This is a genomic window from Paenibacillus sp. GCM10027630, assembly GCF_042676305.1.
Classification (GTDB): Bacteria; Bacillota; Bacilli; order Paenibacillales; family NBRC-103111; genus Paenibacillus_S.
Genome location: NZ_JBHTGY010000047.1, coordinates 1 through 57,671 on the forward strand (window position 1 = coordinate 1; position 57,671 = coordinate 57,671).

Annotated in this window: 43 protein-coding genes and 1 riboswitch; of the genes, 6 read left to right on the plus strand and 37 right to left on the minus strand. The window is 45.8% G+C overall.

Going from position 1 to position 57,671, the window contains the following annotated elements; genetic code table 11:
* Positions 1 to 615: 615 nt before the first annotated feature.
* The 20 genes from ACFQ0C_RS22650 to ACFQ0C_RS22745 form a co-directional block, all read right to left on the minus strand.
* Positions 616 to 1,215, minus strand: a complete 600-nt coding sequence (locus tag ACFQ0C_RS22650; protein WP_379369839.1) for a TetR/AcrR family transcriptional regulator — start codon at positions 1,213 to 1,215, stop codon at positions 616 to 618.
* A gap of 222 nt (positions 1,216 to 1,437) precedes the next feature.
* Positions 1,438 to 3,270, minus strand: coding sequence for a hypothetical protein (locus ACFQ0C_RS22655; RefSeq protein WP_379369841.1), 1,833 nt, complete (start codon positions 3,268 to 3,270; stop codon positions 1,438 to 1,440).
* Positions 3,271 to 3,485: 215 nt separating this feature from the next.
* On the minus strand, positions 3,486 to 4,700 hold the full coding sequence (locus ACFQ0C_RS22660) for an HlyD family secretion protein (RefSeq protein WP_379369843.1): 1,215 nt from the start codon (positions 4,698 to 4,700) through the stop codon (positions 3,486 to 3,488).
* A 38-nt stretch (positions 4,701 to 4,738) separates the two neighbouring features.
* A complete protein-coding gene (locus ACFQ0C_RS22665) occupies positions 4,739 to 5,929 on the minus strand; it encodes an ABC transporter permease (RefSeq protein ID WP_379369845.1) in 1,191 nt (396 codons plus the stop codon).
* Positions 5,930 to 6,336: 407 nt separating this feature from the next.
* Positions 6,337 to 6,807 (minus strand): OsmC family protein, encoded by a 471-nt coding sequence (locus tag ACFQ0C_RS22670; RefSeq protein ID WP_379369847.1) that lies wholly within the window; start codon positions 6,805 to 6,807, stop codon positions 6,337 to 6,339.
* A 745-nt stretch (positions 6,808 to 7,552) separates the two neighbouring features.
* Entirely contained in the window at positions 7,553 to 8,611 is a 1,059-nt protein-coding gene (gene mreB, locus ACFQ0C_RS22675; protein WP_379369849.1) for a rod shape-determining protein, read from the minus strand.
* A gap of 1,329 nt (positions 8,612 to 9,940) precedes the next feature.
* Positions 9,941 to 10,885 carry a glutaminase A gene (glsA, locus tag ACFQ0C_RS22680; RefSeq protein WP_379370015.1) on the minus strand — a complete coding sequence of 315 codons (945 nt, stop codon included), beginning with the start codon at positions 10,883 to 10,885 and terminating at the stop codon, positions 9,941 to 9,943.
* Positions 10,886 to 11,233: 348 nt separating this feature from the next.
* Positions 11,234 to 13,228 carry an LTA synthase family protein gene (locus ACFQ0C_RS22685; RefSeq protein WP_379369851.1) on the minus strand — a complete coding sequence of 665 codons (1,995 nt, stop codon included), beginning with the start codon at positions 13,226 to 13,228 and terminating at the stop codon, positions 11,234 to 11,236.
* A gap of 305 nt (positions 13,229 to 13,533) precedes the next feature.
* Positions 13,534 to 14,316 carry a hypothetical protein gene (locus ACFQ0C_RS22690; RefSeq protein WP_379369853.1) on the minus strand — a complete coding sequence of 261 codons (783 nt, stop codon included), beginning with the start codon at positions 14,314 to 14,316 and terminating at the stop codon, positions 13,534 to 13,536.
* Positions 14,317 to 15,105, minus strand: coding sequence for an ABC transporter ATP-binding protein (locus ACFQ0C_RS22695; RefSeq protein ID WP_379369855.1), 789 nt, complete (start codon positions 15,103 to 15,105; stop codon positions 14,317 to 14,319).
* Between the two features lie 26 nt (positions 15,106 to 15,131).
* Complete coding sequence (nikC, locus tag ACFQ0C_RS22700; RefSeq protein ID WP_379369857.1) at positions 15,132 to 16,853, minus strand: nickel transporter permease; 1,722 nt, start codon at positions 16,851 to 16,853, stop codon at positions 15,132 to 15,134.
* Positions 16,846 to 17,814 carry a nickel ABC transporter permease gene (gene nikB / locus ACFQ0C_RS22705; protein ID WP_379369859.1) on the minus strand — a complete coding sequence of 323 codons (969 nt, stop codon included), beginning with the start codon at positions 17,812 to 17,814 and terminating at the stop codon, positions 16,846 to 16,848. Before nikB ends, nikC begins: the two co-directional genes overlap by 8 nt.
* Positions 17,811 to 19,412 carry an ABC transporter substrate-binding protein gene (locus ACFQ0C_RS22710; RefSeq protein ID WP_379369861.1) on the minus strand — a complete coding sequence of 534 codons (1,602 nt, stop codon included), beginning with the start codon at positions 19,410 to 19,412 and terminating at the stop codon, positions 17,811 to 17,813. Before ACFQ0C_RS22710 ends, nikB begins: the two co-directional genes overlap by 4 nt.
* Before the next feature lie 217 nt (positions 19,413 to 19,629).
* Positions 19,630 to 19,825: riboswitch (cobalamin riboswitch) on the minus strand.
* 82 nt (positions 19,826 to 19,907) lie between these two features.
* Positions 19,908 to 20,450, minus strand: a complete 543-nt coding sequence (locus ACFQ0C_RS22715) for a hemerythrin domain-containing protein (protein WP_379369863.1) — start codon at positions 20,448 to 20,450, stop codon at positions 19,908 to 19,910.
* Positions 20,451 to 20,598: 148 nt separating this feature from the next.
* Entirely contained in the window at positions 20,599 to 21,990 is a 1,392-nt protein-coding gene (locus ACFQ0C_RS22720) for an LLM class flavin-dependent oxidoreductase (RefSeq protein ID WP_379369865.1), read from the minus strand.
* A 26-nt stretch (positions 21,991 to 22,016) separates the two neighbouring features.
* Positions 22,017 to 22,682: a methionine ABC transporter permease gene (locus tag ACFQ0C_RS22725; protein WP_258214739.1), complete on the minus strand. Its 666-nt coding sequence runs from the start codon at positions 22,680 to 22,682 to the stop codon at positions 22,017 to 22,019.
* Positions 22,675 to 23,445, minus strand: coding sequence for a methionine ABC transporter ATP-binding protein (locus tag ACFQ0C_RS22730; protein WP_308862007.1), 771 nt, complete (start codon positions 23,443 to 23,445; stop codon positions 22,675 to 22,677). Before ACFQ0C_RS22730 ends, ACFQ0C_RS22725 begins: the two co-directional genes overlap by 8 nt.
* Positions 23,446 to 23,479: 34 nt before the next feature.
* Positions 23,480 to 24,373 (minus strand): MetQ/NlpA family ABC transporter substrate-binding protein, encoded by an 894-nt coding sequence (locus ACFQ0C_RS22735; RefSeq protein ID WP_379369868.1) that lies wholly within the window; start codon positions 24,371 to 24,373, stop codon positions 23,480 to 23,482.
* A gap of 78 nt (positions 24,374 to 24,451) precedes the next feature.
* A complete protein-coding gene (locus tag ACFQ0C_RS22740) occupies positions 24,452 to 25,756 on the minus strand; it encodes a homocysteine synthase (protein ID WP_379369870.1) in 1,305 nt (434 codons plus the stop codon).
* 67 nt (positions 25,757 to 25,823) lie between these two features.
* On the minus strand, positions 25,824 to 27,206 hold the full coding sequence (locus tag ACFQ0C_RS22745; protein WP_379369872.1) for an LLM class flavin-dependent oxidoreductase: 1,383 nt from the start codon (positions 27,204 to 27,206) through the stop codon (positions 25,824 to 25,826).
* Positions 27,207 to 27,349: 143 nt separating this feature from the next.
* On the opposite strand from ACFQ0C_RS22745, the gene ACFQ0C_RS22750 reads away from it, so the two are divergent.
* Positions 27,350 to 27,838 carry a GAF domain-containing protein gene (locus tag ACFQ0C_RS22750; RefSeq protein WP_379369874.1) on the plus strand — a complete coding sequence of 163 codons (489 nt, stop codon included), beginning with the start codon at positions 27,350 to 27,352 and terminating at the stop codon, positions 27,836 to 27,838.
* Here ACFQ0C_RS22750 and ACFQ0C_RS22755 read toward each other — a convergent pair.
* The 4 genes from ACFQ0C_RS22755 to ACFQ0C_RS22770 all read right to left on the minus strand — a co-directional run bounded on the left by ACFQ0C_RS22755 (position 27,808) and on the right by ACFQ0C_RS22770 (position 34,273).
* Positions 27,808 to 29,196 (minus strand): LLM class flavin-dependent oxidoreductase, encoded by a 1,389-nt coding sequence (locus ACFQ0C_RS22755; RefSeq protein ID WP_379369876.1) that lies wholly within the window; start codon positions 29,194 to 29,196, stop codon positions 27,808 to 27,810. The two genes, ACFQ0C_RS22750 and ACFQ0C_RS22755, sit on opposite strands and share 31 nt — an antisense overlap.
* A gap of 15 nt (positions 29,197 to 29,211) precedes the next feature.
* Positions 29,212 to 31,518 carry an SfnB family sulfur acquisition oxidoreductase gene (locus ACFQ0C_RS22760; RefSeq protein WP_379369878.1) on the minus strand — a complete coding sequence of 769 codons (2,307 nt, stop codon included), beginning with the start codon at positions 31,516 to 31,518 and terminating at the stop codon, positions 29,212 to 29,214.
* A 94-nt stretch (positions 31,519 to 31,612) separates the two neighbouring features.
* Entirely contained in the window at positions 31,613 to 32,782 is a 1,170-nt protein-coding gene (gene ssuD / locus ACFQ0C_RS22765) for an FMNH2-dependent alkanesulfonate monooxygenase (RefSeq protein ID WP_379369880.1), read from the minus strand.
* A gap of 18 nt (positions 32,783 to 32,800) precedes the next feature.
* Positions 32,801 to 34,273, minus strand: coding sequence for a 4-hydroxyphenylacetate 3-hydroxylase family protein (locus tag ACFQ0C_RS22770; RefSeq protein WP_379369882.1), 1,473 nt, complete (start codon positions 34,271 to 34,273; stop codon positions 32,801 to 32,803).
* 384 nt (positions 34,274 to 34,657) lie between these two features.
* On the opposite strand from ACFQ0C_RS22770, the gene ACFQ0C_RS22775 reads away from it, so the two are divergent.
* Positions 34,658 to 35,269, plus strand: coding sequence for a TetR/AcrR family transcriptional regulator (locus tag ACFQ0C_RS22775; RefSeq protein WP_379369884.1), 612 nt, complete (start codon positions 34,658 to 34,660; stop codon positions 35,267 to 35,269).
* A 95-nt stretch (positions 35,270 to 35,364) separates the two neighbouring features.
* Here ACFQ0C_RS22775 and ACFQ0C_RS22780 read toward each other — a convergent pair whose 3' ends face one another.
* The 7 genes from ACFQ0C_RS22780 to ACFQ0C_RS22810 all read right to left on the minus strand — a co-directional run bounded on the left by ACFQ0C_RS22780 (position 35,365) and on the right by ACFQ0C_RS22810 (position 45,581).
* Positions 35,365 to 38,811 carry an S-layer homology domain-containing protein gene (locus tag ACFQ0C_RS22780; RefSeq protein WP_379369886.1) on the minus strand — a complete coding sequence of 1,149 codons (3,447 nt, stop codon included), beginning with the start codon at positions 38,809 to 38,811 and terminating at the stop codon, positions 35,365 to 35,367.
* A 288-nt stretch (positions 38,812 to 39,099) separates the two neighbouring features.
* Positions 39,100 to 39,831: a glucosamine-6-phosphate deaminase gene (nagB, locus tag ACFQ0C_RS22785; RefSeq protein ID WP_379369888.1), complete on the minus strand. Its 732-nt coding sequence runs from the start codon at positions 39,829 to 39,831 to the stop codon at positions 39,100 to 39,102.
* A 97-nt stretch (positions 39,832 to 39,928) separates the two neighbouring features.
* A complete protein-coding gene (locus tag ACFQ0C_RS22790) occupies positions 39,929 to 41,272 on the minus strand; it encodes a 6-phospho-beta-glucosidase (RefSeq protein ID WP_379369890.1) in 1,344 nt (447 codons plus the stop codon).
* Positions 41,269 to 42,255 carry an N-acetylglucosamine kinase gene (locus ACFQ0C_RS22795; RefSeq protein WP_379369892.1) on the minus strand — a complete coding sequence of 329 codons (987 nt, stop codon included), beginning with the start codon at positions 42,253 to 42,255 and terminating at the stop codon, positions 41,269 to 41,271. The genes ACFQ0C_RS22790 and ACFQ0C_RS22795 overlap by 4 nt, the downstream gene beginning before the upstream one ends.
* 2 nt (positions 42,256 to 42,257) lie before the next feature.
* Positions 42,258 to 43,214, minus strand: coding sequence for a carbohydrate ABC transporter permease (locus tag ACFQ0C_RS22800; protein ID WP_379369894.1), 957 nt, complete (start codon positions 43,212 to 43,214; stop codon positions 42,258 to 42,260).
* Between the two features lie 24 nt (positions 43,215 to 43,238).
* Positions 43,239 to 44,156, minus strand: coding sequence for a carbohydrate ABC transporter permease (locus ACFQ0C_RS22805; RefSeq protein ID WP_379369897.1), 918 nt, complete (start codon positions 44,154 to 44,156; stop codon positions 43,239 to 43,241).
* Between the two features lie 66 nt (positions 44,157 to 44,222).
* Positions 44,223 to 45,581 (minus strand): ABC transporter substrate-binding protein, encoded by a 1,359-nt coding sequence (locus ACFQ0C_RS22810; RefSeq protein WP_379369899.1) that lies wholly within the window; start codon positions 45,579 to 45,581, stop codon positions 44,223 to 44,225.
* A 581-nt stretch (positions 45,582 to 46,162) separates the two neighbouring features.
* Between ACFQ0C_RS22810 and ACFQ0C_RS22815 the strand changes: the two genes are divergently transcribed.
* The 4 genes from ACFQ0C_RS22815 to ACFQ0C_RS22830 all read left to right on the plus strand — a co-directional run bounded on the left by ACFQ0C_RS22815 (position 46,163) and on the right by ACFQ0C_RS22830 (position 50,927).
* On the plus strand, positions 46,163 to 46,885 hold the full coding sequence (locus ACFQ0C_RS22815) for a GntR family transcriptional regulator (protein WP_379369901.1): 723 nt from the start codon (positions 46,163 to 46,165) through the stop codon (positions 46,883 to 46,885).
* Positions 46,886 to 46,935: 50 nt separating this feature from the next.
* Positions 46,936 to 48,030 carry an alanine racemase gene (locus tag ACFQ0C_RS22820; protein ID WP_379369903.1) on the plus strand — a complete coding sequence of 365 codons (1,095 nt, stop codon included), beginning with the start codon at positions 46,936 to 46,938 and terminating at the stop codon, positions 48,028 to 48,030.
* Between the two features lie 34 nt (positions 48,031 to 48,064).
* Positions 48,065 to 48,529 carry a RidA family protein gene (locus ACFQ0C_RS22825; protein ID WP_379369905.1) on the plus strand — a complete coding sequence of 155 codons (465 nt, stop codon included), beginning with the start codon at positions 48,065 to 48,067 and terminating at the stop codon, positions 48,527 to 48,529.
* A gap of 790 nt (positions 48,530 to 49,319) precedes the next feature.
* The gene (locus ACFQ0C_RS22830) at positions 49,320 to 50,927 is read left to right on the plus strand and encodes a sensor domain-containing diguanylate cyclase (RefSeq protein ID WP_379369907.1); all 1,608 of its coding nucleotides are present in this window, start codon (positions 49,320 to 49,322) and stop codon (positions 50,925 to 50,927) included.
* A gap of 174 nt (positions 50,928 to 51,101) precedes the next feature.
* Here ACFQ0C_RS22830 and ACFQ0C_RS22835 read toward each other — a convergent pair whose 3' ends face one another.
* The 6 genes from ACFQ0C_RS22835 to ACFQ0C_RS22860 form a co-directional block, all read right to left on the minus strand.
* Positions 51,102 to 52,382, minus strand: a complete 1,281-nt coding sequence (locus ACFQ0C_RS22835) for a TRAP transporter large permease (RefSeq protein WP_379369909.1) — start codon at positions 52,380 to 52,382, stop codon at positions 51,102 to 51,104.
* Positions 52,383 to 52,904 (minus strand): TRAP transporter small permease, encoded by a 522-nt coding sequence (locus tag ACFQ0C_RS22840; protein ID WP_379369911.1) that lies wholly within the window; start codon positions 52,902 to 52,904, stop codon positions 52,383 to 52,385. It abuts the gene before it with no gap.
* Positions 52,905 to 52,988: 84 nt separating this feature from the next.
* On the minus strand, positions 52,989 to 54,008 hold the full coding sequence (locus ACFQ0C_RS22845) for a C4-dicarboxylate TRAP transporter substrate-binding protein (protein ID WP_379369913.1): 1,020 nt from the start codon (positions 54,006 to 54,008) through the stop codon (positions 52,989 to 52,991).
* Positions 54,009 to 54,076: 68 nt separating this feature from the next.
* Positions 54,077 to 55,195 carry an NAD(P)-dependent alcohol dehydrogenase gene (locus tag ACFQ0C_RS22850; protein WP_379369915.1) on the minus strand — a complete coding sequence of 373 codons (1,119 nt, stop codon included), beginning with the start codon at positions 55,193 to 55,195 and terminating at the stop codon, positions 54,077 to 54,079.
* Entirely contained in the window at positions 55,167 to 56,219 is a 1,053-nt protein-coding gene (locus ACFQ0C_RS22855) for a zinc-dependent alcohol dehydrogenase (RefSeq protein WP_379369917.1), read from the minus strand. The genes ACFQ0C_RS22850 and ACFQ0C_RS22855 overlap by 29 nt, the downstream gene beginning before the upstream one ends.
* Positions 56,220 to 56,239: 20 nt before the next feature.
* On the minus strand, positions 56,240 to 57,670 hold the full coding sequence (locus ACFQ0C_RS22860; RefSeq protein ID WP_379369919.1) for an aldehyde dehydrogenase family protein: 1,431 nt from the start codon (positions 57,668 to 57,670) through the stop codon (positions 56,240 to 56,242).
* Position 57,671: the final 1 nt, after the last annotated feature.

Genomic DNA, 57,671 nt, shown 5'->3' on the forward strand with positions numbered 1-57,671 from the left:
GGAGATTTTTTTATGTTTTGTCCATGAAAATATAATATATAATTACATAAATAGTAAATTATAGAATTAATATTTGTGTGTTAGCTTCGATGCAACGCTAGTGGAGCTTTTCCAGTTAAACTCTTTATAAACGATGGAATGGAAGAATTAGCTCCAGAAATTCCAGTTAACCATTCCTATCATCCGGCAAAATGCCAAAAGTGACCGGATACGCAGTGGGGTTCGACCGACCGCCATGCAATGCCGCAACGCGCGCCCGGGGTTCGCTCGCGTTGGAAAAATCTTGAGGAAGAAGCGCGTCGTTACGGTTGAGTAAAGTCAATTTGACACGCCATCCTTGCTGTACGATCTACGTTTGTACGTTTCGAGGGAGGGAGGGATGTGGAAGTACCGCCGTTGTTGATATCATGTTTCCTTTGATGTATGGGTTGGGTTGGTAGCCCTTCTGAAGTGCTCGGGGAACCCCGCAAACCTATACTTTTATCTCCTAACAACAAAAAAGCCTCCACCCCATTCTTAAAATGGGATAGAAGCTTCTTTGTTTGAATTTCAGGGACTTACTCATTCCATTGTACCCTCTAGGACGGACCTTTATTATATATTCAGTGAACCTCTTCACAGCTTTATTGACTTATCCGTCGTCAACCCATCTAAAACGAACAAACGGACGTACTCCATAATTTGCTCCTTATCTAGGGGCTTCCGCGTCTGCGATTTAGTCCAGTCCGTGGCAAGGGCAAGATAAAGCTTCAGGATTGTGAAAGCAAGCACCTCAGAATCATAGGATTTGATTTCCCCCTTCTGAATCGCCTTGTCAATTTCTTGGCGCAAATAGTCCAAAACGCTGCTCTCCAATCGCTGCAAGCCTTCCAGTGCCTGCTGTGTTCCAATATCACGAAACTCCTGGGCCAGCTTAATAAAAAGCTCATGGCATGCGCGAAACTCCAGCAATAAATCGAGCATCCTGAATAAATTTTGAAAAAATGTATCTTCTTCACGCATTCCCTTGTGTATAGCGTCCTTCATTTCGAGCATAGCATTTTGCAATATGGCTTCGAACAGCTCTTCTTTGGTTGTAAAAAAGGTATAAATCGTGCCTTTCCCTACATTCGCAATTTTAGCAACCAAATCCATCGTCGTCGCCTTGTAGCCAAATTGGGAAAACGATTGCGTGGCCGCAGCCAGTATTAATTTCTTTTTATCAACCTTGGACATAGGCCACCTCTTCTTTCACTCAAACTCGGCTATATTAGACAGGCCCTATCGGACTCTCTGGACCAGCAACTGGACTTTGCTAACTCGAACTATATACCGAAATAGGTCATATGGTCATTTTATAAAAACTTACCATGTTCGAGGCAGGATTGCAATGTAACCACATAAAGTGACTGAAGGAAAATGCTATTCATCCAGGTCTGCTGCTTTCCGATTCAGCTATTATTGCTTCAGTATGCCTACCAGCCTTTTAGCCTCACCTGTCGGTGTAGCAATGACCTCATACATATGGATTGTCAATGGATACTCTTGTTCATCTGTACGAAGATTATCGAATTTAATGAATTGTTTGCCGCTGATTATACGATTCGTTCCTGTAAAAGGAAGGTCCTTGGCACCTATCTGCTTACCTGTAGGATCAATGAGCTCCAAACGCAGCTTGGCAAAATTTTGATCGACTGTAACTTTTTCATTCCGTACTATATCCAAATCCATCATCAGCCTGTAAGTGTAAGTGATAGGGGATGTAGTAGAACCATAGGTTTGTGCATTCAGAGTCCACGTGTTCAATTTTACATTAAATGGATAAAATGACATCTCACTTGCGGTTGGATCCCAAGCTTGGAAGGATACTTTATACGCTCCCAAAGGCGAGCCTGTAACTCCTGCTGTTTTGCCGTCTGAGAAGGATACAACCATCTGGTTATTTTCCAAATCCGAAGGCAGATTGTACGAATAACTGATTACATAGCTGGAATGAGGCATAATCTCCGATGCTGCTGCCGCTTGTCTGGTCCCGTTGTACTTCTGGCCTTGTTGAGATAACAGCTTCGTTTGATACACAGGAAGCGGTACCGGGATATCCCCATTGTTGGTCAGCATATACTTGGCAATAGCTGTTTGGTAGCCCTCGCCTTCGTTCAGGTATTTATGAAACTCAACTAGTGAAATAGATAGATTCGGGTCAATTGCATTCGAGATTGAATCAAAATGAAAGGCTGTTTCTGCTTCATAGACGGGAGCTTCTGCGAATTCAGCGGAAATGCCGTTACCTGATGGCAATTGGATGTTATATCGTCCGACATTGTAGGATATGGTGCTCACTTGACCCTTAGCGTCTACTTGCCGGAAGGTCTCTGTTGTTAGTACGTTAAATGAGTTGAGTATCGTGTCCTTATCCGTTGGAATCGTGTAATGAATGTACTTCTTTGCCTTGGGCTCCAACTCGATGGGTCCCTGCTCCACTCTCTTGCCGTTGAAAACCAATTTATTGGATGCTCCCGGCTCAGCCTTGCCGTCCAATGTGAATTCCGGAACCGTATGGCTGCCATCGGATGGATTCTCAGCTAACAATACAATATTGTTAATCGGTCCGTCCGGTCCAAAGTCCTTGCTTACGGACACCGGAGTGTATCGAATCGGAGAATCGATGGTGGCAGGCAGCACGAACGGCTCTCCCCAGCTTCTGTTGTCCGCTGGATTCTGCGGCACAGATAGTTGACCGTTCCAACTGATTCCACTAACGGGAATCGACAATTGAACGGTTTCTTTCTTCGGGTAGGCGTACCAATCCACGGAATACCAGGTCAGTTCAGTGAGCCCGAAACCATCATTGCGATCCACAGCCACGTAATAATTAAGCTCTTCGACGGTTTGAGAGCGAATCACATGCGCGTTCAGGACGCTAGCTTGAAGGGTGTATTCCTGACCATCTGTTGTTGTTGCTCTTAGATCAAGGTCGGGGAACTTAACAGCCCTGGTCCCTTGACTTTTGACGCGGATCACTGCAGCGAGACGGGTTCCATCGTTGGTCTTCTCATTGAGCAAGCTTTTAACCTCAACCTGCAGCGAGTCCGTTAATGCATAGGGTGCCGCAGCTTGCTGCTGTACGTTATCCGTAACCTCTGCTGCCCATGCAGCTGTGGGTACAGAGAACGCGGGTGTAAGGATTGAAGCTGTTAGCAGCACCGACGCAAAAGCTGTGCTCCAGCGGAATAAGCTGCTTTTTTTCTTGCTTATAAAATCATTATTGAGTTGTTGATTGGTAGTAAGCATGTGAATCTCTCCTGTCTTGTTGTTCTGTCTTCTCTTTTTCTGTCTTGTTCTGCCTTGTTCTGCCTTGTTCTGCCTTGTTCTGCCCTGTTCTGCCCTGTTCTGCCTTGTTCTGCCCTGTTCTGCCCTGTTCTGCCTTGTTCTGCCCTGTTCTGCCCTGTTCTGCCTTGTTCTGCCCTGTTCTGCCTTATCTTGTCTGTAGCTCTAGCCATTGGCTCTTAACGCTTGTTATCCACCTCATTGATATGTACCTCAGCCGTCATGCCCGGCAGCAAACTATCGCTTTTCTCGATATACACACGTACCTGAAATGTATTCAAATCTGCTGTGCCTTTCTCCCGACTCATTCGCAATGCCGCAAACTGTGGAGCAACCGTCACAAAACGAATGACTCCATCGATCTTGCCCTGTTGAGCTGCAAAATGTGTCGGAACAACACCCTCAGGCTTAAACTTGCCTACTTGAGTCTCATCCACGTAAAGATCGTAGTACATCTTACCAGTCTCCAAAACAACGACAGGCGACCCCGAGCCTACATTCTCACCAAGCTTGGGAAGCAGCTTAACCACTTTCCCGTCCGAAGGGGCCCTCAGAGTCAGTCGATCCTTCTGTATTTGCAACGCTTGTATCGCAATTTGCTGCTGCTCCAGCTGCTTGTTTAACGCATCAAGACCAATTTTTTGATTCTCAATATCACCTTGAACCAGCTGCTGCTGCTCAACCGTCGCCTGTGCACGTTCGGTTTGTATCCCCGCCTGCTTGCGTTCCTTATCGGTCGCTCCATTGACCATTTTATCGAGCACCGCTTGCTGCTGTTCCTTGGCATTAGCGAGTGCTGCTACTTGGCTCCTCGTATTCTCTATTGCATCGCGATGATCTTTATAGGAATATGGATTCGAATCGTAGGTTTCTTCCATATTCAGCAATTGATTTTGAAGCTTAACAGCATGGGAGTAGGCTTCCTCGGCACCTGCAACGGCCAGCCTCTGCCGTTCAATATCTTCCATGCGTGCACCTTCCTCAACCTGCGCTTGCTGGGTTTCCGCCTGAGCTAATCCAATCCTCGCTTGCTTGACCGCGTTATCCAGCTTACTCAAGGCAACGTCAATACTGTCCTGACTCTGCTTAATCTTTAAGGCCGTTACATCCGCATCCGTCTGCGCCTTTCTTAATTGCAGATCCAAATCCGTCGAGTCGAGGACCATAAGCACATCTCCTGTCTTCACCTTCTGTTCTTCCTGGGCTCGAACATCAATTATTTTGCCGCCTACTCCTTGGAATGAGATGTTAACCTGTTCGGCTGTCAGGATACTGCTCTTGCTTACACCGGCTAATGTAACAGCGTCTTTGCCTTGCGCTTGAAGCATCCAGCCTCCGGCCCCAACTGATACTGCTAAGGCCAAAACTACAATCACTTGTTTCTTCAATTTCATCTATAGTTCCCCTCTCCTAAGGTCATATGGTGATATGGTCACACGGTCATATTGTTACTTGCTTCGGTTTTAAGCGGCAGCTGTAGAAGCGGTTTGGAAGCCGCGTTCGCTTTCCTGTTCTCTCGTACAATAAGCAAAGTTAGCAGTACAAGAACAATGCTTATCATGATTAAGAAGGCCGCGATATCCTCCATGAAATATTCCAATCCGCCACCCCGGAGCCCCATTCCTCGAAACAACTTAAAGTACCATGTCGCGGGAATAGTATTGCTTAGCATTTGAACGTAGCTTGGAAACAGCATGATAGGTGACAAGACGCCCGATAATAGAAAAGCAGGTGAAACCAAAAGCTGTACCCGGTTTTCTGCTTTAGTCTGAGTTGCCGCATTCCAGCCGACCAGCATAGCAAACCAGGCATTTGTTATGCAAAACAAGCTTAACGGAAGCATAAATTCCAACACATTGCCGTCGAAGCGCAAGCCCCCGAATTGCTTCAATGCCCCTAACATGACTACCATAGAGACAAAAAATACCCCCGTGTAAGGAACCACTCTAAGCAGTAGACCAACGGGTCGCTTCAGCTCTTCAATCAGCCTATTCTCTTCCCGCATCCGGGCTACAATCGATATGGTGGCTTTATACAAATTACCGAGAGAAACAATGGTCACGTACCCAATAACCAATAAATTGACAAGACTATTTGTCGGATTAAACAAGAGCCTTTGCTGAAGAGTGATACTCGATAATGTACCGTTAATTTGCTCATCATTCATCCCTATCGCCTTCAGCTTCCCCAAAGCAGGTGCACTGGAGTTCTCATATCCTAATACTTCGGATACTCCTGCTCTCAAGTTGGCCGTTGCGGAAGGTACCGTATAATCGACCAGGAGACCAACATTCGATGGTTTTCCTTGATACCTGTTCTCTTCCAAGCCATGAGGCAAATATAAAACAGCCATGTATTTTTCACTATACAGCAATGTCTTCGGATCTATATCTTCATGAAGCACTGCCATAACATCGGCATACTGCGAAGCATTTATTTTGTTGATTAACTGCTGACTGTAGAGGCTATTGTCTTCATCAATAACTACAAGCTTGCTCTCGTTCAGCTGACCTTGGCTGAATAAGTATCCGAATACCAGCGCAAGTATTAACGGAGTGATTAGCGCTCTTTGTATGTATTTTCCTTGCAGCATCAGGTTCCATTCTTCTCTCAGCGAATTCAATTATCCATCACCTTCCACAATGAACTAAATGACTAATATAGTATTTTGGTCATTTTTAATTAAAAAATAAATCCTCCTTGATGTGAGGAACCTACAGCAGTTGAGCTTAAGTAAAGTTGTTGCACCTGATAAAATGACTATAATTTGTTTTTGGTCAATTAGTCAATTGTAATAATATCATGTTCGCTCAACAACTTCAATAGCTATTGGCATTTTTTATGGAATATAACGAAAAAGCATCCTTACGCAGAAGCCAACCCTCTCCGTCAATCGGAAAGCTCGGCTTCCTTGTATGGATGCTTTCAGCAAATAAGCGTTATTGGGCAGCACTTGGTGTCAGTACAAACTTGCTTTCTACTGTTTGCGGCTGTTTAAGCAGGTTTTCCCTTAAACAGTCTGCTTTATTATTATTGCTGTTCTTCTTGTCCCTCCAGAGCTGGCGCTGGTGTGTCGATTCCGTTAAGCACCACATGCGGGACAATAATCGCCTTTAGCGATGCCGCTACCGGGCAGTACTGCTCGCTTTCCAGCTTGACCGCCTGCCAAATACGGGTGGGAGCTATCGCCCCCTTTACATTAAAGGTCAAATGGATTTCTATAATCGCATGTGGAAGGCTCTCTTCTCGAATTCCATCTGCTACAATGTCGAGCGATTCCAGAGACTGGCGCATTTTTTCCAACAGCTTCGTGACTCCGATCCCTATGCAGCCCACTAGCCCAACGAGAACGAGCTCCAAAGGGCTGTTGCCGGAACCTTCGCCCCCGAACTGCTCGCTTGAATCCATCACTACAGGATACCCGCTTGGACCCTTCGCTTGAAAACGGCGCTTCCCCAGCCACTCTGCTGTTACTTGCATTTGCTTCTTAGATCCCGTCATGATTTCCCTGCTCCTTTTCACAAGCTACTAAGATTATTTTACATCTTTTTAGCTCGAAACATCCCACTCATGGACATTATACGTGGTTCCGAACGACCGGGCTTCTCCTTTAATCACAAATTTTCTGCAATGATTTGTGCGGATTGCTCACGAATTTGATTTCCAGTCATCCCCAATTCCAAACACCGGATTGAGCGAGGTCATCGTCTCTTGAAACATGATTGAGATGTCTTTTCCTCAAAGCTTGCGAATTTCTTTGGGACTGGCCTCAAGAAGCTGCCGGCCTTCCAAAGCAAAGGATCCGCTTTTAACATGTCCATTTTTGCCAAGAAGTCTCATGATCGACAGCACCGTTACACTTTATTGCTTCCGGACTCTCCAACTAACGCAAGCGTCTCCCTATGTATTTCAAAACTAACATCATCTACTGAAGTTACTTCGCCTGCCCCGTTTGAAAAACCGTTTGTATACGATTTACATTCAGCCGTTTCCAATCTGCACACACAAATGGATCGCTCATCTTGGCACCTGTAATCTGAGTCTGTAGTCTGGCTTTAGTCTGAAGGAGCATTGAGCACACGTTGAAAAGTCAGCCCGCCTCACTCCATCTTCAATTCATGCATGAACCAGACGCACTTGCCTCTGGATCAATTAGCTATATATCGACTGACTCATCCATGATTTGAAAATCCAGGTCAAGACCCCCGCCTATTTGCCTGGCTTCTACTGTTTGCTTCCTTCTCTATTACTCGGACCCCTTGCTCGCTGCAACCTGTTCCTCCGGTTTGTAAGTACGCTGATTCACCGAGCGCCTGGAGCCATGCTCTCCCAGCATCATACCTGCTCCGAGTGCGGTGCAATCCAACGGATCTTCAGCGATATGCACATGAACTCCTGTTTCCGCTTGAATGCGTTTATCGATCCCTTCCAATAAAGCTCCTCCACCGCATAACAGTATCCCCTGCTCAATTACATCCCCCGCAAGCTCAGGCGGGCACTGGTCCAATGTTGTTCTTATCGCTTCCACCAGCGTTTTGAAAAAATCATCCACCAGCAAGTAAATTTCACCTGAGCTTAGCCGTACTGACCGAGGCAAGCCACTAATCATATCACGCCCTCGGATATCGAGCGTTCGTTCTTCAGCAGACGCATCAGCTGTTCCTATCCGTTTCTTGATTTCTTCGGCCGTACGTTCTCCAATCTCGAGACTATACTGCTTTTTGACATAATCCATTATATCCTGGTCTATTGACATCCCGGCCCTATGTACAGTGTGACTTGCCACTATACCGCCTAACGACAAAACAGCTACTTGGCAAGTGCCTCCACCAATATCAAGCACCAAATGTCCGATCGGCTCGTCAATTAAGAGCCCCGCTCCCAGCGCTGCTGCTAGTGGTTCCTCAACTGCAACCGCCCTTCTGGCCCCTTTATGAATGATGGTTTCCTCAACCGCCCGCTTCTGCACATTGGTTATGCCGCAGGGCACTGAAATGTATACCTGCGAGCTTCGCAGCAGCGACTTGCGCCCTTGGATTTTTTTGATAAAATGCTGCAGCATCCTGCTTGTCATCTCAATATTAGCAATAACTCCGTTCGTTAAGGGATAAGTGATATCTACGTAACCAGGGGCTCGTCCAACCATCGCCTGCGCCTCAGCGCCTACAGCTAATAATTCACCGGTATTTTGGTTAACTGCGACTACCGACGGCTCGCTCAACACGATACCCTTGCCCTTTTCATATATAACAGTGTTAGATGTTCCCAGGTCAATACCATATAACTTATCAAATCGTTTTAACATACAAAATCTCTCCTCCTTCGTTCGATTACCGAATCACTGCTTGGAGGCTGCTCAAACGGTTATGCTATAGTATTCTTCTTAACACTCGGATTTGAGGGGGAACGAGCCATAATTCCCTGTATTTACAAGACCGTTTATTTGATGGACATAAATGGCAGCTCGAACATCAGAGGTACCCAGTTAATAAGAAAACCTCTATTAAGTATCGAGTTCAGCCCCTGCTTTGGGGAGAGATGGAGGTGGCTTATAGTAGCTTGATGTACGATCTACGTTGGCGCGTGAGGAGGTGGTGGGTCTCAGCCTCTGCTTGGGGAGAGATGGAGGTGACTTAAAGTAGCTTGATGTACGATCTACGTTGGCGCGTGAGGATGGGAGCGAGTTCCAGCCTCTGCTTGGGGAGAGATGGAGGTGACTTAAAGTAGCTTGATGTACGATCTACGTTGGCGCGTGGTGAGGTGGTGGGGTCCCAGCCTCTACTTGGGGAGATGGAGGTCGCTTAAAGTAGCTTGATGTACGATCTACGTTGGCGCGTGGTGAGGTGGTGGGGTCCCAGCCTCTACTTGGGGAGATGGAGGTCGCTTAAAGTAGCTTGATGTACGATCTACGTTGGCGCGTGAGGAGGATGTAGGGTTCCAGCCTCTGCTTAGGGAGAGATGGAGGTGGGAAATAAACCGCTGTTGAAGTCGTGTTCCTCTGATAAGTAATCTTGCCACGATGGGAACACATCTCGCGCCAAAATCGATACTTGACGAAAGTAAACAGCTTGATACTCCATAATTAACAGGAATTCCTCCAGTTATATTCCGGTTAGTGAGGTTTTTTTCGCAAATAACTGGAAATCATCCCGTTATTTCTAATGATTTATTGAAGTTCATCCAAAAACATCTATATTAACATGATATTTTCCAGCTAAGTTCCTATTCAAGTATGTAACGGTAGAATTAGCTCCAGAAATTCCAGTTAACCATTCGCTACCGCCTGACCAAGATACATTCGTGTTTTAGACTAGCACTCTTCTTGCGAGTAGAAAGTCAAAATTCGTTTTAGTGAATTTCAACTTTTTATTTGGGTTAAGTAAATCCATGTATAAAAACATTGTTAAGAAATTAAAAAAGCTGTCTATGCTTCATATTTTGGTACCGCAGAAGGCTTATATGCTTCATGTTTTGGTACCGTAAAGGGCTTATATGCTTCATGTTTTGGTACCGTAAAGGGCTTATATGCTTCATACTTTGGTTCCTTTAAAGGCCCCGTACCGTAGCTTTCTAATATATAAATAAAGCAACCTTAGCCAAGTGAAATTCCGGACTAAGGTTGCCTCATTTCGTTTTAAAATAAACTCCAACCAAACTCACCGGACAATTTTTCCAATAAATTCACACCCGCTACGCTATTGCCCTTCTTGTTTAAAGCAGGACCAACTATCCCTATGCCGTACCGACCCGGGACAATCGATAAAATACCGCCTGACACGCCGCTTTTGGCCGGTAAACCGACGTTGATTGCAAACTCGCCTGATGCGTTATACATCCCGCAAGTAGTCATGAAAACCTTCGCAATCTGAACATATCGCCGTGGAATAATCGACTTTCCTGTTGATGGATCGATGCCGCCCAGTGCCAATACCAATGCCATTCGGGCTAGATCCGAGCAAGTGACTTTCACAGCGCAATGACGAAAATAAATATCCAATACAGCCTCTACATCATCCTGCAGTATGCCTTTATCCTTGAGATAATAAGCCAGCGATCTATTGAGATGCCCCGTTTCCGATTCGGACCGGTACACATCCAGATCATAATCCAATGAATCATTGTCCGCCAGCTGGCGGAAAAATTGTAATATCCGCAATGACCTCTCATCAGAACTATCTCCTCCGACTAACGAAGTGACAGCTATCGCCCCAGCATTGATCAACGGGTTAAAAGGTCTGCTAGGCTCCACTAATTCCAGCTTCAGCATAGAATTGAAATTATCTCCGGTCGGCTCCATCCCTACCTTGGAAAACACCGCCGCCTCTCCGTGATCCATTAGAGCAAGGATCAAAGTGAACACCTTCGATATACTCTGCATCGTAAAGGACAAGCCGCAATCTCCGGCAGATACCGAGCCTCCAGCCGTATCCATGATGTAAATGCCCAATGCATCCTTGGGTGACTTGGCCAACTCAGGAATGTATGCCGCGACCTTACCTTGTTCAGCCAGTTGACGGCTCGCTTCAACCCATTCGGGAAGAACTGATTTTATTTGCCCAAGCTCATCTGTATTCACCATTCTCACCTTACCTCCATATAGCCGCTTGTTGGACTCATGCTGTATCCGTTCCTTTGAAGCTCCGCCCATCTACACTTCCACTTTTAGCAAAAATGTCTTACAGTCCCTTCAAACTCACCTCTCTACCGGCACAAGACGGATGGCTCATTTATGATTAATAATAAAGAAATGAATATAAGGAAGCAATGGGACAAGAGCTGCACATACAAAAAAAAGCACCCTAGTTAAGGGTGCGTCCATTACTAAAATTCCATATTCATCTCACGCAAACAGACGAGAAGTTGGGGCCTCTCCGTTGTGGATCATGCCCCTAACCCTAGCGGTGAACCGCTTTTTCCCTTTTATCCTCTACTTGTTATCGCCATCGCTAGCGTTCAAGCTTCCATCTATTTCTTCTTCAGCAGGAGCTTGCACGGCAAACTCCTGGTTATAATTCGGCATCACAGTCTGTTGCAGGTATTGCGAATCGATGTACTTGGCCAAATACTGCTTGCCGAATAGCGCATCGTACTGCAGCTGCCTGTATTTATCCACATCATTCTTGAGTGAATCCGGTACGGACGAATATAAATTCTGATTTGCGTCCACTACCAGATTACGCAGCATGCCGGGCATCTTCTGGGACAGCTCTGCATTGTATGCAAGTGTCTCCGGAAGCTGCATCCCCATATGGTTCAACATATACGCGCCAAGAAAGGAGTTACTGAGGATCGGCAATTGCTCCTGCGGCAGATCTACGTTAGACCACGTAACGAAAGGTACACTATGCATCTTCTTCAATTCCTCAAGTGACCATTGCTCCGATTTGCCGGATTGAATAAATCCTCCCTGTTTATACACATCATAATCATAACCCAGCATAGGCAAATGATCGCCATAAAAAACGATTACCGTAGGCTCACCCGTCTCGGTGAAATGATCGATCAGCTTCTGCAAACTCGCGTCCGCATCCTGAGCGCCCTGTGTGTACGTTTCGAGAGTATCCTTCGCCTCCGGAGTTAAATTACCTTCGACTTGAATCGGATTACTGCCATAACGCTGATCATCATACGGTCCATGGTTCTGCATCGTCACCGTGTAGATGAACATAGGTTTATCTGTACTATCCACCTGTTGAATAATATTATTAGCTACCTCGTCATCGGAGATGAAATCACCTTTGTACTGTGGATTGCTAAATTGATCCTTACTCATGAAGCTTTCAAATCCCATTTGCTTATAAACATTCTCACGGTTCCAGAACCAGCCTTCATACGAATGAATAGCCATGCTTTTATAGCCCTGCTCTTCAAAGTATCCAGCAAGACTAGGTAACGGTTTGGAAATATACTGCTGATATGGTACGGAGCCTGCAGGAAGGAAGCTCATCGACTGTCCTGTCAGCACTTCATACTCTATATTGCTTGTGCCGCCTCCGAACTGGGGCGAGAGCAGGTAACCGGATGTGGATTCCTGCTGCAGCCGGTGAACGGTAGGCACAGGGTCAGCGCTAAAGGATACATTCGGAAGCAGAGTTGGATCCCAGAATGCTTCACTCATAATAAAAATAACGTTCGGCTGCTTCCCGTTAAAGGGATCTGCTTTTGCCGATGCCAGCTGTATCCCGGACTGCCCCTTCAGTGATTGTGCCAAATTCGCCATGGTCGGCTCGTCATAGCCTTCTGGCTTCGGAACGATCGCATTCTTCACATTCATCGTAAAGGCGAGCATCATTCCATTATTCCCATAGTTCTCAGACTGATTCCAAACAATCTCGCTAGCGCCCATGCGGTCCATGACCCGGCTAGCCCAAGGAGCATTAACTCCAAACGAATACACGGCAAACACTGCTATCAGCCCAACTACCACACGGGTCTTTAGCTTCAAACGAAGCCGCGGCACCCAGATTGACAGGAGAAGCAGTACTAATACTGTACCCACCATAGTTCCGATTCGCATTAAAGCTGATTGGTTCGTTACCAAAGGCAAAACATTCATGCTTTCTTTATTAAGAAAAATATCCCATGGAAAAAACGGCTCACCAATCAACTTCACTTTGAAAAAGCTAACAAACGACATTGTGCACAACAGCAGAATAGATACAGCGATCGACGGCAATAACCCACCCAATAACGCATATATCAATAAAAAGATAAATAAATCCAAAAAAGCGTTCATTGTAAACAGTTTGGGGTTTTGGATCAGCCACGTCCAGGTTTCCTGTAAATTTCCCCGTTGAATAAATTCCACGCCGAAAACTAATACTAAAGGTACAACTGCACAGGCTAACACTATAAAGAAGTTACTCCACAGTCGATTTAGGCCAGGCCCTGCTTTCTTCCGTCTTTTTGACAAGGGACGCATGGGTCTCTCACACTCCTATCCCGCGTTTCTCTTTCTTTATTTGCGGTTTTTTTAATTATGGTCATCGTTCTATTACAGCTTTACATCGAAATTCCTCAACTAAAATTTAATATATTGAAATAGGATCCGATGCAAATAAGCAGCTTGCCGCTTTGTATTTTATAATGATAGAACAGTTAACTTAATAAAACCTTAATAATTGCTGAATGCGAACTTAAAGTAAAAAATAAAAAGGATTGAAGATCAGCAGGGTTCTCCCCATTGATTTTCAATCCTTTAATATTATATGGTGAATTTATTTCATGCTAAGCTTCCCTTTTCATTCTCCGCCCCTCATCATTTAACCGAGGGCAAGTATAGCAGTAGCCATGAGAAGTATCTGTTTGATATGCCAGACAACAAGCCACCTTCTGACGTATTAGCTCATCCGGCTCCTGCATATGCTGTATCCAACGAAATTCCTGTTCGAACGGATTCCGTAGCAATCCCAGCTTCTCCACATTCAATTCCTGAAGCAGAATGACAAAATCCTGCTCAATAAGAGATTTTCTTTCCGATAGTAAGGAAGCTTTTTGTAACAAGAAATCCTTCTCATTATAGAGTCTTGTGACGAATTGCGCCCACAGCTGATATTCTTTAGTATGGGATGCCTGTGCAAGACCGCCAATTATCGGACGTACAGTCTGTTCATAAAATACTTTCAGTACTGCGGAACGGGATGCTCCTGATGTCTCTAACGGTATGGAAGCAATGTCCGCATCCTGCAGAACGAATGATACTTTTCTTCTTCCCTCTACCATTACGATTTGCAGCTTTAACCGGTCAGGGGATAACTTCAAATCCGTATCATAAAACGATAGTGAAGCCTGCATAGCCGAGCACACCATGCCGAACCAGCTTGACATATGAAATGCAGCAATATCGGGCTTGCCAGCACGAATAATTTGCATGACAGCCACAATGAGATTCTCGGCCTTCTCCTTATCCAGCAAGTCAGAAAGACTTGCTAATAATACCGGCTGCGGATGCTCCTGCGTTATAAAATTATATTGTTTTTCGAGAAAGGCATAATCAACTCCGGTCCCCATTTAAATCACACTCCTCTCGTTGAACCCATCCGATAGTTCTATAAACTCAGGAAAAACAGGTGTATCCGCAAGTAATGAACGTGTATACGGATGCTTAGGATGATGAATCAGTTCATAAACATCCGCTTCTTCCACAATCATTCCCTTTTGAATAACCAATACTCGCTGGCATAGTCCGGCAACTACTGCAATATCATGGGAGATAAATAAATAACTGACCTGACGATTGCGATGCAGCTCCTGAAGCAGGCTGATCATTTGAGCTTGAATCGAGACATCGAGAGCCGAGAGGCATTCATCCAGCACAAGAAGCTTCGGCTCAGGAGCAAGTGCACGCGCCAAGCAAACCCGCTGGCATTGACCGGTGCTTAATTCATGAGGATAACGATCCAAGTAATCGGCATTCAGTCCGACTGATTGAAGCAAGCTTTCCATTTTACCTATAAAACCCTGCTTACTCACAAATTTATGAAACTGATGAAGCGACTCCAACAAACTCCTTCTTACCGTCCAAGCTGGATTTAGACTGTTGCGAGGGTCTTGAAATACCATCTGAATGTCTTGATGCGACATCCGTCTTACAGCTCGTTCATTTAAGGATCTGCCGTTCCACAGCAGCTTGCCGGCATCCGGCCTCTCCAGTCCTGCCACGCAGCGGGCTATAGTGCTTTTTCCCGATCCCGACATACCGATCAAACCGACAATTTCACCAGGATTGATTGAGAACGATATCGAATCCAGCACTTTTTTCCCTTGATAGCTTTTTTGCAGGCCCTCGATCTCAAGCATAAATCATCCCCCCTTCTACTCTCGTGTCAGGTTATTTTTCGTAAATGAGCTGGAATCCGTAAAGCGGGAATAGACTGCAGCAGCTGTCGCGTATAAGCTTCGCGCGGTTCTGTGAATACCGACCGAACATCCCCCTGCTCAATGATTCGCCCCTTCTTCATGACGCAAATTCGATCTGCGATTTGTGCAACTAATCTCAAATCATGGGTGATGAAGATCATCGCCACTTGCCGTTCCTTCTGCTGAGCTGCAAGCAGCTCCATAATTCGAGCCTGGGTGCTGACATCAAGCGCAGTGGTTGGTTCATCGGCCACAATGATTTGCGGTTCGTTGATCATGGCCATAGCAATAACAACCCGCTGCCTCATTCCTCCGCTCAATTGAAGAGGATGCTGATGGTAGGTTTCCTTGGAGAGGCCTGTCTGCTCCAGTAACTTCAGCACTTGTGCCTTCGCTGCCGCTTTATTCAGACCCGCTTTCTTGTGAGCGGTCAAGCATTCCTGCAATTGACTGCCGATAGTAAGAACAGGGTTGAGCGAATCCATAGGGTCCTGCGTTATATACGCAATCCGGCTGCCGCGTGCTTGGCGCCAATCACTCCACTCCCAATCCTTGGTGTCTGCTCCCATCAGATGAATCGTCCCGCCACTTAACTCGAGCGGAGGGCGCAGCAGCCCCATTAACGCCAGTGCAAGCGTGCTTTTCCCTGAGCCGCTTTCTCCAACCAAACCCAAACACTCTCCTGGCCGCAACTCCAAGCGAATATCTTCCAATATTGCTTTAGGTGTATCTCGTTTACTCTCCGCGGCTGTCACATACAGCCCTTCTACCTTAAGCAGCTTCGTTGATCTCACATGAGATTCCTTACGCTTGCTTTTCCCCCTGCTGCCAAAAAGCCGGGGCATATTCAGAGCTCGGGGTTCTAATGCATCCTTCAATGTATCGCCCAAATAATTAGTTCCTAATACCATTAGGAAAATGATCAGCCCGGGAGCAAGAAACAACCATGGCGCTTCTTCAATGTACGCCCGTCCTTCATTCAGCATCGCTCCCCATTCCGGCTGCGGCGGGCGAATGCCCAGTCCAAGAAATGACATGGAAGCAATACTTAAGATAATGCTTCCTATGTCCAGAGTTACCAACACCAGTATCGGACCGACGATGGAACCGAGAACATGCGTACTAATGATTTTCCAGGCAGGAATGCCAGAGGTTTTGGCTGCTTGCACGTAGCCTTCATTACGTACTGACAATACGTAGCTTCGAAAGATCCGGGCAAAAGATGGCCAAGACACAGCCGCAACCGCGATCATCAGACTGCTGAGTCCCGGCCCCATTAACGAAGCAAGAGCTATGGCTAGCACTAGCTGAGGGAAGGAGAAAAGCACGTCCATCAATCGGGTCAGCACCATATCAACCCATCCACCGAAATATCCAGCGGCAAGTCCGATAATCAGACTCAAAGAAATAATTAGGGTCACCGCCATAATCGAAGCGCCTAATGAAGCAACTCCTCCATGCATCAGCCTTGATAAAACATCTCTGCCGAAATTATCAGTTCCAAGCCAATGATCGCTAGAAGGTGGTAAAAGCGCCTGCTTGTAGTCAACTTTGACAGGATCATATCCCGAAAACCATGCCCCGCCGATAGACATCACGACAATTGCCACAATAATGACCAATAAAAGAATGGCCAGCGGATCTGTCTTCAAAGAATAGAAGAGACGTTTGCGAAATCGGTTATCCATGCTGTCCCTCCTGCTCCAATCTGACCCGCGGGTCCATCCACCGGTAAATAACATCAACAGCCAAATTCAACAAGATGTAAACAAGAGCCATCAGCAGAGCAAAAGCCTGGATAACGGGGTAATCCCTCCCGGTAATCGCATCCACTACATACCGCCCTACACCTGGCCATGAAAAGACAGTCTCGATAATGACAGTTCCACCGATAAGTCCTCCTATAACAAGCCCGAACGAAGTTAACACCGGAAGCAGTGCATTAGGCAGCGCATGCTTGAACAGGATCGTTCTCCGATGCAGCCCTTTGGCTTCCGCCAATATGATATATCGCTGCGAAAACACTTGGAGCAGGCTTGTTCGCAGCAAGCGCGCCGTAACTGACGATAGCCCTATGCCTAGCGTCAAAGCTGGCAGGATCAGGTGATCGCCCCCGCCTCTTCCCATTGTTGGAAGCCAGCCCAGCTTCACAGACAAGGTATACATAAGCACCAAACCAAGAAAAAAACTCGGTACAGACACACCAATCAATGCAATAACCCTTGTTGCATGATCCACAGCCTTACGGTGATATACCGCTCCCGCGATCCCTGATGGAATCGCGATCACGAGCATAATTATAAGCGCAGCCCCTGCAAGCTCCAGCGTTGCCGGAAAGCGATGCAGCAGCTCATCGAGAATCGGCGTTTTGCTCCGGAAGGATACGCCCAAATCACCGCGAATAATCTTCCATAACCAGCTCCCGTATTGTACAGGGAAGGGCTGATCAAGACCCAGCTGCTTATGCAGAACCTCTGCATCCTTCTCCAAATCACTGAGATTCGTACTAGGATCGAACATCGTAAGCAGAATCGCTCGCGCTGGATCACCCGGTATAAAACGAATCAGTGAGAAAATAAGAAGAGTAATTCCTAACAAAGCCGGAACTGTAAGAAGTATACGCAGGATCAAATAACGGATTAGCTTCATTTGGAGATGTACATCCCAGGGACGATTCTAGTTTGTAAATTTTTATCGATGCCTTTCACTTTACTGTTATAGGCAGCGCCCCAACGTGTATTATTGAATAAATAAATGATCGGAACATCCTCCTGGACGCGGGTTTGGATCTGTTTAGCCAAATCCACTTGTTTCGCAGCATCGAATTCCGAAGTCAATTGACTGATTAGCTTATCCACCACGGGATTGCTGTATCCCCCGTAATTGGATGCAACGCCTGATTGGTAGTAGGAGTACAATTGACCGCCAATATCGCCGGTTGCCGTTCCGCAAGAGCAATAAGTAGCCGTATCAAAATTGCCGTCCAGCATCATTTGGTTGGAGGCCGTTGTTTCGACCGGATTTAATTCAATCTCAACGCCTACATTTTTGAGCTGCGATTGCAAAGCTACTGCCAATGGTTGAAAAACCGTGTAAGTCAACATTTTCAGCTTCAGCTTTTGCCCGTCCTTGGCACGGATTCCATCAGAGCCTTTCTTCCAGCCAGCCTCATCCAGAAGCTTCTCGGCTTTGGCCTTGTCCGTCTCTGTACCTGTCGAAATCGCATATGGAAGTCCCGCCGGGAAATGCCCTGTAGCTTTGGACGCAAATCCGCGGCTAACACCTTCGATAAGCTCCTTGCGGTCAACGGCTAAATTCAGCGCAATCCGAACATTTTTATCTTGAAGCGCCGGTACCTTTTTCATATTCAACCATAGATTAGTCGTCTGTCCGATTGGGAAGTAAGTGGCGAATTTCGGGTCCTTCTCGTAAGACACCCGCTGTTCAACTTCCACGTTCATATCCGCATCAGCATCGCCATTCTTCAATGCAAGCAGCCGCGCTTGTGCGTCAGCTCCTAATCTTGCCTCCAGCCGCTGCAGCTTAGGCTTTTCTCCCCAATATCCAGGAAACGCTTCAGCAATGAGCAGTTCGCCTGGAGTAAACTGAATAGGCTTCATAAAGCCAGTCAGATCGGCTTGTGAATTAAACTTATCTCCGAGACGATTCGCTTCCTCAGCATTATGTATTGCAAATCCGTTCAGCTTGAAAATAAAGTTAGGGTCTGGCTTAGGTGTTTTGAGCTGTAGATGCAGGCTGTCTTTTACGATAAACTCAACACCGCCAATTTGTGAGGGTCCCCGTTTATTAAGCTTCTGATGACGCTCCAGTGCCGCTTTTACCGCAGCAGCATCCATGACCGCACCGCTCCAAAATTTTACGTTAGGCTGTAATTCCACTTCCCACAGTGTTGGCTCCAGGTTTTTCCAAGATTTCGCTAACCATGGTCTTATAGATCCATCATCATTAAGCATAACGAGAGGTTCAGCAATTCCATCTGATGTAATCCGCTGTGCATCAATATGGACAGGATCCAAAGAGCGGGGCATATTTAAGGTGACGTATTTTAACACCTGCTCCTTGGCCTCTCCGGCAGCGGACGCATCTTTGGTATCTGTGGACTGACCATTACCGGTTGGCCTGGTGGATGATGAGCTTTGGCAAGCCGACAATGTGACTAAAATAATAACAATAAGTGCAAGAAAACCGCTGTACTTTGGACGACTGGAATTGGATCTGGATCTCATAAAAAAATTGCCTCCTGATTTACCTAGTTTATTCGTAATAATTACAATTAAAATCTTACTCATAATTCTTTGCTTCGTCAATACATACTTAAAAACAAAAAATACATACAAAAAAAAGACATCCCTACCTCAGAAAAAAAAGGTAAAGATGTCCTGTTTATATATGATGAAATAAACGACGGTCGTCTAAACACTTCCCTATCTTCCGTAGGTCAAAGCAGTGTTGTCAGAACAGGCAGGTCTCCTGGCTCCGGAATTCACATCATAAGCGGCCTTCCCAATCCTTGTGCACAAAGATCAGTGGCATTGTCGCTATGACTCCTCCGTTACAGTGGCGGGACCGCGTCGGTTTTACACCGAACTTCCCTTTTAAGCTTCAGCAAGCTGAAGCACCTTGTTCCCACAAATATTCAATTGTTAAAATAATAAATATAGCTCAAGCTATTGTAGCACAGTAAATAATGGAAGTCATCCGAAGTTCATAAATTTAAAAGTTTAATCATATGAAAAATAATGAATATCATTGGATACTTGGTCAGTCATTGGATTAATGAGCCGCTCCTCCTGCTCCAAATGCTTTATTAGAATGCGACATGCATGAGTCAAATAAGCCGCCGCTTGTTTCACAGGCATTGCTTCCGAATCCGATTTCAGTGCATGCACAGCTCTCAAGAAGGCGTCCATGTAATTCATCGCCAATTGATGATCCTTCTCCAGATCACATAAGGTCGGTGTGACCGAAAGAGCATTATGTCCTTGGCAACAAATATTCAGCAATGGAAATAGCTCCCGCTCCTCCCACTCTGAGTGCCGATTCAGCTCTTCCTTGAATCCCATTGTCCAGAGTCTTAGATGCAGTAGAGAGCTTATCGCACGATTCTTGTCGGCCTCCTGCTCCGTCTGACTCGCCTGGTTTTCCAAATCCATCAGAACCTGCAGCAATTCGGCATGGTCTTGCTTCAAACGGTCCAGCAGCTTAGGCAGCTCAGCTTCAAGAGCAATCTCCGAAGCAGCCTGTGATTTGCAGGGCATGCTCATTTTTAGGGCCTCCAATCAACCTGTTATTTTCCTTATACCATACAGATTACTCCTGTACCCCTTGTTTGTATGTATAAAATATCACACCACTTACTAATTAATAAAAGGGCAACCATGAGGTTACCCCTAAACCTATATATTGAATTATCTATAAGGTCACAGATTCTTTAAAAGTCTGCTGACGGATCAAGGCTGCAGGATGACCATTCGGAGTCAGATGGATACCTTTGCCGAACAGGCGCTCACGGAAGGTCCCCTCCTCGTATTCGGTACGATACAATCCCCTTCGCTGCAACTCAGGGATGACCAGCTCGATAAATTCGCGGAAAGACCCTGGAGAAAGAAACTGCGTTAGGTTAAAGCCATCTATCCCTGTTTCCTCCACCCAGTACTGGATTTTATCAGCAACCTGCTCCGGTGTTCCTGCAATAAAGAACGGCGACTGTCCGCCTAGCCTTTTGAAGGTTTCGATAATTTCGCCCACTGTTTTTTTATTATGCTTGGTGAATCTTGACGCAGCCGTCTGGCCGTGATCGGTTTCCACATATTCCAGATAGTCATCAGGGCCGTAACGGGATAAATCATAGCCGCTGGAGCCTCCATAATGGGCGAGAACTCCCTCGACGCTGCGAAGCCTCTCGAACTCCTTCACCTTCTGATGAACCTCCTCTTCTGTTCGGCCAACGATGACCGACAAACCGGTAAACATCTTGATGTGCTCAGGCTGACGTCCGTTTGCTTGTGCCTGGGCGCGGATATCCGCGATATGCTGCTTCAATGCTTCCACAGTAGGAGCTCCCAGAAACACACATTCCGCATGTTTTGCCGCAAATGTCTTGCCTTTTACCGAGCTGCCCGCCTGATAAATAACTGGAGTTCTCTGCAGGGAAGGTTCGCTGAGATGAGGTCCGGGAAGCCTGAAATATTTGCCTTCATGGTTGATCTCATGCACTTTGTCGGGATCGGTATACGTCCCGGTTTCCACATCGCTCACAACAGCTTGATCTTCCCAGCTGCTTTCCCACAGCTTATAGCAAACCTCCAAATACTCGTCAGCCATTTCGTAGCGCTCGTCATGTGGAATCGTCCGGTCCAGTCCATAATTGCGTGCAGCGCTGGGCAGGTAAGACGTTACCACATTCCATCCCAGCCGCCCTTGCGTCAGATGATCCAATGTTGTCATACGCCGGGCATGCCCATAAGGATGCTCATAAGAGGTGGAGAATGTCACCGCAAAGCCCAAATGCTTGGTTACCAGTGCCATAGGCGGCACAATCAGGAGCGGATCGTTACACGGAACCTGAACCGCTTCCCTTAGCGAAGTTTCTATTCCCCCCTTGTACGTATCATAAGCGCCTACCACATCAGCCAAAAACAATGCATCGAATTTTCCCCGCTCCAGCAGTTCGGCAAGCTCCGTCCAGTAGGAAATCTCGGTATACCGGTGACGGTTATTATCCGGATGCACCCACATGCCATGGGATAAATGACCTACACAGTTCATTTCGAAAGCATTCAAATGTATCTTTTTCGGCATCATTCATCGCCTCCACTCCGGTTTATGCATTAAAGTCTCTTATCCAGCCTGCGAACGATAAAGTTCCCGGTAAATTGAAAAGCCTGAACGAAAATGACCATCAAAATAACCGTAAAGAACATAACATCCGTCTGATAGCGGTAATAGCCGTAACGAATCGCAAAATCTCCGATGCCACCGCCTCCGACCAGCCCGGCAACAGTTGAATAGGACAGAAAGCTGACGGTGATAATCGTAATACAATTGGCGATACCCGAACGAGCTTCCGTATAAAGCACCTTCCAAATAATTTGATAACGGTTCGCTCCCATCGACTCAGCCGCTTCAACAACACCACGGTTTACTTCCAGCAAGGTTTGTTCCACGAAACGGGCAAAATAAGGCACGGCATTTATAATCATAGGCACAGTGGCCGCGGTAGTTCCGAGTGCCGTACCTACCAATAAGCGGGTGATAGGTATAATGGCAATCATCAAAATCAGAAACGGAAAGGACCGTACCAGGTTAACCAAACCGTTAAGAATTAAGTAAAACTTCGGTGCTTTGACAAAAGAGCCCGGACGTGTCAAATACAGCAGTGTACCGAGCGGCGTACCAAAAAGTACAGCCAGCGGTATCGTAACAATCAGCATGTAAAAGGTTTCGCCCAAAGCCTCCACAATCTCCGGACCGGCATAGATGATATTATCAAACATAAGCCACCTCTCTTTTATCCAACACGATCTCATTCTTAAACAAAAATTGGGCAATATTGGACTTAGGGACAAATTTTGCATCATTCATCTCAAACTTCTCTACGACAACTCCTTGTTCCATAACCGCTACCTTATTGCAGATAGATTTGATAACATTCATCTCATGAGTGACGATAACGATCGTAATGCCAAGGCGTTCATTGATTTCCTTCAAAAAGGCCAGGATGCTTCCGGTTGTTGATGGATCGACAGAAGAGGTAGGTTCATCGCATAACAGAACCTTGGGTCGGTTGGCCAGTGCGCGGGCAATAGCCACACGCTGCTTCTGCCCTCCGCTCAGCTTGGCCGGGTAAGCTTTGGTCTTGTCCTCCAGCCCTACGATTCTCAAGCATTCCTCAATCCGCTGCTTTCTTTCACTTTTAAGAACTCCCGCAATTTCCAGTGGAAAAGAGACATTTTCGAATACAGTCCGGTTATTAAGCAGATTGAAGTGTTGAAAGATCATCCCTATCGACATCCGCGCTTTGCGCAGCTCGCTTTCGCTTAAAGCCAGCATATCCTGGCCATTGACGATGATCTTGCCGCTATCCGGCCGTTCCAATAAATTAATCGTCCGCAGAAGTGTCGATTTACCGGCACCGCTGAACCCGATGATCCCGTAAATATCTCCTTCATCAATCTGCAGGGAAGCTGAGGAGACCGCATTCAGCGGTTCTCCATTGGGAATTTGGAATACTTTATTCACATCTTGAAGCGTAATCACAACGCATCGCTCCTTCGTTTATTGTAAGCAGAGCTTACTTTTTATTTAGGCCATCGATAAATTCAATCGCATCCCCATACTTGCTCCGGTAAAATTCTTTTATCCGTTCGCTTTCATAAGCTTTTTGCAATACCTTCACTTTTTCCGAACCTACTAAATCTTTACGGACAGCAACGATACTTTTGTATGGCAAACCCTCACCCTTCTCCAAAGCAAGAGCATCCGTCTTGGGCTTGAACCCGATTTGTACAGCTGTTCCGGCAAACAGGAAGCCGACATCAACATCCTCTAATGTACGCTGCAGCATCAATTGATCCACTTCTTTAAATTTGTATTTATGGGGATTATCCGTAATATCTCTAAGCGTTGCATGGGTGACGCTAACTCCCTCTTTTAGCTTTAAACGTCCCAGGTCACGAAGCATGAACAACGCACGTCCGTTATTTGCCGGATCGACTGGAATCCCGAAGGTAGCGCCATCCGGTACATCCTCGATCTTTTTGTATTTTTTAGAGTAGAGTCCCGACGGCGTGAAAATCGTATAGAAACCACGAACAACGTTTTTCAACCCATGATCGGTTACAAACTGGTCAAAATAAGCCTCGTGCTGAAAAGAATTTGTATCCGCTTGGCCGTCGTTGACAATCTTGTTAGGCTGAATAATATCGTTTACGACCACCTGCTCCAGCACATACCCTTGTTTTTCGACTTCCTCCTTTAAGATTTTCACGATATCCCCGTTAAAACCGCTGTCGCTCATAATATGCTTGATGACTTTATCCTCTTTTTTGGCTTCTTTAGTTCCACCGCCCGCTGCCGATGTATTCGCCGCTCCCCCTGATCCTCCTGTGGACGCTGCCGGCTGCGTTCCGCATGCTGTAAGGAACAAAATAAAAGTTAATATGAATAACCCCAAAGATTTTTTCATGATTCTGATTTCTCTCCTTTTAATATTAATTTTTCGCATGGATTTACTTGGTATTGGATCACGAAACATCAAGCTCAACTAGACTGCTGCTGGTTGTTGGCTAACCGCTATAGCCTGCTCCAGATCATAAAGAATATCGTCAATCGCCTCTGTACCGATAGAAAGCCGAATTAACCCGGACGTTACCCCTGCAGCCGCTTGCTCCTCCTCGTTTAATTGCTGATGGGTCGTGCTCGCAGGATGAATAATCAACGATTTGGAATCTCCCACATTCGCCAAATGCGAGAACAGCTGAACGGAATGGATCAACCTTTTCCCCGCTTCAATGCCGCCCTTAATCCCAAAGGTAAGAATAGCTCCCTGTCCCTTAGGCAAGTATTTCTGTGCCAGCTTATAGGAAGGATGACTCTTCAGCCCCGGGTAGCTTACCCATTCTACATCCTCATGCTGCTCGAGATATTGAGCCACTTTTAATGCATTCGAGCTGTGCCGCTCCAGGCGCAGATGCAGAGTCTCCAGCCCCTGTAATAATAAGAAGGAATTAAATGGAGACAAAGCTCCCCCAAGATCCCTTAACAGCTGCACTCTTGCCTTAATGATATAGGCGAGCGGACCGACGGCCTCGGTATATACGACTCCATTATAGCTTGGGTCCGGCTCGGTTAATCCCGGGAATCTTCCGTTAGCCGTCCAATCAAACTTTCCTCCGTCTACAATCACACCGCCAATGGAAGTACCGTGGCCTCCGATGAATTTGGTAGCCGAATGCACAACAATATCAGCGCCATGCTCAATAGGACGCAGCAGGTACGGACTTGGAAATGTATTGTCTACAATAAGTGGAATCCCATTCTCATGAGCAATAGCTGCTACCGCCTCTATATCCAATACATCACCTTTCGGATTGCCGACCGTTTCCGCATAAAGGGCTTTGGTTTTATTCGTAATAGCTTTACGGAAATTTTCCGGATCGCTTGGGTCTACAAATGTAACATTAATTCCCAATTTACTAAGCGTGTTAGAGAACAAATTATATGTACCTCCGTACAAGCTAGCTGCTGAAACAATCTCATCACCCGCACCGGCAATGTTCAATATGGAGTAAGTGATCGCTGCTTGCCCGGAGGCTACGCCCAAAGCTCCAACTCCGCCTTCCAGTGCAGCGACCCGCTGCTCGAATACATCAGTAGTCGGGTTCATAACGCGCGTATAGATATTGCCGAACTCCTTCAGCGCAAACAGGTTAGCCGCATGCTCGGTATCGCGGAAGCCATAAGAGGTCGTCTGATAGATCGGTACCGCCCGGGAGAGAGTCGTTGGATCAATCTGTTGTCCTGCGTGTACAGCTAAGGTTTCCAGCGCTAATTGTCTTTCATTTGCCATTGTAACAACCTCTTTTCATTGGATTATTGGATTTGGATGATTGGCCTGCATTGCCACAGGTGTGATTTTAATGCTGATTAACAGACTGCCTTCTTACTTTTGCACCAGGATGATCTTCCGGGAGCCTGCTCTGACCTTGGCCAAACAGCTTTTCTCTAAGGGTGCCTTCCTCGTACTCCGTCTTATAAATCCCCCGGTTTTGCAGTTCAGGAATAACGTTATCGATAAACTCCTGCAAGCTTCCGGGGGTTATGAAGTGGGCAAGATTGAAGCCGTCAATCCCGGTCTCCTCCACCCAATGCTGCATTTGATCAGCAATGTCAGCAGGAGTCCCCACCAACACAGTTCCCCTTCCTCCAATCGTACCGATTTTTTGCTTCACTTCCCCTACGGTGAGCTTCTTTTCCGCATATTTGGTGAAATGGGCTGCCGTTGTTTGACCATGGTTAGTTGGCTTATATTCCAAAAACTCCAGCGGATCGTATGCATCCAGATCATAACCGCTTGAGCCGCCATATTGAGCCAATGCAGCGTCCACGCTCCACAGTCTGGAATATTCCTCGAATTTCCCCTGTGCTTCCTGCCGGGTGTCGCCTACGATCACGTTCAAACCCATAAACATCTTGATGTGATCGGGATTTCTTCCATATGCAGCTGCCTTTCTACGTATATCCTGTACGTAGAATCGCAAAGTTTCCACATTAGGCGCCCCAACAAACACACATTCCGCATGTTTAGCGGCGAACTCCCTTCCCTTCTCCGAGCTGCCGGCTTGATAGACGACAGGCGTTCGCTGTGGGGATGGCTCACTCAGATGGGGGCCTGGCACCCGGTAGAACCTTCCTTCATGATTGATTTCATGAACTTTCCCGGGATCCGTGTAGATTTTATTTTTCACGTCCCTGACCACTGCATCATCATCCCAACTGGCTTCCCACAGCTTGTAAACGACCTCCAGAAATTCATCCGCTCTTTCATAACGTTCATCGTGATCGAGCATGCCGTCCAAGCCGAAGTTTTTGGCGGCGCTGGGCAAGTAGGAGGTGACAATATTCCATGCCAGTCTGCCCTGAGTTAAATGATCGAGCGTCGACATCCGTCTGGCATGAGCGTAAGGATGCTCATACGTTGTAGTCACTGTGACAGCGAAGCCCAAATGCTTGGTCGCATAGGCCATTGCTGGTATAATTAATGCGGGATCATTCACCGGCACTTGCACCGCATCCCTCACGGCCGGATCGAAGCTTTGTTTATACACATCGTAGACACCAACCACATCAGCCAAAAAGAGCGCATCGAATTTCCCTCTCTCCAACAGCTGCGCCAGCTCCACCCAATAGCTTAATTCCTTGTAGCGATGCCGTTGATTGCCCGGATGCTTCCACAACCCATGTGAATTATGCATGGCGCTATTCATATCAAAGGCATTCAATCGAATTTGTTTACCCATAGGCTCTCCTCCTTACACCTAAAGTCTTCTAGAAAAAAAGACATAGCCATCAAGCTGATGTTATGTCTCCAGTCATCCGGTTGACATAATCATATTATTCAAATAGGATTAATATGAAATATTTATTTCAGGAGGTCAATTTCATGTTTCAACTTACAAATTACGAAGGCAGTCCAGAGGAACGGTACACCTTGCTGATTCGCCAATTGGAGCATCTTATTGAAGACGAGCCGGATCGCATTGCCAATCTGGCTAACGCCTCCGCTCTTCTTGGACAATTCCTGGAAACCATCAATTGGGTGGGCTTCTACTTGCTGAATGATGCCAATGAGCTGGTACTCGGTCCATTTCAAGGCTTGCCTGCCTGCACCCGCATTGCCTACGGCAAGGGGGTCTGCGGTACCGCTGTTGCGCAAAGACGAACGCAGCGTGTGAATGATGTCCACCTGTTTCCGGGTCACATCGCTTGTGATGCGGCTTCACGGTCAGAGCTCGTCATCCCTTTGTTCCGTCAAGATACCGTTATTGGCGTACTTGACATTGATAGTCCGGTTGAAGCTCGCTTCACCGAGACGGACCAATATTATTTGGAACAGTTTTGTCAGCGTCTAACAGCAGGTACCGCTATTTGACGGTAGGAAGCCGCCGGGTGGGCATTCGGGAGATGGGACGTACCACGGCCGAACAGCTTCTGGCGGTATGTTCCTTCCTCGTATTCTTCCTTGACCCGTCCGCGATTTTGAAGCTCCGGCACAACCATATCAATAAAATCCTTTACGGTCCCCGGCGTAACCACCTGTGCGAAATTTAAGCCATCAATGCCTGCCTCGTCTATCCAACGCTCGATTTCATCGGCAATTTCAATCGGCGTGCCGACTTGCATCCAGCCTCCCCCGAGCTTTCCAATCGATTCCTTCACTTCTCCGACCGTCCGCTTCTTCGTAAACTGGGTATATTGCGCCGCCCTTGTTTGATTTCCTTCCGTGGACATATATTCAAAGATTTGGTCAGGATCGAGCTTTGACAAGTCATACCCGCTGGACCCGCAGTACTGGGCTAATGCTGCTTCACTGCTGCGATACTGTTCAAAATTAAGAAATTTATCGCGTGCTTCCGCCGAAGTTTCCGCAACAATCGCCGAAAATCCTTTAAACATTAAAATTTGTTCGGGATTACGCCCGTAAGCCTTCGCCTGGGAGCGAATATCCTCTACATAAAAGCGGAGCGCCTCCGGCGTCTGTCCACCTATAAACACACATTCCGCATGCTTGGCAGCAAATGTTCTGCCTCTTACCGAGCTGCCGGCTTGGTAAATAACCGGAGTGCGCTGTGGAGAAGGCTCGCATAAATGCGGCCCCGCAACCTGAAAATGCTTGCCCTTATGGCCAATTTCATGTACTTTGGCAGGATCTGCATACATATCGTTGGCCTGATCAAATACAACAGCGCCCTCCCCCCAGCTCCCTTCCCATAGCTTGTAGCATACCTCCAAAAATTCTTCGGCGATTTCATATCGATCGTCATGCTTAATCATCTCATCCAAACCAAAATTTCTTGCTGCATTCGGCAAATACGATGTAACGATATTCCAGGCAACACGACCTTTAGTCAGATGATCCAATGTCGACATTCGACGAGATAGAGCAAAAGGATGCTCATATGATGTCGAAACGGTAACAGCAAATCCCAGATGCTTGGTCGCATGAGCCATCACCGGAACAATCAGCGCCGGATCGTTGGCAGGTACCTGAACCGCATTTTTCACAGAAATATCACGCGTGTCTTTGTATACATCATAGACACCGATAACATCCGCCAGGAATATCGCATCGAATTTCCCTTTTTCCAGAAGCTGCGCCAAATCGGTCCAATAACCAAGTTCATTATACTGTCTGCGCTCGTTGTCCGGATGCTTCCATAATCCGTGGGAGTTATGTCCTACACAGTTCATGTCAAACAAATTCAGCAGCAGTTTCTTCTTCTTTCCCATCTCGTCACTCCCTTTCTATAACCCTGCCTGATTGGGCGGCAATAAGCCGTTCAAATACCAATTGCCCACATGATGCAGCTTCCAGCGTACCGGGTCATGAAGCGTATGAATTCTTCCGTTCCTCCAATGCCGGTCCAAATTATATTTTTCATCCATGGAGGCAGTGCCCGCTACTTCAAACAAGGCGTTAGTGATGTCAATTACGACATCCGTAGCTACAGCTTTAGCTGAAGCAACCAACAACGAGGACTGTCCTGCTGTCTTTTCATTCAAGTTGCTTCGTGCCGTGTCGATAGCAGCGGCCGCTTTCTCCAGCAGCGCTTCTGCCGCCTGAAGCCGCACTCCGAGCTCCCCGAAACGTTTGATCAAATAGGGTTCCTCGGAAGCTCGTGCAGCACCACTCTGGATGGAGGGTCTTGATTTCTCGCGAACGAACCTCGATGCATCCTCGATAGCTGCTACAGCAATCCCTACATCCACTGCAGCATGCATGATCTGGGCAAATGCGCCAAAATATTGAGGCGCTTCGAACGTTTTCCAATGCGGGACTATATAAGCATCGGATACTTCTACATTGCTCAGAACAACACTCCCGCTTGCTGTTGTCCGCTGCCCTATTCCTGACCAATCATCGATTAACGTCAGTCCTTCCGCCTGTCGGGGGATAAATACCGCCACCCGCTTACCGTCGTCGTCATCGGCAAATACAGGTATCCATGGAGAGAACAAGGAGCCGGTACAATAATATTTCCTGCCGTTAACCCTCCATGTACCTTCCCCCGAGCTTGTAACGCGAGTGGACATTAATTTCCCCACACGAGCGCCCCGCTCAGCTAATCCGTTACCAAACTGCGCACCCTTCAACACTTCAGCGAAGAAATATTTCTTCTGATCCTCCGTCCCGTTCAGCTCCAGTACCTTCACAAAGAAATGATGGTTCTGCGGAATTTGCCCGATTGCCGCATCGGCAGCTGAAATGATCTTGAACACTTCAGCCAAGGTAACCGTCGTTACTCCCGGTCCCCCATATTCTTGGGGTACAACCATACTGAGCAGGCCGCTTTCCGCTAACTCCTTAATTTCATCAAAGGGCAAACGGCGATACCGGTCCCGATCCGAAGCGCCGGCGCGAATCTTATCCGCAAACTCATGCGCTATGTACAAAGCCTCTTCGTCCGACTGGATAAGCCTTGCCTCTTTACGATCCTCAAAATAACGGACGGGAACATCGTCTATCATAAAGGATGAAACACGGTCAGAGAGCGGGTTTTGCACCAATCCTGAAGCTATCAAAACTTGTGTGTTTGCAGAAAGCTTCCTGTCAACGAAATCATCGAGTATGAAATCAGACTCCATCAGCTCCTTCTTCAGGTAACTGCTTTTATACTTAGCTAGCAGGTCAAGATGCCATCGATCCAGAGTAAGAGGCAGTTGTTTAAGTAACGATCCGTCATAAGCGGTCTCAATCCGACTCTCGGGAATCCCCACTGCTTTGGCAGCGTAACGGAAAGCATCCTTCTGATGCTTATCCGCCCACTCAGCAGCCAATTGTAGGTGTGCCAGCACTCGCTCAGCTGCCTCCGGGTAAGATTGCATCCATGTAACAGATAGCGCGAAAGCGAACAGCCCGGCTTGCTCTGAATCGGAGTCTGAATCGAAGTCCGAAGCGGAATCCATATCCGTATCTAAATTGCTAATCGCAGCTTTTTGCCCCCAGCGGGGCAGACGCTCCCTCTCAAGCACCCGCGCCCCGGTGATCCGCTCCACATCATAAGCATCAGGTCCGAAAGAGATAATTGCGTCAACTTCACCTTGAAGCAAAGCTACTGTCTCACGCTGCGTATGATTCATTGTACCCGGAGGGAGGTGGACCCAACGGACATCCGATTCCAGCAATCCCGCCTGCTCGATAATTGCCGTAACCCGTTGGATGGCTTCAATCTTATGGATATCTGCACGATTATCCCTATCATAAGAAACACCTATAGTCATTCCCTTAAGATTTGGAATCGAGTTAATCCAGGAATCCGGACGAACCAGAATAAATGCCTTTGGCGTTAGTTGGTTTAAACCTACAATTGCAATCTTCTGTCCTCTGCTTAACGAATAAAGCGTACGTAAGCTGTCGCTATAATAAATGTCTGCTTCCTCTCCGGCAGGAGGTACTTCTAGCGCTTCCCCTTTCTTTAAATCAGCAGCGGGCTCCAGTCGAAATCCCAAGCTCTTTAAATCTTTTTGCATCTCACCTAATTGAAGGGCCAATCCCCAGACGCTCGGAATCTGCAAGCAATCATACCGAATTGTTTTCCATTCGAAAGGCATAACGATCCCCCTCCATTAAATTGTTATGAACGAAAAAAAGGAGACTCAACAGCTTTCCAGGCTGAAGGTCTCCGGCGATCCGGTAGATTTCCTGTTATTTAACACTGCTCACTGGCGTTTGGGAATCAGATGTTGTCGTCCCAGGCAGCTCATTATTGGCTATCATTTCTCCGAATGGACTGATGAAGGATGGATTATCAGCGTTTCGTGAGGAGCCCAGATTCAGCTTTGGAAACAGCAGCTCCGCTGTTCGGTATGCTTCTTCCAAATGAGGATAGCCTGAGAGAATAAACGTCTCAATTCCAAGCTCCGTATATTCTTTCATTCTTGCTGCTATGCTGTCCGGGCTGCCGACCAGTGCGGTGCCTGCACCTCCGCGTACCAATCCGATGCCTGCCCACAGATTAGGACTGATTTCAAGCTTGGAACGGTCTCCTTTATGAAGCTCAGACATTCTTCTTTGTCCTTCGGAATCCATTCGCGCAAAAATTTGTTGGGCTGCAGCAATCGTATCTTCATCCAAATGCTGAATCAATTCAGCAGCCGCTTGCCAGGCTTCCTCTTCAGTCGGCCTGACAATGATGTGCAGACGGATACCGAAGCGGAGCGTTCGCCCCTGTGCCTCCGCCAGCTTACGCATGCGGTTTATTTTTTGTTCCACCTGAGCAGGCGGCTCTCCCCAGGTCAGATACACGTCCACATGCTCAGCTGCGATATCCAGGGCCGCTTCTGAGGAGCCACCGAAATAAAGTGGAGGATAAGGCTTCTGCACGGTAGGATACAACACTTTTCCGCCTTTTACCTGCAAATGATCACCTTCGTAGTCCACATCCTCCCCCTCTAATTCTTTACGCCATATGTTTAGAAAATCATCCGTCAATTCATACCGGTCATCATGGTTTAAAAACACCCCATCACCAGCCAATTCAACCGGATCACCACCTGTCACCACATTTATCAGCAGCCTCCCTTTGGAGAATCTATCCAAGGTTGCCGTCATGCGTGCTGCTAATGTAGGCGACATCAATCCCGGGCGAATCGCAACTAAAAACTTCAAGTTTTCCGTGACCGGCACTAGAGTGGAAGCAACAATCCAGGCATCCTCACAAGATTTACCTGTCGGCAGCAGAACACCGCTGAATCCTAGTTCATCGACTGCTTGTGCGATTTGTTTGCAATAAGAATAACTGACTGCTCTTGCTCCTTCTTTCGTTCCCAGGTAACGGCCATCTCCATGTGTCGGAATAAACCAGAAAACTTCCATTCCTATTCATCCTCTCTCTTAGGTATAGGTGTAATTCCTCTTGGCTCCATATTTGCCCGCTTCTTTTAACAGCTTCCAAACAGGGTCGGTGAATGCTTCTTTATCGGATTTCACATATTGATTGGCGTAAGCTCGGACCGGATCTCCTGCGTAAAAGCGTTCATACAGCTCTTGTCTTGCCCCTAGCGGACTTCCAATCAAGTCCCAAGCAAGCTTGAACAAATGAATTTTTTTCTCTGCGCTTACAGAAGCTCCTTCGAAATACAAGTGCATCAGCTTGGATATCGGCCCGTAAAAATCCTCCATTCCCGATGGTGTCTGGACGAAACCTCCACCTCCTATTTGCTGCAATATTTCAATAGCGCGGGGATAAAACTTCGTTCCAATATTTCTAGCCGTATCAATAAAGGATATCTCAGGCACCAAGACTCCCGATTCGTCATATTTGGCCGCCGCTTCACTCGCAATGACAAGTGCTTTCATCGTATCCACCTGGGTTATCAGCTCACCCAGCTTCTCCTGGATATGTAAATATCCATTGACTCCAATCGCTTCGGCAATTGCAAAAGCAACCCCGGTTACAAATTCCAGCTTCGATACGTAACGGACTACAGTTTGATGGAAAGCTAGCGAATTAGCCGTCTTATTGGCCCGGAGCTTCAATACAGCCTCCGAATCTCCATACAAGAGGACCCTCTCCCAAGGAATAAACACATCATCGAAAAACAACACCGCATCCATTTCTTCATATCTGGAGCTTAATATATGATTTTGCTCCCTGCTATCCGCGAAAGACTCTCTGCACACAATATGCAATCCCGCAGAGTTTGCCGGAACAATAAGGATGTGGGCGTGCTTACGGTCTTTTTTATCGAATTGTAAAAAAGAAAATATAATGAAATCATGTGTATAGGGGGCTCCGGTAGCAATCATTTTCGCTCCACGGACTGTAATCCCATCACTTGTCTCTCTTACGACGTGCAGAAACCGTTCGGCAATCCGGTTATCATCCAGACTGACAGACCGATCAATTTGCGGATCCAGTATCGCTGTGGTCAAAAACAAATCCCGGTCTCTAGCATCCTGATAATAGGACGTGATCTTCGATTCAAAATGAGGATCCAGCTTACCCAATTGTTCCTTTGCTGCATACCAGCCAGTGATCATGGAGCGCCCGTAATCGGATAAACGGCTCATCATCCCATGGGTTTCTTTGGCCCAATAATTAAAAGCCGTACTTCTCTTAGACAAATCTTGTGCAGAATACGGCACCAAGAATGAGCTGTGCGCATAAGTGTCCCTTCCCGAAGGAGCAAAACCAATATGATCACGAACTGCCGGATCATCGAGTTGATTAAATAATCGTTTGATCGTGCCAAGCGTCCCTTGAAATGCAGGATGATCAGACAAATTATCCACTTTCGCCCCGTTTAACCATACATTCCGTCCATCAGCCAAACTCGAAATAAAACGGTCACCCCTTGTTGGCATACCCTCTCTCCTTCAACAACAAATCACATAATACCTATTGATAAAGTAGGTTTAATATGTTTATTATTATACTAATCTCGAAGTAATGTACAACCGATATTTTCTCCTTAAATGTTCTCTAAACAACAGTTTTCCTTGGATTTGTTGGTTATATTCGGTTTATTCAACATATACACGAATAGTGTCCTCAACTACAGAGAACGAAAGAAAACGTAAGAATAAACGTATACCCTTTATCTATCTTTCTTACATACAAACTCAAACACAATTATAAGGAGCTGCCAAACAAGGCAACACATTTCAATAATTAGTTGGTTATCATACAAAAGATGTATTTATGTTGTTTTATCTTTTTGATTCCGATCTCAAGCTTGGAGGTGTCAAATGATTCAGGATTCCCATTCCCCAGACCGTCGAATTCATAGAACTCGTTCAACCATCCTTGACGCATTCGTTTCTTTAATTTTTGAAAAGGGCTTTCCCTCCATTTCAGTAAAAGATATAACAGCTAACGCAGATATAAACAGGTCCACCTTTTACGCTCATTATCAGGATAAATTTGATCTGCTGGACAAACTTATAAAAGAAAAACTGGAGGAATTGTCTCATCTCATCCATCCAACCCCCTCAAGCCCCATAGCATATAGTGGAAATTTCGACGAGCCTGACCCTTTCTTCATCCTGCTGTTTACTCATTTAACCGAAAACCAAAGATTTTACAAGGCTATGCTTTTCAAGCTGGAGCCTGAGGTTTTTACGGTTAAAATGTACGAAGTAATTCGAGAAAGCTTCTATGCAAGGATCGCTAATATGAAGATGGAGCGAAAGCTGTCCGTTCCAATGGATATTTTACTTAATTATTCAAGTTCATCTGTGATGGGGGTCATCCTGAATTGGATTAATGACCCCACTATGTATACTCCCCACTACATGGCCTTGCAGCTCACTCGCCTTACTATGCTGGGGACCTATAGAACGATGGGGTTATTTGATTGACAAAAAAAGACTCCCGGCCTTTATCCCCCAAGAGGAGGCCGGAAGTCTCTTTCATTAATTCAGAAAAACTGCTTTTGATTGGTCATATATGGGTTTTAAATATCCAAAGCATCTAATAGCTTGTAAATAATTACTGCCGCTTCCGCTCTGCTGGCTGGACGGCTCGAACGGAATGTATGATCCTCGTACCCGCTCAAAATCCCGGCTGATACAGCAGCATTCACAGACGCTCCGGCCCAAGCAGGTATGCTGGGAGCATCCTGGAAATTCAGCTCCCCATCGACCGATTTCCTCACAGCCTTGTTCAATGCGTTTGCGATCATTACGGACATTTCAGCACGCGTAATTGTCTTGTCCGCTTTAAATAATTTGGCTCCATTTTCCTCATAGCCTTGGATGAAACCTGCTTTTACAGCCGCGGTGACATAGGCTTTGGCCCAAGCCGGAATTTCGCTATCATCTGCAAAATCCGTTATGGTAGCTGTAGTCGGAAGGCCAAGCGCTTCTACGAGAATTTTGGCAAATTGGGCCCGGGTTACCCTATCCTCAGGACGGAAAGATTTATCCTCTAACCCTTGAATCACATTCATTCCGATTAATCGGTCGGTATAAGGCGCTGCCCAATGGCCTGCCAAATCCTTGAATGTTGTCGGTTGGTAGTCATAAACAGCAAACTTGGTAAAATGCTTCACACTAATCGTAATGGTTCCATCCGGGTTTACGGTTCCACCGAGATAGATCCAGCGTTGCTGCTGTTCATTATAGTAATAAACCGCAGCCTTGTGTCCCTCAATCACTTGATCAGCCTTATAATTAAACGTAATCTCTATCGGCTTGTTGAAGATGTGACCCGTAGTGCTGGTGAATTCAACTGGCTGGCTTAGTGCTTGAAGCTTGCCTTCCGAAGGCACCTGATCAGCCGGGATTACAACCAGATTGATCTTAGCATCGGCAGGTATAGCATCGGCAGGAACCTTGAATTTGGCGACATCTTTAAGGCTTCCTTCTGCTCCCTGTTTAGCATTCACGGTCACTTCCAGGGAAGGCCGTTGCTCTGAAGATGGATTGGTTGTTGACGGCGTGCTTGGACTTACGCCTCCGCTGCTTCCACCGTTTCCACTGCTGCTTCCGCTACTATTACCGCTGAATACATTAACCGTACGAACAACCTCTACAGCAGCATTCCCTGCTAAATCCTTTACGTTGTAATGCAGCGTGTATATTCCTCTAGTTTGCTTATCTACCATTCCAGTGACTGCTACTGAATCCGAGATTCCTGCATTATCAGCTGCTGTAGCCCCCTGCTCGATATATTCAGTTCCTAAGGGCAGGTTAATCGTGGAATCACCCTTAAGGCTAATAACAGGGCTTGTCCGGTCGATATTCACCACCAAAGGCTGCAACGCTTCGTTGCCTAAATTATCGGTTGCCCGGAATAATAACGTATGAGTTCCTTCGTCGGTTACGTTTACGCTGCTGCCATTTTCGTAAGGCACGTAATGTTGCCCACCATCAGTAGATAACTGCACAACATAGGATACCATCGGCGAGTAAACGCTGGCGTACACGCTGGCCGTGACGTTCTGATTCGTCCAGGTACCGCTCAAATATGACTGTCCATCCGCGGTTTTCATTGTGCCTTGAAGTTGCAGCGAAGCTGAGTTATCCGCGCCTTTCACAGTTACATAGAACGTCTTGGACCCGGTTACCACGCCCCGCTTGAATGTAGCGGTTAAATTGACAACTGTATCCTGCTTAGGACGGAAAACCAGCTTGCCGTCATCCGCAATCAACAGGTGGTTCGAGCTTTTCCATGAAACAGTCGCGCCATGCAGGCCGTCTTGCGGTAATGCAATATCAGATGTTATCGCGCTTGTATTCCCCAAATCTGCAGCTGCTGAGGAATCCGTAACCGCTTGTTGATCGCTATAAGGTTCAGTGCTTACAAAGATCGGATTCGAATAAAACCACAAGTCATTATAGTTCCGTTTGTTGATTTCTGCAAAGCGGGTTTCGTTATCCGCAATGTCCGTTTTTACATCCACTAACGGCTCTCCGTTGCTCGTCTCCCCATCGACGTTCATCCCGAGATTAGTGCCCCTTAATCTGAAATAGCGGTTTTTGCTGGCGGCTCCCAAACTATAAGTAATTACATTATATCCTTCTTCATCCTTCTTCCAATCGCTGCTGGTAAATGTTTCCACGACCTTGGTCGAATCGTTGGTATCCTTGTTATAGGCGTCTGTTCCTGGTGTCGTCTTGCCAGTTACATCCCCTGAGATCAAATCCACATGATCCAGCTTAACATTATCTCCGTTATTATTCTTCTCCGGACTTTTGAATCGGATGGTAAGCTGAAGGCTATCCCCTTCCTTCACATGAAGGTCTCCGCCCATCTCTTCCTTGTTTCCGTTGCCGGCAATATTAAAATCAAGCGCATTAATCAAATCACCGAAAACAGAGAATGATTTCCCCGACTTCATTCCTTCAAGGATAGCCTGCATATCAGTTCCATTCACCCAAGTATAATTCTTGGAGTATTGGCCTGGCCAATATCCACTTGAGTATTGACGATTACCGCTTATCTCGAAATGAGAGTCCGAATTGGAATAGGTCCAAAATCTGCGTCCTTCTCCAAGCAGCGCATCCCATGCGCCCCCCAGCTTTGCAAGCATATAGTCTGCTCCGCCATGAGTTTTATTCTTGGGAGAGGATAAGTTCAAGCCGCCTCTATCGGGTTCCATTTGGTTACCTGGCATGCCTTCAAATCCGAAAACAACATCAGGAGCTAAATTGTTGAAGTCACGAATATCTGCAATTGTGTATACCGTTTTTCTCGACGGGTGATTCAAAATCGCATAACTGGTCTTTGGATAATTCGTTTCAAGCCATTTCAAACCCGTCCGCGCATCGTCACGCGTCTTGAAGACCTTGCTGTCTTTTGCATTCCATGCGCTCACATCGGCTGGGTCAAACAAACTTGCAGCTCTATCTGAAAATAAATACTCAAACTGATTCGATACCTTCAAAGCTGCGGGCGATCCGGGATTATCCGTTAATATTCCGACTCCAACATGCTCATAGGTGGGCATGTCCCATTCAAACCCCGAGAAAATCGTTTTATCCTGATACTTCCCTGCTTGCTGCAGCTGCTTGATTTTGGGTGCTTGAAACCTGATAATACCTTCCGATAAGGGGATTGGCCCTCCCATTACAGGGTTACCTTCAGCATCAGACTTCGACATTCTCAAATGATCCGAGATTGCAATCCAATCCATACCATACTTCTCAAATCCGTTATCCAACACACTTTCAAGAGATTGCACCACACCGTCAGAATTTGCCGCGTCATCGGATTGAGTGGTGTGTACGTGATATTCACCTGTCATCCATTTACCTGTACTAGGAGCACTACTAATGTTCATCTGCGCATTAGAAGCCCCGTATACAGTTGCCGTTGGTATGCTTTGCCCGAATAGACTGACCGTAAGAGGGAAGAGGGTTGCCAGTCGAAGCCATTGCATTGATTTGTTAGATAACAAGTTATTAACCTCCGTTATATAAGTAGATTAGTTATGTTCCAGGTTTTCAAACTATGTTATTTATGCTCTATAATTACCCTCCCATGCTGATGTATTTGAAGCTTAATGTAAGCAATTATTAGTCTACAAGATGACTTTCCCGGATGCTATAGAATGAGGACAAACTATATAATATCTTAATAACTAGCTAGCCTATTACGGATTGATAGACACACTTCAAAAAAAGTTTACACAACAAAATCAGCACTAGTCATAGAGCCAGTACTCAAGGAAATTGCAGCTCTTATTTCATCCTTGAAATAATCTCCCTGCTTCAGAATCCATAAGAACAACAAGATGCGGATGTGTTTGAAGCAGCGAAGCAGGGCAATCCGTTGTAATTGGGCCCGTTAATGCACGGTGGACAATATCTGCTTTATCAGCGCCTTTTACTACAAGCAGAATCATTTTAGCCTTCAGAATAGTTCCTACACCCATTGTCAATGCGTGGCTAGGTACCTGCTCCATCGAATCAAAAAAGCGTGCATTCGCCATACGAGTTTCTTCACGCAGCTCAACAACATGAGTGCCACTGATTAATGCATGATCGGGTTCGTTGAAGCCGATATGTCCATTATGACCGAGGCCAAGCAGCTGCATGTCAATCTGACCTGCTTGGTCCAGCAGCTTGTCATAACGCGCGCATTCCTCCCTAGCATTAAGAGCATTTCCATTCGGAATATGCACTTGAACACAGGGAATGTCAATCTGGTTGAACAAATGCTTGTTCATATAGCTGTGATAACTTTCTACGTGATCCTCTGGCAAACCAACATATTCATCCAGATTGAAGGAAGTTGTATCCTTGAAATTAACTATGCCACGCTGGTAGCTTTTAACGATTTCTTCATAAATCCCTATCGGTGTACCCCCTGTCGCGAGACCAAGTACCGCTCGAGGGTTTGTTTGTACGAAACCTGTAATGATCCCTGCTGCTGATTCATGAAGCTTCACATGTGTATTGAAGGTTAACAGATTCATGGTTATGCTCCTTATGTTCGAAGAGGTTAGATTAAATTAATAAATCCGCCTGTCTTTTTTAGAGAGACGGATTTATCACAAGCACAATAATTCCCTCTTATAGTTTCGTAGTTGCCGCCGCGGTCACAGCCTCGAATTTCGGTAAATAGGACTTGTTCGCTTCTAGTATTTCGTCCAGCAATGGTTTAGCGATATCCACCGAACCTACAAGCGGATGAATGGTCAATGCTTGCAGCGCGGAATCATAATTACCATTCACTGCAGCTTCGATCGTAAGCTCCTCGTACGCTTTAACAATTTGCAGCAATCCGCGGATTTTGGCATTGATCGGAGTCGTGATCTGTATGGGCTTGGCTCCTTCAGAATCAATAATGCAATTTACTTCAATCGAAGCGTCGTTTGGAAGCACTGGGATCGTTCCGTTATTTTTTACATTTACGATTTGAACGTCTTTTTTATTGTTATAAATGGATGAAATCAAATTAAGTGCCGCTTCCGAATAATATGCTCCCCCACGCAGCTCCAATTGTGGTGGCTTGAAGTCCAGATTAGGGTCCTTATATAGCTCGAACAATTCAGCCTCCACCTTTTTGACTGCTTCCGCCCGTGTACCTCTGTTAGCCGCTTCTTCCATCTGTTTTTTAAGCATATTGTCTTTCATATAATAATAGCGATGATAGGCGCAAGGCAGCGCCCCCAATGACCGTAGAAACTCTTGGTCCCACGCAAAACCAGGAATATTTTGCATCGTAAACCGATTGACTCCGGAAGCTTGGAATAATAGCTCCTCCGTGCGGTCTTCGCCATCTACTAGAATCTTGGTTGTCCAGTTCAGATGGTTGATCCCTACCATTTCAATATCGACCTGGGAAACATCAACCTTCATGACGTCGGCAATTTGCATCTTTGTTTCGATAGGAAGGTTGCAAAGGCCGATAGAACGGACTTTGGAATATTTCAGAACCGCTTCTGTGACCATGCCTGCCGGGTTGGTAAAATTGATCAGGAAAGCATTAGGAGCTAACTCCTCAATATCTTGGCAAATATCGAGAATTACGGGAATTGTCCGAAGCCCTTTTGCAAAGCCGCCTGCACCTGTCGTTTCCTGCCCGATGCAATGGTGGCTGAGCGGGATTCGTTCGTCGCGCCCGCGAGCCTCAAGAAGCCCGACACGCAGCTGAGTGGTAACGAAATCAGCATCACGAATCGCTTCGCGACGATCGAAGGTCAAATGTAAACGGATCGGTATATTTGCTTTTTCCAGCATCCGCTTGGCCAGCTTGCCGACGATTTCAAGCTTTTCCCGGCCCGCTTCGATATCTACTAAATATAAGTCGCTAACTGGAAGCTCATGATACCTTTTAATAAAACCTTCGATCAACTCAGGGGTATAAGATGAACCTCCGCCAATAACGGCAATTTTTAAATGCTGCTTTTTCATTCTTCATAACCTCCACTAATACTAAATTTCCGATGCATTTCTTCGTTGGTGTGGATTTGCAAATGGTCCATAGCCAGTAGAACAGCTCCATACACAGGAGCCATTTCAGGAATGATCAGCTCAATAGACGGATTCTCTGCTTCTATAGTTTTACGCAATTCATCCAGCAGAAACGGGCTCCTGCCTTTTTGAATGACACTGCCCACCAATACGATTGGAATCGTCTGTGAGTTAAAGCCCCCAAGCTTCCGAATGACAGCATTTCCGGCAATTCCTAATTCCTTTCCGGCATCACGTAAAATACGGATAGCCAACGCATCGCCATCGTCCGCCGCTTCATGCAATGAAACGGTGAGCCAGCCTTCGCGAATTTGGTAAATTCCCCGGTCCAAAAAATCGTCAATAAGCGTCTCCATACTGGAGTACCCAAAATAGCGAAGTAATTTATCCGGTAAGGTCGAAGCAATCTCCCTGCCTTCCCAAGACCGTACAGCCTCGCGAAACATCGTAGTTGCCATGTAGCTGGAGCCTACGCTGTCACCGTATAAATAACCGTTGCCTCCGACCTGAACAGTCGCTCCCGCTTCGTTCCTTCCTGCCGCGTTGCTTCCACTACCGCAGATCAGCACAACCCCTACATTGCGCGGACTTCCCGTCCTAAGACCTTCCATAGTATCGCATACCATATCACACCGCGAAAACGGAATTGCTTCCAAAGCGGGACGCATCAGCGCATAGTCCCGATCCCGGTCAAGACCGGCTAATCCGTACTCAGCAAATGCGATGTCCGAATAAGTTAACCCGGCCGATTGCAGCGCCAGCTCGACGGACTCCTTGATGTGGGCAATGGCAGGCTCAACGCCCACGATCTGGTGATTGGCACACCCAGCCACGCCGCTGCCAATTTTGTTTCCTTTTTCATCAACGATGACGGTATATGTTTTCGATCCACCGCCGTCTACCCCAAGAATAAATGGCATCATGCTCACTCCTTTACCCCGCCGGCCGTCATGCCACCAATAATGTACTTATATAAAATTAAAGAGATGATTACCGGGGGAAGCGAAGCCAGAAATCCGCCGGCCGTCATGGAGCCCCAATCAATGCTGTGCTTGCCTACGAATTCGGCGATCATGACCGGCAGCGTTTTGGAAGCGTACGTTTGTGTAAACGCATTGGCGAACAAAAACTCATCCCAAGCATTAAGGAATGTAAAAATCGCCGTAGCCGCAATACCAGGCATCGCTAAAGGCAAAATTATTTGAATCATTGTCCGCAAACGGTGACAGCCGTCCACATAGGACGCTTCCTCCAGCTCCTTCGGAATGGACTGAAAATACCCGGCAAGCAGCCACACAACATAAGGCAAACTAAACGAGGTGTATGAGAAAATAAGCGCCCAAATCGAATCAAGCAGCGGCGGCGTGCGGAAAAAGACAATGCCGGTGAAAGGTATGCCCACCTCGATACCATCACGAATCATGATGTACAAAGGAGTAATAATACTGATAGAAGGCATAATCTGTATAGCTAAAATAATAAATAGTGATGTTTTACGAAATGGAAATTGTAGTCTTGAAAAAGCGTATCCCGCAAAAACACCCATAAATATCGAGATCAAGGTAACCAGCACGGATACAATTACGCTGTTCTTCAGTGCACTGGCGAACACAGCGGCGTTGCTTCCGGCCAATAGTCCGATGTAATTTTTAAGTGTCGGTGAAAACGGAATTAAATGCCCGTTAATCAGTTCGACTTCTCTTGAGATGGATGACAAAAACAAGTAAATGAAAGGTGTAAGTGTAAAAATTGTCAGCATAATCAGACCAAGCCACAGCCAGAAGGGTGGGAACAGCTCGGTGCTGGTCGTTTGGAACATACGATGCCATCTCATTTTTTTCGGCAAGACAGCGGCAAGGATAAGCGGTATTTTCTTTTGCATGTATACCCCCTGGTAGATTCCGGCTTAATGTTCATTACGTTTGTTCAGAAGTCCAATATAAATTATAGCGAGGATGAGAATGACTATGGTCGTCAGCCACGCCATCGCAGATGCTTTCCCGAGAAAGAAATAACGGAATGCATTATTAAACGTAAGGTAAGAAATGGATGTCGTCGCATCTCCAGTAAATACGGTCAGAACATCGTACACCTTGAACGCCCCCATAGTACGCAGGATGACGGCCATCATCATGGAAGGAATGAGCTGCGGAATCGTAATGTAACTTATTTTTTTCCAAAAGCCCGCCCCATCAATCATAGAAGCTTCATACAAATCCGATGATATTGTCTGCAATCCGGCCAATAAAATGATCGTCATGAAAGGTGTCATTTTCCATACATCAGCAATGATGACAAAATAAATCAAATGATTGGAATCGGCAAGCCACACCGGGTTAACATCGGGAGCCAGAAGATGCAGCTGGTGCAGGATGACCGTTAGACCACCGTATCCCGGTTGGAAAATCCACTCCCAAGTCAAGCCGTTGACGAGAGTCAGGAGCGCCCATGGAATAATTATGATTGCTCTAAAAAAAGCTCGCCCTTTGAAATTTTGATTCAGTAGCATTGCACTGGCTAAGCCAAGAACTAGTTCCAGCGCTACAGACACCACCGTAAAGATCAAAGTCCGGTTCATCGCCAGCCAAAATTCGGTGCTGCTTAATATTTCGGAATAGTTTTCAAAGCCTACCGCACGTGTCGTTGAGCCGTCCATCAGGTTGTAATGAAAGAAGCTCCATACCAATGATTGATAAACAGGGAACAGAAAGGTTTTCACAAGTAAATAAGCGGTAGGCAGTATGAACAGCAGCGCCATTATGATGTTTTTCCGGTCATTGTTTAAAAAAGTTGCTTTGCCTTTGACGCCAAAAGTTTTATTCATACGTGGTCCCCCTTATGGAAAATAGAGCGATTAGCTAACGATGCCTAACCGCAATTTCCCCTCTGATCATTTTGAGGAATCGGCAATCGCCTTTTCGATTTTTTTGGCGGCATCGTTTAACGCGTTCTCCGGCGTTTTTTGACCAAGCAATGCATTATGCAGCTCACCGGCTAACGTATCGGACCAATTTACGTAGCCTGGAGCATTCGGACGGTCTTTGCCGTAGTTAAACTGCTCCGAAATTTTGGTCAATGTTTGCGTCGTATCGGCCAGCTTGAGATCCGGGCTTTTATATAACTCAAGCAATGTCGGATAAAAGCCTTCCTCAGTAAACTCATCCATTTGATATTCCTTTTCACCCGTCCACTTGAGGAACGTCAAGGCCGCTTGTTTGCGCTTACTGCTTTTCATAATAGCCAGCCCTTCGGAGCCCGTTACCGCGGCAGAGATAACATTGTCTTTTCCTGGCATCAACGTGACATCGGTCTTGTTTACAACACTTGATTTGTCCGGTTCGTTGAGTTCAGGATAATGTCCTTCCCAAGCGCTCATCATCGCCAATTTACCGGCTGCGAACGAGCGGGATACATCTTCCTCAGACCATTGCAGGCTTGCCGGATCGACCGTTTTATCCTTAAGCAGATCAATCATGAATTGCAGCGCTTTCACACCACCGCCTTGATTAAAGGACGGCTTGCCGCTATTGTCGAAGAATTGTCCGCCGAACGCGTAAGTGAGACTCACATAATCGCAGATCAATGCTTCAGATTGCTTCCAGGACCAGCCGGAGGCATATACCCCGTTAGTCGTTAACTTCTTGGATACCTCACGGAATTCATCCCAAGTTCTCGGGGGAGCGGAGATGCCGGCTTTCGCCAAAAGCTCTTTATTCCAATATAAATGCTTCGTGGACGAATACCATGGCATCGCCATAACATGTCCGTTATAGGTAACGGAGCTTAAGGAAGACGGAGTAAATCTAGCTTGAACGTCTTTTGGAATAACTTGGGTTAGATCCTCGGCCAGATTTCCTTTAAAAAACTGTCCCGCCCAGATCGTATCCATTTCTACAACATCGATATCCGTTGAGTTGGACATGGCAGAGGTCGTTATTTTCGAATACAACGAGGTATAATCTACCCCCATAATATTTACTTTAATACCGGTTTTTTCGGTAAATTTCTTAACCATCGCGATTCTGGGGCTCTCCCCTCCGCTTGTAGTTGCCCAAAGAACATTGATGGTTTGATCCTTTAATGTAGGATCGCCTGTTTTGCTCCAATCCAAATCATTTGACCCTTGAGGCGACTGTTCATTGCCAGGCTTCGTGCTCGTCGGCGGGGTTACACCTGGAGCTCCCGTACAACCAGCTAACATAGACAAGCTTACTGCTCCAGCAATTAAGACATTCCGTTTTTTAATCATTCGTGCACCTCCGTATTTTCGTTAAAAATGATGGGATAAGAACTGGACTTACTGGCATAGACATAGAACCGGAGAAGCAAGAACTCATTTCTTTAGTATGGCCTGCACCCCCTTAATAAAATCAAATAAAACAATAGTACAAATAACTTAATTCATTATTTTGTTATAACAAAATATTAGAAATGATGCTCCTCTTTTACTCTTGATCTACCTGATTACAGCTAGGATTTTAGAAGATAAAGAACCAATTCAACGAATAGTAATGTTGTTATAACAATTCATGATATGAATTATAATACAAATTCATATTTAGCGTAGTTCGATTATAGTTTCTTTCAATCGATGCGTCAATAATAATGACACAAAATTTTATTTGTAATAATTGTAAGCGATTCCCTAATGTTCATCTCTAACTATATGTAAGCTAATATCACACATTTTCTGCTATATCTATCTATTAATTTTAAAAGAGAACATACCGCCAATCACTATTTTATGATATGATACTTTTAGTCGTGTTGTTACTACAACATAATAAAATTTGTTATGATGAATATGAAAGGCATATTCGGAGGTTTCTAATGGACATAAAAAAAGACGGCGTCGCACTTTATCACACTGTAAAAGAAAAGCTATTGGGAAACATTGAAGACGGAAAATACACGCCTGGACAGCAGCTTCCTACAGAATCGGATCTTTGCGAAATATTTGGAGTAAGCCGGACGACGATTCGTCTTGCATTAAACCAATTGAAGTTAGAAGGACATATTTATCAGATCCAAGGAAAGGGTACCTTCGTATCTCTTCCCAAAGTCGAAGAATCCGTCACTCCATATCGCAGCTATAGGGAGTACCTTAGAGGACTCGGTTTACAAGTGGAGACGAAAGTCATTCAGCTTAACGTTGTTTCCGCAGACAAGCATTTGGCCAAAATGTTGAATATTGCGGAGCAAGATGCAGTGTTTCGACTGGAGAGACTTCGCTTGGCTGATCACACACCTTTGCTGTATTCGATAACCTATATCCCCTGGAAGGTTACTCCCGGTTTGAATAAAGAAGAATGCTCAGGCTCCTTGTACGAATTGATGAAAACTAAGTTTTCAATCCAGCTGTCCCACTGTGTCGAAACTCTTGAGCCGATTCTGGTCGACGAAGCAATCAGCAAGCATTTGAATGCTCCAGTCGGAGCGCCTTCGTTTCTGCTCAATACGATTTCCTATGCAAAAGGACAAGTTCCGGTGGAATATTCACACGAAATTTTCCGTGGAGACCGTGCCAAATTTACGATAGAACGGAAATTATAGCCTACACATAAAGTACTACTATTTTTCCGCACTGAAAGGAGTTTATTGACATGTTTGAAACCCCATGCCTCATTATCGACGTTCCAAAAATGAGAAACAATATTCGTTTGATGGCCGAAATGGCAGAGCGCCATGGCATTCATCTCAGACCACATGCCAAAACTCACAAGCTGCCTTCCATTGCAAGAGAACAAATGGCTGCGGGAGCCGTAGGAATTACCGTTGCCAAAATATCTGAGGCCGAAGTAATGGCCGAGCACGGAGTCAATAATATTTTTATAGCTTACCCGCTTGTTGTGGAATCCAAAATTGAAAGGGCTATAAGGCTCATCAACAGTCGAAGCATCCATCTGGTGCTTGGCATAGACAGCTTCGAAGGAGCATCCCTGATGTCCCAAATTGCGGTACGTCACGGGCGCACTCTTAATGTACGATTAGAGGTGGACACGGGACTTAAAAGAACAGGTGTTCCTTTTGACAACGCTCTTCGTCTGGCCCAGATTATTCATGTATTGCCTAATCTGAGTTTAACCGGGATATACACCTTCCGTGGAGCTCTGTTGAATGGACAACCGACATTGGATTTGGAGAAGGCAGGAATGGAAGAAGGACAATGGATGGTGAAGCTTGCTGACGAAATGAGAGCACAGGGAATTCCCATCCATGAAGTGAGCGTAGGATCAACTCCTACCAGTATGTATGCCGCCCGCATCAAGGGGGTCACTGAGGTTCGACCAGGTACCTATGTGTTTTATGACCGCATGCAAGCCCAATTAGGGGTCACCAGTCTTGAAGATTGCGCGGCTTCGATTCTGGCCACTGTTATCAGCCGGCCTACCGTGAATTATGCTGTCATCGACGGAGGAAGCAAAACATTCGCAACCGATGTTCAGCCTAACACGCAGCCGTTGCAGTTAAAAGGCTTCGGCCATATTGCAGAAGCGTCTGACGCCGTGCTGGAACGTTTGTCAGAAGAGCACGGCATGCTCCGGCTGGAGCCTCACCACTCTTTTCAAGTGGGTGACCGCATCCATATTATCCCTAACCATATTTGCAGCACGCTAAATCTTCATAATAAAGTATATCTGGTTGATGGTGATCGTATCGAAGAGCAGCCGATTTTGGCACGAGGCATGCTGGAATAAACATAAAATCCCAACCCAATGGAGGAAAAATTCTATGTCCATTATTGAAAATCGTCTTAAAGAATTAGGAATCGAGCTGCCGCCTGTCGGCGAGCCAAGATTCAGCTATATCCCATGCAACCGTACAGGCAACCTGCTCTATTTGTCCGGTCAAGACTGTCGAATTAACGGCACTCTGATGTTCGAAGGGAAGCTTGGCAGTGATTTGAGCATTGAGCAAGGACAACAAGCTGCCCGTCAAACTATTATTAATTGTTTAGCCGTCATGAATAGCTACTTGAAAGATTTGGACCGCGTTGTGAAAATTGTAAAAATGCTCGCCTTCGTCAACAGTGCTCCTGGATTCAGCGACCAGCCTTATGTAATCAACGGGGCGTCGAACTTGTTAATTGAAGTTTTCGGGGAGAACGGCAAGCATGCCCGTTCAGCGATCTCATCCAATGAATTACCCTTTAATACTCCAGTCGAAATCGAATTGATTGTTGAAATCAGAGACTAAAAGGTAAGCAGTCGCTTGGCATAATCCGTGCATCTCCCCGCAAGCGAGGATTTACGCCGCGCCTCATCAACTGCCACCATAACTATTTTTTAACAAGCATGTCTAAATCAACGTATTTCGGGTAATCCTTCATAATAAACGAACTCTCCTTGCATGTTAGCTCTGCTTAGACATTATGGTTTATTTCCCCAATAACCAAAATTGCCTAAGTAACCTACGTTTCTGCAACTCTGAGAGTTCGTTTTTTTCAATTATAGTAAGTATTAGGCTCCTGCCACCCGCAAACGGAACTACGATCCTCTAAATGCCCAGTACCCCCAAGAAAACAAAATGTTACGGAACTACAATGCGCTATTTTTTCAATATTAAGCTGAAACCCCACATTTCAGGCAAATAAGGGATCGTACTTCCGTTTCACTTGATTGATAACGTGTGCACCTCAAAATAGCGGATCCACGTTCCTCAAGCTCTCTCTCGATTGGACGTGGATTGCGCTTCCTGCATGAAACTCCCCACAGTGAATTTGTCATTCATAGCAATCAATATAAGACTTTTGTACTATTTACTAATCCTGAAAATATAAACCAATTACGATTCAGCCATGATTTTAACAGATGTTCCGCTATTTTTTCCTATTTTTAACTTAAAAAAGATGCCTTTAGTCTCTATTTTGTGTATTTACATACTGTATTGATAGGCATATTGGTCTATAATAAGAATGGGATTTGACAAATTATGGCGAAATGTTGTCAAAGTCTTAACATACACCTAAAACATAAGGGAGCACTCGATGCCTATGCTGCACGAAATTAAAGTAAATCAAAGGAAAAATATTAGTCTTGCCACTCTTTTAACAGGACTAGTCTCCTTATCTGTTCTTCTGAATTTAATCATTCTTCTCATTGCCTCCTATCAATCAAGCAAAAAGTCATTAATCGACACTACGCTAACTTTGAATCTTACTAATGCAAGTAAAATGAGTCAAACCATAGACTCTCTGTTTAAATCCATGCGGAGCAGCCTGCAATATTCGGCGAATACATTTTCAAATATAAGCTTCATGAATGCAGATACAATCTATTCTAATCTGGAATTAATACGTAATAGCAGCAATTACTTTAATTCCATGGTATTGGTTGATGAAACAGGACTTATTCGAAACATGTCTCCGGGCTCCCTCGGTTCAGCAGGCAAATATATTACATCAGAAGCAGCAAAAACCGCGTTGGCCTTACAAAAGCCCTACCTCTCCAAACCTTACGTAGCCTCAGGTAACGGAAACCTTATCGTATTTATGAGTGAGCCCATCTACGATATGGATGGTATATATCGAGGCTATATAGGAGGTACTATTTATCTTGAGGAATCCAACGTTTTGAATATGATCTTCGAAAGCAATCCAACGGACGAAATAGGTTCTTACTTTTACATAGTGGAATCCGACGGTCGTTTACTGTTCCATCCCGATACAAATCGGATAGGTGAAGATATTAGCGCCAATCAAGTTGTCGGAAAGCTTATTCGGGGACAAAGCGGCCATGAAGAATTGGTCAATTTACATGGAGAGGATCAATTAGCGGGATACGTATTGGTTCCGGAAAATGGTTGGGGTGTAGTTGTGGTGTCGCCTGTCGGCGTCGTATACGACCAACTTAATAATCATATTAATTCCGTATTGTTGAATATGATCATTCCGTTTTCAATATTGCTGTTAGTAGTCATATGGCTTGCCCGAAAATTAGCGAAACCTTTCGTAGCCTTGGCTGACTTTGTGAGCAAAATCGGCAGAGAAAAAGTCGAAGTCCCTGAAATAAAGCATCATTGGAACAGAGAGGCGGATTTGTTAACAAAATCAATCAGATATGCTTTATCGGATATAAAAAAACAGACTGATCAATTGACACTTGATGCAACCACAGATCCATTGACCGGGTTAACAAACCGAAGAACACTTGAGGTCATCATGCATCAATGGATTGAGGAACAAAATTCTTTTTCTATTATTATTATGGATATCGATAGATTTAAAACCATTAATGACACATTTGGTCATCAAGCCGGGGACAAAGTGTTAAAGCATTTCACAAAAATTATTACTTCCACTGTAAGGCCGGGCGATGTGTGCTGTCGTTTCGGAGGAGAAGAATTTATTGTTCTTATTTCACATGTTGCTCTTGATGAGGCTTTTCTTGTGGCAGAACGAATTCGCAATAGATTTGAAAAAAGTGTCAATCCTATCGGGCGGACTATTACCGTCTCACAGGGTATCTCACACTATTCTTCTCACTCCGTTTCGGCTGAAGAGCTGATTTATATGGCCGACCAAGCTTTGTACAAAGCTAAGCAATCAGGAAGAAACCGGACAATTATTGCGCAGATGCGAAAGGAAAGAGCTTAGTTATCGAAGTCGAAGCCAGACATGCAGGCGTATTTAATCTCAAGGAGAGGCGATCATTTGTAAAATAGAGTTGCTGAATCAAAGGGGCTGTTCCAAACCAGCATTGCCTTTCGGCTTTGTTAGCTTGGAACAGCCCCTTGATCGATGTCTGAATGCAACCATGTCTTACTCTACTCACATTAGCAAATCAGGCAGAACCGTTACGATCCAAGGTACATAAGTAATCAATAACAAGACTGCTATGACCGCCACCAGAAAAGGCCAAATTTGTTTCGTGTACTGACCTACTGTCACTTTATTAAGCGAACACACGGTAAACATCATCGTCCCGAATGGAGGATGAATTCCGCCAATCGTAATATTTAAAACCATCACAATTCCAAAGGCTACAGGATCGATCCCCAATTGCAAAATTGTAGGCATCAAGATAGGTGTCATTATAATCAATATCGCGCTGCCGTCCGCCAAACATCCAATAAGCAATAAGGCTACATTGATAATAAGTAATATTAAATAAGGGTTATCGGTTATAGAAGTCAGAAACTCTGCTGCCATATGAGGAATCCGTTCAAAGGTAAGCATACGGCCTAACCCGTTGGAAGCAGCCATAATAAGCATGATGATCGCGGTAATCCTAACCGTTTCTGCGAGCACAGGAATGAGATCCTTTAATTTTAATGTGCGATAAATAAAAAATCCTACGGCCAATGTACAAACAACGGCCATTGCAGCTGCCTCTGTCTCGGTAAATATGCCTATCCGGATCCCTCCGATGATCACAACAGGGATAACTAACGCCCATGACGCTTCCAAAAAGGAAGACCATAATTCACGCGGGCTGGCCATCTTCTGACGAGCTGACTTATAACCGCGCCGTTTGGCTATGATATGAACAGTAACCATTAAAGCTATACAGATCAGAATGCCGGGAATAACACCACCCATAAACAATTTCCCGATCGAGACATTGGCCAAATATCCAAATAAAACTAATGCGATTCCCGGAGGAAGTATCGGACCCATAATGGAGCCGGCAGCTGTAAGTGCCGAAGACCAGGCACGGTCATAGCCGCGTTTCTCCATTTCCGGAACAAGTGTCTTGGATAAGGCTGCTGCATCCGCATTAGCCGAACCTGACAGCCCGCCCATGAAAGCATTGGATAATACATTGACCTGAGCTAACCCTCCCGTCAAATGCCCAACGAAATTTTCACAGAAAACTAAAATTCTTGAGGTCATACCGGAAGCATTCATGATCTCACCTACAAGAATAAAGAAAGGAATAGCTAATAACGGAAAAGATTCCATTCCACTGACAAAAGCTTGAAATACTAACACCGACGGCATGGTATCACTAGTGAAGAAATAAATAGATGTAGCGAATAAAATAGCTAATGCCACCGGCATACCAAGGAAAATAGTTACAAAAAGAGAGCTCATGGAAGCGCCTATCAACTAAACCACCTCTTTCACGATGGAAACCTCTTGGTTAACAGGTGTCCTCTTATCATACAAACTCTTGATACTCAAAATGAATTGCGTACATACCCGTAAACATAGGAAACCAAATCCTAGCGGCATAGAAACATATATGAACGTGTATCGAAGCTGGAGAAAGCCCGTTAATTTCTGCATACCCAGATTCCAAGAAAAATCCCAGCTAAGTACAACCATCACTGCTAAAAAAATAATAACCACCACTTGAACCATCCATTCAATATAGATCCTTTTTTTTTCAGAAACGAACCAGTGTACCGCTTCAATTTTGGGATGCAAATTCCGGCGGGCAGCCGCCCCCATACCAAACATGATCATCCATACAAAAAGAATTAAAGTAACTTCACTCGCCCAAATAATAGGAGCGTTGAATACATAACGTAATAGAATATTTACACACGTGACAATAGTCATCAGCGCTAAACATATCCCGCCCACAAATTCCTCGAAATTATTCCAACACCAAGATAAGAACCTCATATCTTTCACCACCTCTAGCAATTGATGTAGATCAGGCGGGAGGACACACCCGCCTATTCTAAGGAAACGGTTTCATTTCTCCGGTTACTCTTTTATTATTTTTTGAACCTTGTCATACAAGCCCGGTGTCCAATTATTAAACTTGGTGTAAGTAACTTTGCTTGCATCTTTAAATGCTGCAACATCTACATCCGTCACAAACTTCGCCCCTGCATCCTCAAGCTTTTTCTTCCATACACCGTCCTCTTTGATAGCAAACTTGCTTTCTTCCGCTCCAAACTTCTCAAATTCCTCGAGCAGTATTTTTTGTATATCAGTGGGAAGACTGTCGAAATACTTTTTACCCATGACCATCCCCGTAATGGCTCTAAAATGGCTTGTCATTGAAATGATTTTGGCATTTTCATAAAACTTAAGATTGTAGATGGATGATAACGGCGCTTCTGCAGCATCAATGACACCACTGGACATTCCTGTATACACCTCGGAGAATTGCAGCTCGGTTGGCGTGGCTCCCAAGGATGAAAAGGTTTCTTTCCACATTTGGCTCGGCGGAATCCGGAATTTGACCCCCTTCAAATCGGACGGCTTGCGAATCTCTTTCTTGCTGACGATATGGCGATCGCCATAATACCAGTTAAAAGCCAAAACCTTTAACCCCTTTTTTTCCAGCTCTGTACTTACACCCTTAAACCATTCACTTTTCAATACTTTATCGAAGTCTTCCGGTTTGTCGACTATGTAAGGGCCATTGAGAACGCCGAAGTCCGGAACATAATCCTGCATGTAGCTCGGATCCGCGCTCCCGACAACAGGCGCCCCGGCTAAGGCTTGTTCGAATGTTTCCTTGTTATTCCCAAGACTTGAGTTAGGATAAAGCTGAATTTCAACTTTTCCATCCGTACGCTGCTTCACGCTGTCCGCCAGTTTTTTGGCATAAACATTAATCGGTTCATTGTCAGCTTGAACGGTACCTATTTTAATGACATACTTATCCGTTTTCGCTCCGCTCTTGGTAGCCGTTGCCCCACCGCATCCTGCAGTAATCAATGATAATGCAATAATGGATAGGCTTGCTACCCAACTTGCTTTTTTCAGCTTCATTCGTATTTCCCCCCACATTTTTGATAGTTATAATAACGAATTGACGGACTCACACGACTTCTCTCTAGTTACGGCGAAACTCTTCCGTTTGGATAAACGATAACCTTCATGCTTGCCTTCTTATTGGTTCTTGCTTGTTCCAACGCCAAACCCGTATCTTCAAGGCAGTAATAATCTGTAATTAAGGGCTTGATATTAAATCTGCCAGATGCTAATAATTCAATTCCAAAGGGATACGTATTGGTGTAACGAAACGTGCTGTAAAGATCAATTTCCTTTTGAAGCATTAACGTCAAATTTAAAGGCACCCTTTCCACATTCGGGAATCCTATGAGCACCAGCTTTCCTCCACGCTTCAACAATTCAATGGAGGTGTCGAGAACGCCGGCTTGACCCGATGTATCGATTACCATATCCGCACCTTTACCGAGAGTTATACTTGCAATTTCTTCAGCGACATTTTGTTCGGCTGCATGAATACACACTGCTCCTAGCTGACCGGCTAATTGTAAACGGAAAGGCTCAACGTCTGTAACGATAATTTTCCCAGCACCGAGAGCCTTTGCAGCAATGATCGCTGTCAGACCAACAGGTCCCATGCCTGTAATCAATACCGTGGAGCCTGCTTCGAGACCTGCTCTTCTGCAAGCATGAATACCAACTGACAGCGGCTCAACCAAAGTAGCTTCTTCGAATGTAAGGTGATCCGGAATAGGAAACAACAGATGCTCCGGGTGAATGATATACTCGGAAAACGCTCCGTCTACCGGTGGTGATGATAGAAATTGGACTGAAGGGCATAGATTGTATTTCCCGGCCTTGCAAAATTCGCAATGAAAGCAGGAAATTCCAGGCTCAACCGCCACCCGGTCGCCAACGGCCACTAACGTTACGTTTGTTCCAACGGCTGCAACTACGCCCGAGCATTCATGGCCCTGTATAAGGGGCCGTTCAACGTTCTTCCTGCCAATACGCCCGTGCTCGTAATAATGAACATCGGAGCCACACACACCGACGGCCATAACTTTCACTAATACTTCGTCAGGTTTTAATTCAGCCAATGGCCTATTTTCCAATATTACTTGCATCGGTTTCATTAGAATAGCAGCTTTGGTAGAAAGTGGTCTTTCGATTGAAGCTGTTTTCATATTACCCGCTTCACTTGTCAGTATCCGTATGGTCGTCATAGTAAATCAGCACCTTGCCCCCTTGTTTCCTTTCGCATAGCTCGAACGCCTCTTGCCATCGGCTAAGGGGCAGCTTGTGTGTAATAACACCTTGCAATTTGATCTTATTTTGCTCAAATATGTTCATAACTCTATCCCAGGTCGATAAGGAATGACCTACGGAACCGAATAATTGCACCTGCTTATATAAAATTAAATCATAATCCAACGTTACTTCTTTTCCTGCAATTCCCACTTGTATGAGCTTCCCCTTTTTCTTGAGAGAACGCAGACAAGCAGTAATAGAACTTCCAGCACCTGCGCATTCAACCGCGACATCCACACCTTGTCCATGAGTTTCCGATTCAATGACTGCATTCAAGTCTTCCTTCATCACGTCTACGACTACATCGGCGCCCAGCTTGCGCGCCAACTGCAAGCGTTCTTGATCAGCTGTCGTTCCGGCAACGATAACTTTGAGTCCTCTCCCCGCCAACAGAGATAGACATAACAACCCGATGGGACCGGGACCGGAGACCAATACCTGGTCACCGGCCTGAAGCTGAGTCAGCTCCTCAAGAGCATTGACAGCACAAGCTAGCGGTTCAGCCAGAGCTGCTACCTCCAACGGAACATGATCCGGTACTTTGTAAACCATATCCTCCCGGACAACGACATATTGGGTGAAACTGCCGTTGACGCCATATCCCATCCCTCTTCGAACGGGACAAAACATATAATTTCCCTGCTTGCAATAAGAGCATTCACCGCAAGTAACCGCTGTGGAAGGAAGAACGGTAACCCTATCTCCTACCTTAAGCCGTTTAATGCCGCTGCCTGTTTCTTTTATAATTCCTGAGAATTCATGCCCTAATACAACAGGAGGATAGCTCATAAATGTATTATGCAAAATATGCAGATCCGTCCCACAAATTCCTGTATAATGAACCTCGATCTTGACCGTTTGATCCGTACAAGCAGGCTCATCAATCTGAGCGGTTTGAACGTTTCCGTATCCCGGCCTGACTTTCATTAATGCATTCATTCCGATACCTCCTCCCGCTATTACATCTTAATAACAACGATTCGCTCGTCTGTCATCTCTTCAATCGTATAACGTGGCCCCTCTTTGCCGATTCCACTGTTCTTAATTCCCCCATATGGCATCACATCAGAGCGGAATGTTGAAACGTCGTTAATGAGGACTCCCCCAAATTCCAGCTCATGAACCGCTCGCATTGCCAGCTGGAGATTTGAAGTGAATAGACCTGCCTGAAGCCCGAATTTCGAATCATTCGCCTGGCTAAATACCCAATCTATATCCTCATACGGGATGATGTTGATGACGGGACCGAACAATTCCTGACACATCACCTTCATCTCCGGATTCACTCCGGATATTACGGTAGGTTCATAGAAGGAACCATCCCGCTTCCCTCCGCAAAGCACCTTGGCGCCGGCTGCAGCCGCTTCGTTCACCCAGGCTTCTATCCTTAATGCTTCTTTTTCTGAAATAAGCGGTCCAATGTCGGTATCCGGCTCCTCGGGATTGCCAATCCTCAATCGCCCGGCTGCTTGTAGAAGCAGCGATACGAACTGATCATGGATTTCTTGATGCACGTACAGGCGCTGCACCGATATGCAAGCTTGCCCGTTGGCTGTTGAAAATCCTCTTAGCGCACACAGCTCGGCAATTTCCCCAATCTGTACGGCGTCATGATGTACTATCGTTGGGGAATTGCTGCCCAGCTCCAAGGTTACCTTCCTAATTCCCGTAGTGCTTTTAATGTGCCGTCCTACTCCCACGCTGCCGGTAAAAGTAAACATATGAATACGCTCGTCTTCAAGCAAATATTGTCCGGTTTCCTGTCCAAGCCCATTGACTACGTTAAGAAATCCCGGAGGGAGCCCCGCCTCTTGCAATATGGCTACCATAGCCATTACTGTAACCGGGGTTAATTCAGCCGGCTTCAGCACTATTGTATTTCCTGCCGCAATTGCAGGGGCAATCTTATGCGCGGTCAAATTGAGCGGATTATTGAAAGGAGTTATTGCACAAACAACACCTACGGGTACACGAATTGTAAAGGAAAGCCTGTTTTCATTTCCTTGCTGTCCTGATATCGGAACACAATGTCCTGTAATTCGTTTGGCTTCTTCCGCAGAAATCGTGAACGTCGCAACTGCCCGGTCTATCTCTATCCGGCAATCCTTTAAGGTTCTGCCTACTTCCCGCACTAATGATAGAGCCAATTCCTCCTTACGCTCCTTAAGCAGCTGCGCCGCTTTAAGCAAAATATTGCATCGTTCCACAGGCGACAGCTTGACGGTTCTATACGTATGCAAAGCGTTCTCAACCGCTCGGCTTACCACCTCATGGCCCGCTTTATGAATTTCAGCTATCCGTTCGCCGCTATATTTATTAAATACTGCAATCGTCTCACCGGAAGTATCGGTCTCATTCCCGATAATGCTTCCATATACCGGAATACTCATT

Coding starts and splice junctions, on each gene's coding strand:
- ACFQ0C_RS22650 (WP_379369839.1), bottom strand. CDS start 1,215: ATGTCCAAGGTTGATAAAAAGAAATTAATACTGGCTGCGGCCACGCAA.
- ACFQ0C_RS22655 (WP_379369841.1), bottom strand. CDS start 3,270: ATGCTTACTACCAATCAACAACTCAATAATGATTTTATAAGCAAGAAA.
- ACFQ0C_RS22660 (WP_379369843.1), bottom strand. CDS start 4,700: ATGAAATTGAAGAAACAAGTGATTGTAGTTTTGGCCTTAGCAGTATCA.
- ACFQ0C_RS22670 (WP_379369847.1), bottom strand. CDS start 6,807: ATGACGGGATCTAAGAAGCAAATGCAAGTAACAGCAGAGTGGCTGGGG.
- mreB (WP_379369849.1), bottom strand. CDS start 8,611: ATGTTAAAACGATTTGATAAGTTATATGGTATTGACCTGGGAACATCT.
- glsA (WP_379370015.1), bottom strand. CDS start 10,885: ATGGTGAATACAGATGAGCTTGGGCAAATAAAATCAGTTCTTCCCGAA.
- ACFQ0C_RS22685 (WP_379369851.1), bottom strand. CDS start 13,228: ATGCGTCCCTTGTCAAAAAGACGGAAGAAAGCAGGGCCTGGCCTAAAT.
- ACFQ0C_RS22690 (WP_379369853.1), bottom strand. CDS start 14,316: ATGGGGACCGGAGTTGATTATGCCTTTCTCGAAAAACAATATAATTTT.
- ACFQ0C_RS22695 (WP_379369855.1), bottom strand. CDS start 15,105: ATGCTTGAGATCGAGGGCCTGCAAAAAAGCTATCAAGGGAAAAAAGTG.
- nikC (WP_379369857.1), bottom strand. CDS start 16,853: ATGGATAACCGATTTCGCAAACGTCTCTTCTATTCTTTGAAGACAGAT.
- nikB (WP_379369859.1), bottom strand. CDS start 17,814: ATGAAGCTAATCCGTTATTTGATCCTGCGTATACTTCTTACAGTTCCG.
- ACFQ0C_RS22710 (WP_379369861.1), bottom strand. CDS start 19,412: ATGAGATCCAGATCCAATTCCAGTCGTCCAAAGTACAGCGGTTTTCTT.
- ACFQ0C_RS22715 (WP_379369863.1), bottom strand. CDS start 20,450: ATGAGCATGCCCTGCAAATCACAGGCTGCTTCGGAGATTGCTCTTGAA.
- ACFQ0C_RS22720 (WP_379369865.1), bottom strand. CDS start 21,990: ATGATGCCGAAAAAGATACATTTGAATGCTTTCGAAATGAACTGTGTA.
- ACFQ0C_RS22725 (WP_258214739.1), bottom strand. CDS start 22,682: ATGTTTGATAATATCATCTATGCCGGTCCGGAGATTGTGGAGGCTTTG.
- ACFQ0C_RS22735 (WP_379369868.1), bottom strand. CDS start 24,373: ATGAAAAAATCTTTGGGGTTATTCATATTAACTTTTATTTTGTTCCTT.
- ACFQ0C_RS22740 (WP_379369870.1), bottom strand. CDS start 25,756: ATGGCAAATGAAAGACAATTAGCGCTGGAAACCTTAGCTGTACACGCA.
- ACFQ0C_RS22745 (WP_379369872.1), bottom strand. CDS start 27,206: ATGGGTAAACAAATTCGATTGAATGCCTTTGATATGAATAGCGCCATG.
- ACFQ0C_RS22750 (WP_379369874.1), top strand. CDS start 27,350: ATGTTTCAACTTACAAATTACGAAGGCAGTCCAGAGGAACGGTACACC.
- ACFQ0C_RS22755 (WP_379369876.1), bottom strand. CDS start 29,196: ATGGGAAAGAAGAAGAAACTGCTGCTGAATTTGTTTGACATGAACTGT.
- ACFQ0C_RS22760 (WP_379369878.1), bottom strand. CDS start 31,518: ATGCCTTTCGAATGGAAAACAATTCGGTATGATTGCTTGCAGATTCCG.
- ssuD (WP_379369880.1), bottom strand. CDS start 32,782: ATGGAAGTTTTCTGGTTTATTCCGACACATGGAGATGGCCGTTACCTG.
- ACFQ0C_RS22770 (WP_379369882.1), bottom strand. CDS start 34,273: ATGCCAACAAGGGGTGACCGTTTTATTTCGAGTTTGGCTGATGGACGG.
- ACFQ0C_RS22775 (WP_379369884.1), top strand. CDS start 34,658: ATGATTCAGGATTCCCATTCCCCAGACCGTCGAATTCATAGAACTCGT.
- nagB (WP_379369888.1), bottom strand. CDS start 39,831: ATGAATCTGTTAACCTTCAATACACATGTGAAGCTTCATGAATCAGCA.
- ACFQ0C_RS22790 (WP_379369890.1), bottom strand. CDS start 41,272: ATGAAAAAGCAGCATTTAAAAATTGCCGTTATTGGCGGAGGTTCATCT.
- ACFQ0C_RS22795 (WP_379369892.1), bottom strand. CDS start 42,255: ATGATGCCATTTATTCTTGGGGTAGACGGCGGTGGATCGAAAACATAT.
- ACFQ0C_RS22800 (WP_379369894.1), bottom strand. CDS start 43,214: ATGCAAAAGAAAATACCGCTTATCCTTGCCGCTGTCTTGCCGAAAAAA.
- ACFQ0C_RS22805 (WP_379369897.1), bottom strand. CDS start 44,156: ATGAATAAAACTTTTGGCGTCAAAGGCAAAGCAACTTTTTTAAACAAT.
- ACFQ0C_RS22810 (WP_379369899.1), bottom strand. CDS start 45,581: ATGATTAAAAAACGGAATGTCTTAATTGCTGGAGCAGTAAGCTTGTCT.
- ACFQ0C_RS22815 (WP_379369901.1), top strand. CDS start 46,163: ATGGACATAAAAAAAGACGGCGTCGCACTTTATCACACTGTAAAAGAA.
- ACFQ0C_RS22820 (WP_379369903.1), top strand. CDS start 46,936: ATGTTTGAAACCCCATGCCTCATTATCGACGTTCCAAAAATGAGAAAC.
- ACFQ0C_RS22825 (WP_379369905.1), top strand. CDS start 48,065: ATGTCCATTATTGAAAATCGTCTTAAAGAATTAGGAATCGAGCTGCCG.
- ACFQ0C_RS22830 (WP_379369907.1), top strand. CDS start 49,320: ATGCCTATGCTGCACGAAATTAAAGTAAATCAAAGGAAAAATATTAGT.
- ACFQ0C_RS22840 (WP_379369911.1), bottom strand. CDS start 52,904: ATGAGGTTCTTATCTTGGTGTTGGAATAATTTCGAGGAATTTGTGGGC.
- ACFQ0C_RS22845 (WP_379369913.1), bottom strand. CDS start 54,008: ATGAAGCTGAAAAAAGCAAGTTGGGTAGCAAGCCTATCCATTATTGCA.
- ACFQ0C_RS22850 (WP_379369915.1), bottom strand. CDS start 55,195: ATGACGACCATACGGATACTGACAAGTGAAGCGGGTAATATGAAAACA.
- ACFQ0C_RS22855 (WP_379369917.1), bottom strand. CDS start 56,219: ATGAATGCATTAATGAAAGTCAGGCCGGGATACGGAAACGTTCAAACC.
- ACFQ0C_RS22860 (WP_379369919.1), bottom strand. CDS start 57,670: ATGAGTATTCCGGTATATGGAAGCATTATCGGGAATGAGACCGATACT.